This is a genomic window from Pseudomonas sp. LS1212 (assembly GCF_024741815.1).
Lineage (GTDB): Bacteria > Pseudomonadota > Gammaproteobacteria > Pseudomonadales > Pseudomonadaceae > Aquipseudomonas.
On the sequence record NZ_CP102951.1, the window covers coordinates 5,071,249 to 5,126,853 of the forward strand.

The window sequence follows — 55,605 nt, forward strand, 5'->3', positions numbered from 1 at the left end:
ATCGAGCCTTTGTGCGCGATGTATTTGGCCAGCTCCTTGGGTGCACGGATGCGGAACTGGATGGCACGGGCATTTTCATTGCGCGCAACCACTTCACCAACACCATCGACATGGCCGCTGACCAGGTGACCGCCCAGGCGAGTGGTGGGGGTCAGGGCTTTTTCCAGGTTGACCCGGCTGCCGCTCTTGAGATCGGAGAACGCCGTGCAATCGAGGGTTTCGCGGCTCACATCAGCCCAGAAGCCATCGCCCGGCAGTTCCACCGCTGTCAGGCAGACGCCATTGACCGCAATACTGTCGCCCAGCTTGACGTCGCCCAGGTCGAGTTTGCCCGTCGCTACATAAACCCGTACATCGCCGCCTTTGGGGGTCAATGAACGGATGCTGCCGATGGATTCGATAATGCCGGTAAACATGGGTCCTCCTCGAGAACAGGGCTGGCGCTGGGCGCAAGCCTGGAATTATACGCTGAGCGCTGGTGCAGGGATGGCCGTGACTTGCCAATCATCGCCAACCGCGCGCATTTCAATGATTTTCAGTGTGGGCGCTTCGCTCATCCGTGCCATCGGCCATTCGAACAAGGGCCGTGCAGTGGAACCGAGGAACTTGCCGGCGATGAACAACCGGTATTCATCGACCAGCCCCTGACGCGCGAAAGCTCCGGCCAGACGAGGGCCCGCCTCGACCAGCACTTCGTTGACGCCGCGCCCGGCCAGTTCGGCCAGCAGCTTGCGCAGATCGACCTGGCCATCGCTGCCCGGCATCGCCAGCAGTTCCAGCCCGGCCTGCTCATAGCGCTCACGCGCCTGGGCTGCGGCGCGGGTCACCACCAGCGCGGGGCCGGCCTGAAAGAACGGTGCGTCGAGCGGCGCCCGCAGTCGCCCGTCGATCAGCACCCGCAAGGGCGGCCGGGCCAGCGCCAGGGCAGCCAGTTCCGGCTCGAGCCCCAGCTCATCGGCACGCACGGTCATGCGGGCGTTGTCGGCGATAACGCTTTGGGCGCTGGTCAGGACCACGCTGGAGCGCGCCCGCAGCCGCTGTACCGCAGAGCGTGCCGCCGGGCCGGTAATCCACTGGCTTTCGCCGCTGGCCATCGCGGTACGCCCATCCAGGCTCATCGCCAGCTTGACCCGCACATACGGCAGGCCCTGCTCCATGCGCTTGATGAACCCCGGGTTCAGCGCCCGCGCTTCGTCTTCCAGCACGCCGCTGGAGACTTGAATACCAGCCTGGGCCAACCGCAACAGGCCACGACCGGCGACTTCCGGGTTGGGATCCTGCATGGCGGCCACCACGCGGGCGACGCCAGCCGTGACCAAGGCGTCGGCACAGGGCGGAGTCCGGCCATGATGGCTGCAGGGCTCAAGGGTCACATAGGCCGTCGCGCCAAGGGACTGTTCACCGGCCTGGCGCAGCGCGTTCACCTCGGCATGCGGTTCGCCGGCGCGTACGTGCCAGCCTTCGCCCACCACCTGGCCGTCGCGCACGATCACGCAGCCGACCCGCGGGTTAGGGTGGGTCGAATAGAGGCCCTTGCGCGCCAGTTCCAGGGCACGCGCCATGTAGTGGGCGTCAAGCACGCTTTGCTCTGCTGGCATAGTCACTCTTTGGCCGGCTCACGGGCCAGGCGGTCGATTTCTTCACGGAATTCGTCGAGGTCCTGGAAGCGCCGGTAAACCGAAGCGAAACGGATATAGGCGACTTCATCGAGCTTCTGCAGCTCGGCCATCACCAATTCGCCCACGACCAGGGATTTGACTTCACGCTCGCCGGTTGCGCGCAGCTTGTGCCTGATGTGCGCCAGCGCCTCTTCCAGTCGCTCGACGCTGACCGGGCGCTTCTCCAGCGCACGCTGCATACCGGCGCGCAGTTTTTCTTCGTCGAACGGCTGACGGCTGCCGTCCTGTTTGATAAGACGCGGCAATACCAACTCGGCCGTCTCAAAGGTCGTGAAACGCTCGCCGCAGGCCAGGCATTCGCGGCGGCGGCGTACTTGCTCGCCCTCGGCGACCAGTCGCGAGTCGATGACCTTGGTGTCGTTGGCACCGCAGAAGGGACAGTGCATGGTGGCAGGCAACAAAAAAAGGGAGGGCCATGGTAGCGCATCCCACTGGCAAGACAAGCCAAAGGGGTTACCATCGGCGCAGGAAAAATTCCCCCTGGGAGATATCAATGTCATTTCGAGCGCTCCTACTGCTCGGTTTCGCCAGCCTGCTCGTTGCCTGCAGCAGTAGCGCACCCAAGCCCGACACGTCAAAACCGGTGGTTCAGACAGCACCCAGGGCTACTCCCGACCAGGGGCCACTGCCGGCCCATCAGCGCGAGGTGAGCGGTTCCTTGCTGGGCGTTCCGGCCGGTGCAGAGGTCGAGCTGGCTTTGTTGGTTATTGATGAGCGCAGCCGACCACAACGCCTGCTTGCCAGCAGCAAGCTCAACGGCACCAACCAGCCGCTGCCGTTCCAGCTGCGTTTCAACCCCGAATCCTTTCCCGCCGGGGCGCGCGTCGAGTTGCGCGGCCGTGCCAGCCAGGCCGGGCAATTGATCCTGCACCTGCCTTCGCGGCGCATTACCCAGGCGACGACCCAGGCACTTGGCCCCTTGCGATTTGAAAGGGCCCCTTGATGACAGTCGCGCACCTGCAACAAGCCTTGAGCGAACTGCTCGGCGATGCGCAACTGGTGGTCAGCGAGCTGCCCGAGACGGCGCTGAAGCTGTGGCTGATCGACGCCGAAAACATGGATCGCGCCTTCACTGCCGAAGAGACCCGGCGCATTCTCCACGAACCGCCCTACTGGAGCTTTTGCTGGGCCAGCGGCCTGGCGATGGCCCGCTACCTGGCGCAACAGCCGCATTGGGTCGAGGGCAAGCGCGTGCTGGACTTCGGCGCCGGCTCCGGAGTGGCGGCGATTGCCGCGGCCAAGGCCGGTGCACTGGAGGTCGTGGCCTGCGACCTCGACCCGCTGGCGATCGACGCCTGTCGCGCGAACGCGACGCTTAACGGGGTCGAACTGCAGTACTCGCTGGACTTCTTCGAAGAGGCGGATCGCTTCGACCTGATCCTGGTCGCCGATGTGCTCTACGACCGCGCCAACCTGCCGCTGCTCGATGAGTTTCTCAGCCGTGGCCGCGAAGCGCTGGTGGCCGACTCGCGGGTGCGGGATTTTCAGCATCCGATCTATCGGCGGCTGGAGATGCTCGAGGCCTTTACCTTGCCGGATCTGGCGGAGCCGATGGAGTTTCGTAATGTGAGCCTGTATCACGCGCAGCGTGCTTGAGGGCCTCATCGCTGGCAAGCCAGCTCCTACAAGTCGGTGCAATACTTGTAGGAGCTGGCTTGCCCGCGAAGCGATCCAAAGAACAACACCCGCTTTCAGCCAACCCCACCAGCCTTTATAGTTAAACCATTCAATGCTCACCGAGATACCCCATGAGTCAGGACACGCCGTATATCTTCGACGCCAGCGCTGCCAACTTCGACCAGCTGGTGATTCAGAACTCCTTCCACAAGCCGGTACTGGTGGATTTCTGGGCCGAATGGTGCGCGCCCTGCAAGGCGCTGATGCCGCTGCTACGGCATGTTGCCGAGAGCTATCAGGGTGAACTGCTGCTGGCCAAGGTCGACTGCGAAGCCGAACAGGACATCGTCGCCCGCTTCGGCATCCGCAGCCTGCCGACCGTGGTGCTGTTCAAGGACGGCCAGCCGGTCGACGGCTTTGCCGGCGCACAACCGGAGTCGGCCATCCGCGCCATGCTCGCGCCCCATGTGCAGGCGCCGCCACCGGCAGAAGCCGACCCGCTTGAACAGGCGCAGGCACTGTTCGCCGAAGGGCAGTACGCCCAGGCCGAAGCCATCCTGCAGACCTTGCTGGCAACGGAAAACACCAATGCTGGCGCCCTGATCCTGTACGCCCGCTGCCTGGCTGAGCGTGGCGAGCTGGGTGAAGCCCAGATCGTTCTCGATGCCGTGAAAAGCGACGAGCACAAGGCCGCGCTGGCCGGCGCCAAGGCGCAACTGACCTTCCTGCGCCAGGCCGCTGACCTGCCCGACGCCGCCAGCCTGAAGTCGCGCCTGGCACAAAACCCCGCCGATGACGAAGCGACGTATCAGCTGGCAATCCAGCAATTGGCCCGCCAGCAATATGAGGCGGCACTCGATGCCCTGCTCAAACTGTTCGGGCGCAACCGCACCTACGAAGGCGGCCTGCCGCACAAGACGCTGCTGCAGGTGTTCGAGCTGCTGGGTAATGATCATCCGTTGGTTACGACTTACCGGCGCAAGCTGTTCGCCGCGCTGTATTGATCCGCACTCAATCGACCCAGTGATAAAGCGGCGCATCCGCGCCGCTTTCGACCTTCACCTGCTCACAATGACGCAGACGCACCAGCAGGCGTTTACCGGCTGCCGTGCTTCCCGTCAGCCCTTCGAGCTGTTCCAACAGCTCAGGGCCATTAATCTGCCCCGCCTTGCGCAGCAAATCCCTGGCCGTCTGCCAGAGCGCGTCATCCTGCCGGAGCGGGGCACTGCTCGCCGCCGTTGTGGCGGGCTGGGCCTGCACCTGGTTGCCGAAATGCGCCCCCAGTTGCGCCCAGTCGGCCTGATCGAGCTCAAGTGTCAGGTCAACCGGCAAGTCACCGATGGTTCCACGGATTCGCAACATCGTTCTGCTTCCTCGTATTGGCTGCCTGCATGCTCCCATGGGCCAGCCTCTTCGCCAAGCGCAGTGGCGAAGCGCGAATAAAGTTGTTATAACATTGCACTTTATTTTCAGTACCTCCCCGGAGATTTCCATGCGCCGCCTGTTGCTAATCCTGTCCCTTGCCTTGCTGCCCCTGGCCGCTGCTCACGCCCAGGAAGATCACGATCACGCGCATGATCACGAACACGGCAGCCTGGGGCCCCATGAGCACGGGGTTGCCCACCTCAATGCCGTTCTGGATGACAAGGCACTGGAACTGGAGTTGGAAAGCCCGGCAATGAACCTGGTCGGCTTCGAACATGCCGCCAGCAGCGACGGTGACAAGGCCAGGGTTGCCGCAGCCCGAGCCCACCTGGAGCAACCGCTCGACCTGTTCAATCTTCCAAAGGACGCAGGTTGCAGTGTGGCCAGACAGGAACTGGAAAGCCCACTGTTCGGCGACAAATCGGCAGCCGATGACGATCACGCCGAGCATAGCGAGATCCACGCCCACTATCGGTTCACCTGCACCGCAGCCAATAACTTGAAACACCTGGACCTTTCGCAATTGTTCAAGGCCTTCCCCGCCACCCAGAAAATTCAGGTACAACTGATCGCCCCGAGCGGTCAGCAAGGTGTTGAAGCCACACCAGGCACCGCCACCCTGAAATTCTGACCCCGGCCCCTCTTGCAGCAGATCGGCCAGGGCAACCCGGCCGCCTATTTATGAGCCAAGCACTAATCGAGTTGACTGACCTGGGCTTCTCCTGGCCGGGTCAGGCCCCGCTTCTGGATATTCCGGCCTTGCGTCTTGAACCTGGCGAAACCCTGTTCCTCAAGGGCCCCAGTGGCAGCGGCAAGACCACCCTGCTCGGCCTGCTCGGCGGCGTACAGAGGCCCGACCGCGGCAGCATCCGCCTGTTGGGCCAGGAGCTGACCGCGTTGTCCTTCGCTGCCCGCGATCGCTTCAGGGTCGACCACACCGGCTACATTTTCCAGCAGTTCAACCTGCTGCCGTTTCTTTCGGTTCGAGAAAACGTCGAGCTGCCGTGCCGCTTCTCGCGCCTGCGCGCCCGCCGCGCCGAACAGCGCCATGGCAGCATCGACCAGGCCGCTGCCAGCCTGCTCGCCCATCTGGGGCTCAAGGACCCGGCCCTGCTCGCCCGGCGGGCCGATACCCTGTCAATCGGCCAACAACAGCGGGTCGCCGCCGCACGCGCATTGATCGGCCAGCCGGAATTGGTGATCGCCGACGAGCCGACTTCCGCGCTCGATGCCGACGCCTGCGAGGTATTTATCCGCCTGCTGTTCGCCGAGTGCCGGGAAGCCGGGGCCAGCCTGCTGTTCGTCAGCCATGATCAACGCCTGGCGCCGCTGTTCGACCGCTACCTCTGCTTGTCAGAACTCAATCGAGCAGTGCTTCCTGCTTGCACAGGGGAGGTGTGATGTACCTGTTCCGACTTGCGCTGGCCAGCCTGGCCAACCGCCGCTTCACCGCCTTTCTCACCGCGTTTGCGATTGCCTTGTCGGTATGTCTGCTGCTGGCGGTTGAGCGGGTGCGCACCGAAGCCCGTGCCAGCTTCGCCAGTACCATCAGCGGCACCGACCTGATCGTCGGCGCCCGCTCCGGCTCGGTCAACCTGCTGCTGTACTCGGTCTTTCGTATCGGCAATGCCACCAACAACATCCGCTGGGACAGTTACGAGCATTACGCCAGCAACCCACAGGTCAAATGGGCTATCCCGATTTCCCTGGGCGATTCGCACCGGGGCTACCGGGTAATGGGGACCAACCAGAGCTACTTCGAACACTATCAGTACGGCCACCGGCAGAACTTGCAACTGACCCAGGGCCGGGCTTTTACCGATGATCCATTCGAAGTGGTGCTTGGCGCCGAAGTCGCCGATGCATTGCATTACAAACTGGGCGACAAACTGGTGCTGGCCCACGGCGTGGCCGCTATCAGCCTGGTCAAGCACGACGACAAGCCGTTCACCGTGGTCGGGGTTCTCAAGCGCACCGGCACGCCCGTGGACCGGACGCTGCATATCAGCCTCGGCGGCATGGAGGCGATTCACGTCGACTGGCACAACGGCGTTCCCGCCCGGGGTGCGGGCCGTATCAGCGCCAATCTGGCGCGCAACCTGGACCTCACGCCGACGGCGATCACTGCTTTCATGCTCGGCCTGAACAACAAGATTTCGACCTTTGCCCTGCAGCGCGACATCAATGAGTTTCGCGGCGAACCATTGCTGGCGATTCTGCCTGGCGTGGCCCTGCAGGAGCTCTGGAGCCTGATGGGCACCGCGGAAAAGGCACTGTTCGTGATCTCTCTGTTCGTAGTGCTGACCGGTTTGATCGGCATGCTCACGGCGATACTGACCAGCCTCAATGAGCGCCGACGGGAGATGGCCATCCTGCGCTCCGTCGGCGCCCGCCCTTGGCACATCGCCAGCCTGCTGGTGCTGGAAGCTTTCGCCCTGGCCCTGTCAGGAATCGTCGCGGGGCTCGCGCTGCTTTATCTGGCGATTGCCCTGGCGCAAGGTTACGTCCAGTCGAAATACGGGCTGTACCTGCCGCTGGCATTGCCGAGCGAGTATGAGTGGACCTTGCTGGGGATCATTCTCGGCGCCGCCCTGGTCATGGGCAGCGTACCGGCCTGGCGCGCATACCGGCAGTCACTGGCCGATGGCTTGTCCATTCATCTATGAGGAACTTGAAGATGCTACGCGCAGTGCTGGCGTTATTGCTGCTGGTTGCCCTGCCCCTCTGGGCAGCCGAGCCCCGTCCGCTGGATTGGGCAGAAATGATTCCGCCAGATGCGCCAAAAGTCGCCCCGAAAATGGCGCCTATCCATGACCTCTCGCAGCTGAGCAATGCCCTTGCCGCCGAATCGGCACCCGCCGCCCGGCAGCAATCGCCGGCCGCCCCGGTGGTCAAGGCGCTCGATGGCCAGCAGGTCAAGTTGCCCGGTTACATCGTGCCGCTGGAAGTGAGTGATGAGGGGCGCACCACCGAGTTTCTGTTGGTGCCGTACTACGGCGCCTGCATCCACGTGCCGCCGCCGCCCTCCAACCAGATCGTGCACGTCATCAGCGAGATCGGGGTGAAAATCGAAGAGCTGTATCAACCCTACTGGATCGAGGGGCCGATGCTGGTCAAGGCTTCAAGCAGCGAATTGGCCGAGGCCGGCTATCAGATGGAAGCCGAGAAAATCTACGCCTACGAGCTGCAGTAAGCACACGAATCAGGGCCTTTCGCGGTTTCATTGAGCTGGGTCAAAGCTGGCACATGGGCGCTCTTTACCATTGGACGTAATAAATTTTTAACGCCCTTTGGAGCCTTCCATGCACCAGTCCTTGCTCAGCGCCTCGCTCATCGCCCTGGCGCTCGCAGCCCCGTTCGCCCATGCCCACCAGGCCGGCGATTTCATCATGCGTGCCGGCGCGATAACGACAGCACCCAACGAAGACAGCGGTGAGCTGAAACTCGACGGCGCAAAGATTTCCGGGACCAAGGCCACCCTCGACAGCGACACCCAACTGGGCCTGACATTCGCTTACATGCTGACCGATCACCTGGGTATCGAGCTGCTGGCAGCCACCCCCTTCCAGCACACCGTCGGTGTGCGCGGCATCAGTGCCGCCACCGGCATCGCCGGCCTGGACGGCAAGCTGGCAGACATCAAACAACTGCCCCCCACCCTGTCGCTGCAATACTATCCAATGACGCCGACTTCCAGGTTCCAACCCTATGCAGGTATCGGCATCAACTACACGATGTTCTTCGATGAAGACCTCACCAGTGCCCGCAAGCAGCAAGGCTTCAGCAACCTGAAGGTGCAGGACTCGATAGGCCTGGCCGGCCAGCTTGGCCTGGACTATATGCTGACCGACAACATGCTGGTCAACGCCTCGGTCTGGTATGCCGACATCGACACCAAGGCCACCGTCGACGGGCCGACCGCACTGGGTGTAGGCCGGACCAAAGTCGACGTTGACGTCGATCCATGGGTCTACATGGTCGGTATTGGCTACAAGTTCTAAGCGATCTGTCGGGCGCGGCGAAGGCCTCGCCGCTCCCACTGTGCTTCAGCGGCCCAGCAGATGGGCCAGGCCAACCGTAATCGGCGTCGGCTCAGGGAAAGCGAAACGCTCGAGCAAGCGCTGATTGTTGGCCCGCGAGTGGCGAATGTCGCCAGAGCGCGCTGGTGCATGACTCACGGCCGGCAGACCGCCCAAAACGCTTTCCAGCGCCGCCAGCAACTGCTTCAAGGACGTTGCCTGGTTCAGCCCGACATTGACCGCCCCCTCCTCGACCTGCTGTTTTTCCAGCGCCTGCACCATCACCGCGATCAGATCACCGACGTAGACGAAGTCCCGCGTCTGCTCGCCATCGCCAAACACCGTGATCGGCAAGCCTTTCTGAGCTCGTTCACTGAAGATGCTGATGACCCCGGAATAGGGCGAGGAAGGATCCTGGCGCGGCCCGAAAATGTTGAAGAAGCGGAACACCACCGGCTCCAGGCCATGCTGGCGGCGGTAGAAGTCCAGGTACTGCTCGCTGGCCAGTTTGTCCACCGCATAGGGTGTCAGTGGCGCCTTGGGCGTGTCTTCGACGATGGACTGGCCTTCGCCATTGTTGCCATACACCGCTGCGCTTGAAGCAAACACTACGCGCTTGATTCCGGCCAGGCGCATGGCCTCGCAGACATTCAAGGTGCCGATGAAATTGCTCTGGTGGGTCCTGGCCGGATTCTCCACCGAAGCCTGTACCGACGCCACGGCCGCCAGATGCACCACGGCCCGGCAGCCTGCGGCGGCGCGAGCCACCAGCGCGGCATCGGCGACATCGCCCTCGATCAGTTCGACCTGCGGGTTATCCAGCGGCAGGTTGTTGCGCTTGCCGGTGGACAAGTCATCGAGTACCCGCACGGCGTAACCCTTTTCGAGCAGGGCATCGACCAGATGGGAGCCGATGAAGCCTGCGCCGCCGGTAATCAGAATAGGTTCATCAGCCATGACGATAGAATCTTTCCAATAGAGTCGGAAGACCCGCACGCCAGGCGCGCGGCTTGATACCAAAGGTGTGCAGAATTTTCTTGCAGGCCAGTACCGCATGCTGCGGTTCTTCCGCCGCATCCGGACGTGCCGCATGGGCCTGCGGTGTCGGCGCCTCGACCGCCAGCTTATGCCGGCTGGCCGCTTCAGTCAGGATAGCCTGCCCCAGCACTAGCGGGGTCGTCGCTTCGTTACCCGCGTAATGATAAGTACCCCAGAGCGGTGCGGCACAGTCGAGCTGCTTGAGCACCGAAATAATGACCCGGGCAGCATCATCGACCGGCGTCGGGTTGCCACGTCGATCATCAGCCATCAACAGCTCTTGAGCCTTTTCGGCCAGCGTCAGGAAGCGCCCGAGCACACCCTCGGGGCTGTCATCGAGCAGCCAGCCAAAGCGCAGCAACACATGCTGCGGACAAGTCGCCCGCACGCTTTTCTCCATCCGCCACAAGGCCTGGCCACGCAGGCCCAGGGGGATCGGCTCATCCCTTTCACTGTAGGCCGTGGCCCGGGAACCATCGAAGACCCGGTAGCTGGACGGTTGCACAAGGATGATGTTGTGGTGCTGACAGAGTTCAGCCAGGCGCTCCACCGAGCGCTCCTGTACAGCCAGGCGCGCCTCGCTGACGCTTTCGGCCTGGAACCAGTCGAAATAGTAGGCAAGGTTCACCAGCGCATCGGGGCGGGTGTCATCCAGCAGTTGGGTCAGGCTCGCAGCATTCCAGCCGGTTTCCGGCGGGCGTGGGGCGAGGAAGCCGATGTCTTCCTCGGCTCCGAGGCGAATCAGCGCTTGCCCGAGGGCATTCCCACCACCCAACAGCATCAGGCGCATTCGCATAGAGTCAGCAGGTCCGGTCAGATCTAGAAGGATGAAAACCCTTATTTTGCGGTTTCCGGCGAGTGAAGTCCAACGGCGTGCCAAGCGCCCCGCTACGACGCTTGGCAGAATTTCTTATAAAAATGTAATTGCCGAAACCCTTTCATAACAAGAAAACAAACCACAAATAAAAAGCCCGGCGCATCGAGGAGCATGGGCAGCCGTTCGCCAGAAGGGAAACTCACCTGTTCAATCCGCATCATGCACCTCCTGTTTCTTTACATTCGGTTTAGCCCACCCCCTTTGCTTGTCAAAAGCCGTTTATCTGGTTTTCCCGAGATGCTTTACACAGGCCAAAAAAAAGGCTTCTCAGTCCTTTACAAACTGAGAAGCCATTCTTCTTAAACTGGGTATAAAATCAGCGAGTTATAAAGTTATCTTTACAAAACTGACTTTTATCCGGGCTAGAACGGAATATCGTCATCAAAACTGTCGAAATCCGGTGCCGGCTGCGGCGCTGGCTGCTGCGGAGCAGCTTGACGCGACGCCTGCTGCGGGCGTGGAGCCTGTTGGCGTGGCGCCTGGCTCTGGTTGTAGTTGTTGCCACCTTGTTGTGGCTGCGAACCGTCCTGGTTCTGCGGACGACCGCCAAGCAGCTGCATGGTGCCCTGCATGTCGACAATGATTTCGGTGGTGTAACGCTTGATGCCGTCCTTTTCCCACTCGCGCGTCTGCAGTTTGCCTTCGATGTAGACCTGCGAACCCTTGCGCAGGTATTCACCGGCGATTTCGGCGACCTTGCCGAACATCGACACACGGTGCCACTCGGTGCGCTCGACCTTCTGGCCGGTCTGCTTGTCGGTCCACTGCTCGCTGGTTGCAAGGCTCAAGTTGGTCACTGCGTTACCGTTAGGCAGGTAGCGAACTTCAGGATCCTGGCCGCAAGTGCCGACCAATATGACTTTGTTAACCCCACGGGCCATAACGTTCTCCTAGGCTTCGCACGTCTGGGGCGCCGGATTGACCAGGCTTTCCAGGGACGAACGATCCAATATTTCTGTATCCAATTTGATATAGACGGCGGCTTCATCTGCCACCACCACTGCATCTGTCACACCCGGCACGGCCTTGAGGCGCTCGGTCAAGCCCGCTTCGCGTATCGCCTCGGGCGACAACGGCATACGCAGGCTCGTCACGTAGGGTGGTTCGCGCATAGTAACAGCTATGGCCAGCCATAGGGCACAGAGCCCGGCACAGCCAAGAAATACCACGCTCAATCCACCCTGCTGGAATAACCATCCACCCAGGATGCCACCCACTGCCGCCCCCAGGAACTGGCTGGTGGAATACACCCCCATGGCCGTACCCTTGCCGCCAGCCGGTGAAACCTTGCTGATCAGCGAAGGCAGCGACGCTTCCAGCAGGTTGAAGGCAGTGAAGAAGATCACCGTGCCGACCACCAGTGCCTGCAAGCTGTCGCCGAACTCCCAGAAGAATAGTTCAGCAAGCATCAAGACACAGACCGCACCCAGCAACACGCGTTTCATCTTGCGCTTCTTTTCACCATAAATGATGAAAGGAATCATCCCGAAAAAAGAAATCAGCAAGGCGGTCAGGTAGACCCACCAGTGCTCCTCTTTTGGCAATCCGGCGCGCTCGACCAGCGCCAGCGGCAAGGCGACGAAACTGGCCATCAGAATGGCGTGCAGGACGAAAATCCCGGCATCGAGCCGCAGCAGGTCGGGATGACGCAAGGTCGGCCCCAGTGCCTGGCGGGCGACGCCCGATTCACGGTGTTGCAGATGACTCGGCGCGCGCGGCACGACGAACGCCACCAGTACGATACCGACCAGCGCCAGGCCTGCAGTGGCCAGGAACAATCCGGACAAGCCGAAAGCCCGCGTCAGCAGAGGCCCGATCACCATCGCCACGGCAAAGGACAAGCCGATGGTCATGCCGATCATGGCCATGGCCTTGGTCCGGTGCTGTTCCCGGGTCAGGTCGGACAGCAAAGCCATCACGGCCGCGGAAATCGCTCCGGCACCTTGCAGGATCCGCCCGGCGATCACCCCCCAGATGGTGTCGGCATTGGCCGCAAGAAGACTGCCCAGGGCGAAGACGATCAACCCAAAATAAATCACCGGGCGCCGGCCGATGCGGTCGGAAATGACCCCGAACGGAATTTGCAGGAACGCCTGGGTCAGTCCGTAGGCGCCAATGGCAAGGCCTATCAGCGCTGGCGTGGCGCCGGCCAGGTCCATGCCATAGGTGGCCAGTACCGGCAGCACCATGAACATGCCCAGCATGCGGAACGCGAACACCATGGCCAGACCGCCTGCTGCGCGGGTCTCGCTGCCGCTCATGCGGTCGCTGTAGGGATCTTGCATGGATAAACCTCGTGTGAACCGGCGGCGATTCTACCAGCCCCATCGATTAACGGCATATACGTGACGCTTTGCCGCGTACTGGCCTGGCGCCGTATACTCACTCGTTTACGCCCGCCAAGCGAGGCCGCAGTGGACAAGATCCTGATTCGTGGGGCACGAACCCACAACCTGAAGAATATCGACCTGACCCTGCCACGGGACAAATTGATCGTGATCACCGGGCTGTCCGGTTCCGGCAAGTCCTCGCTGGCATTCGACACCTTGTATGCCGAGGGTCAACGCCGCTATGTGGAGTCGCTCTCGGCCTACGCCCGACAGTTCCTGTCAATGATGGAAAAACCCGACGTCGACACCATCGAAGGGCTGTCTCCGGCGATTTCCATCGAACAGAAATCGACCTCGCACAACCCGCGCTCGACCGTCGGCACCATCACCGAGATCTACGACTACCTGCGCCTGCTCTACGCCCGCGTAGGCACCCCGCGCTGCCCGGATCACGACATCCCGCTGGAAGCCCAGACCGTCAGCCAGATGGTCGATCTGGTATTGGCCCAGCCCGAAGGCAGCAAGCTGATGCTCCTGGCCCCGGTGATTCGCGAGCGTAAAGGCGAACATCTGGCAATCTTCGACGAGCTGCGCGCCCAGGGCTTTGTCCGCGCCCGCATCAATGGCAAGTTGTATGAGCTCGACGAACTGCCCAAGCTGGACAAACAGAAGAAGCACACCATCGAAGTGGTGGTCGATCGCTTCAAGGTTCGCGAAGACCTGCAGCAGCGCCTGGCCGAATCCTTCGAAACCGCGCTGAAGCTGGCCGACGGCATCGCCCTGGTCGGGTCCATGGATGACGAGCCCTTCGAGGAGATGATCTTTTCGGCGCGCTTCGCCTGCCCGATCTGCGGCCACGCCATCAGCGAACTCGAGCCCAAGCTGTTCTCCTTCAACAACCCGGCCGGCGCCTGCCCGACCTGCGATGGTCTGGGGGTCAAGCAGTTCTTCGACATCAAGCGGCTGGTCAACGGCGAGCTGACCCTGGCCGAAGGGGCGATTCGTGGCTGGGACCGACGCAATGTCTATTACTTCCAGATGCTCGGCTCCCTGGCGGCCCATTACGGTTTCAGCCTGGAAGTCCCGTTCAATGAACTGCCTGCCGAGCAGCAGAAGGTCATTCTCAATGGCAGCGGCAAGCAGAACGTCGATTTCCGCTACCTGAACGACCGCGGCGACATCGTCAAGCGCTCGCACCCCTTCGAAGGGATTGTGCCTAACCTGGAGCGCCGCTACCGCGAGACCGAGTCTGCCACCGTGCGCGAAGAGCTGGCCAAGTTCCTCGGCACCCAGCCTTGCCCGGACTGCCGCGGCACACGCCTGCGCCGCGAGGCGCGGCATGTGTGGGTCGGCGAGAAAACCCTGCCTGCCGTTACAGGGCTGCCTATCGGTGATGCCACCGAGTATTTTGGCGGCCTGAAACTGACCGGCCGACGCGGCGAAATTGCCGACAAGATTCTCAAGGAAATCCGCGAGCGCCTGCAGTTTCTGGTCAATGTCGGCCTGGATTACCTGACCCTCGATCGCAGCGCCGACACGCTCTCCGGTGGCGAGGCCCAGCGCATTCGCCTGGCCAGCCAGATCGGTGCGGGCCTGGTCGGGGTCATGTACATCCTCGACGAGCCATCCATCGGTCTGCACCAGCGTGACAACGACCGGCTGCTGGGCACCCTCAATCACCTGCGCGATATCGGCAACACCGTGATCGTGGTGGAGCATGACGAAGACGCCATTCGCATGGCCGACTACGTTGTCGACATCGGTCCAGGCGCCGGCGTGCATGGCGGCCATATCGTCGCAGAGGGTTCGCCGGCCGATGTCATGTCGCACCCGGACTCGCTCACCGGCAAGTACCTTTCCGGGCGCGTGAAGATCGTCGTACCGGCCGAGCGCACGCCACGCAACAAGAAGCTGTCGCTGACGCTCAAGGGTGCGCGTGGCAACAATCTGCAGAACGTCGACCTGGAAATCCCGATCGGCCTGCTGACCTGTGTGACCGGCGTCTCGGGCTCCGGCAAATCGACACTGATCAACAATACCCTGTTCCCGCTCAGCGCCACTGCGCTCAATGGCGCGACCACCCTCGAAGCCGCAGCGCACGACAGTTGTGACGGCCTGCAACACCTGGACAAAGTGGTGGATATCGATCAAAGCCCTATCGGTCGTACGCCACGCTCCAACCCGGCGACCTATACCGGCCTGTTCACTCCGATCCGCGAGCTGTTTGCCGGCGTGCCCGAGTCGCGCTCACGCGGTTATGGCCCGGGGCGGTTCTCCTTCAACGTCAAGGGCGGTCGCTGCGAGGCCTGCCAGGGCGATGGCCTGATCAAGGTCGAGATGCACTTTTTGCCGGACATCTATGTGCCCTGCGACGTGTGCAGGAGCAAGCGCTACAACCGCGAAACCCTGGAAATCAAATACAAGGGCAAGAGCATCCACGAAGTGCTGGAGATGACCATCGAAGAAGCGCGTGAGTTCTTCGACGCGGTGCCAGCCCTGGCTCGCAAGCTCCAGACGTTAATGGATGTAGGGCTTTCCTACATCAAGCTCGGCCAATCGGCTACCACGCTGTCAGGTGGCGAGGCGCAACGGGTCAAGCTGTCCCGCGAGCTGTCCAAGCGCGACACAGGCAAGACCCTGTATATCCTCGACGAGCCGACCACGGGCCTGCACTTCGCCGATATCCAGCAGTTGCTCGATGTATTGCATCGCTTGCGCGACCACGGCAATACCGTGGTGGTGATCGAGCATAATCTGGATGTGATCAAAACGGCGGATTGGCTGGTTGATCTCGGGCCTGAAGGAGGATCGAAAGGCGGTCAGATCATCGCCTGCGGTACGCCGGAAGAAGTGGCCGAGATGAAGCAGTCCTATACCGGGCACTACCTCAAGCCACTGTTGCTGCGCGACAAGGCCTGAACCCAGGACCCGCTCCTACACAGAAACGAAAAAGCCCCTGCCATTTGCGTGACAGGGGCTTTTTTACAGCCGCTTAAAGCTGCGACTGCAGATAATTCTCCAGACCGATCGACTTGATCAGCCCCTGCTGCTTTTCCAACCAGTAGGTGTGGTCTTCTTCAGTGTCTGCCAGCTGTATGCGCAGAATGTCGCGGCTGATGTAGTCCTTGTGCAACTCGCAGAGCTCGATTCCCTTGCACAGCGCAGCACGGACCTTGTACTCCAGGCGCAGGTCACTGGCGAGCATCTCGGGGACCGTGGTGCCGACATCCAGATCGTCCGGGCGCATGCGAGGCGTACCTTCGAGCATGAGAATACGGCGCATCAGGGCATCGGCGTGCTGTGCCTCTTCCTCCATCTCGTGATTGATACGCTCGTAGAGCTTGCTGAAGCCCCAGTCTTCGTACATCCGCGAGTGGATGAAATATTGGTCACGGGCTGCCAGTTCGCCGGTCAGCAACGTGTTGAGGTAATCGATTACGTCTGGGTGACCTTGCATCGCCCTACATCTCCCTGCTTGAAAGTTATAGTTTGAACCAGCTTTGCCAACAGGTCACTCAACATCACGTAGAAAATGCGAAAAAAATCGGCAAACAGAAGTGATTTGCATTGAAAAACCGCCCAAATGAGGGCGGTTCTTCTTATCATTTCGACTTAGCCGTGTTTTGCATCCAGCGCCTTCCTGATGCCTTCACCATAGGCTGGATCTGCCTTGAAGAAATGCTGCAACTGACGCTCAATGACATCCCCGGAGACGCTAACCAATGTCCCGGCAATGTTATCGATCAACAGCGCCTTCTGGTCATCACTCATCAGACGGAACAGCGCACCGGCGTGGCTGTAGTAGTCGATATCTTCACGGTGGTCGTAACGATCGGCCGTACCACTGAGAGCCAATGGAGGTTCAGCATACTGCGGCGCCTGTTTTGGAGCGTCGCTGTAGCTGTTAGGCTCATAGTTAGGTGCAGCACCGGTGCAACCCAAGGCCATGGCACCATCGCGCTGGTAGGTATTGACCGGGCTCCTCGGCGCGTTCACCGGCAGTTGCTGGTGATTGGTACCCACGCGGTAACGGTGCGCATCAGCGTAAGCGAACACACGGCCCTGGAGCATCCGGTCAGGGGAAAGCCCGACACCAGGCACCAAGTTGCTCGGCCCGAACGTAGCCTGCTCTACTTCAGCGAAATAGTTCAGCGGGTTGCGGTTCAATTCAAGCTCGCCGACCTCAATCAATGGGAACTCTTTCTGCGACCAGGTCTTGGTCACATCGAATGGGTTCTCATAATGCGCAGCCGCCTGGGCCTCGGTCATGATCTGGATGCAAACACGCCATTTCGGGAAGTCACCACGCTCAATGGCCTCGAACAAATCGCGCTGGGCGTAATCGGGATCGGTACCCGCGATACGCGCAGCGTCGGCCGGCGACAGGTTTTTGATGCCCTGCCTGGACTTGTAGTGCCATTTGACCCAGTAACGCTCGCCCTGGGCGTTGATCAGGCTGTAGGTGTGGCTACCGAAGCCGTGCATATGACGGTAGCCGTCAGGGATGCCCCGGTCGGAGAACAGGATAGTGAGCTGGTGCAGCGCCTCAGGCGAGTGTGACCAGAAGTCCCACATCATTTGCGCGCTCTTCAGATTGCTCTGGGGCAGACGCTTCTGGGTGTGGATAAAGTCCGGGAATTTCAATGGGTCGCGAATGAAGAACACCGGCGTGTTGTTACCCACGATGTCCCAGTTGCCTTCCTCGGTATAGAACTTCAAGGCAAAACCGCGTGGATCACGCTCGGTGTCAGCCGAGCCGCGCTCACCACCTACCGTGGAGAACCGCAGGAAAGTCGGAGTTTGCTTGCCAACGGACTCGAACAGCTTGGCGCAGGTGTACTGGGTGATGTCTTTGGTAACGGTGAAGGTGCCATAGGCACCCGAGCCCTTGGCATGCACCCGGCGCTCAGGAATATTCTCGCGATTGAAGTGTGCGAGTTTTTCAATGAGATGGAAATCTTCCAGCAAAAGCGGGCCGCGCGGACCAGCCGAACGAGAATTCTGGTTATCGGCCACTGGCGCGCCACTGGCGGTAGTCAGTGTTTTATTCTGGCTCATGATCTGTCTTCCTCTGTCAGACTTTTGTGCTGCCGGCTAATCGGCTGGAAAGTCAGTATTGGCTACAAATATGACATTCACAAATTAATAGACTGACTCAGATCAATAGATTTCTACTAACCATATAGAAACAAAAAACCGGGCGCCAAGGCCCGGTTTTTTGTTTCAGACTGTCGTCTTATTCAGCAGCTTCTACTACGCCACCGACAGGACGATCAACCAACTCGACGTACGCCATAGGCGCGTTGTCGCCAGCGCGGAAACCGCACTTGAGGATACGCAGGTAACCGCCCTGACGGGTGGCATAGCGCTTGCCCAGATCGTTGAACAGCTTACCAACGATGGCTTTCGAACGAGTACGGTCGAAGGCCAGGCGACGGTTAGCTACGCTGTCTTCTTTAGCCAGGGTGATCAGCGGCTCGGCAACGCGGCGCAGTTCCTTGGCTTTCGGCAGGGTAGTTTTGATCAGCTCGTGCTCGAACAGCGACACCGCCATGTTTTGGAACATGGCCTTGCGGTGCGCGCTGGTGCGGCTCAGGTGACGACCACTTTTACGATGACGCATGGTTCATTCCTTACCAAACTTACGTTCGGTGATTACGACGATCAGGCAGTCGCCTTGTCGTCCTTCTTAAGACTTGCAGGCGGCCAGTTGTCGAGGCGCATGCCGAGGGACAGACCGCGGGAGGCCAGAACGTCCTTGATTTCAGTCAAGGATTTCTTGCCCAGGTTCGGAGTCTTCAACAGTTCTACTTCGGTACGCTGAATCAGGTCGCCGATGTAGTAAATGTTTTCCGCCTTAAGGCAGTTAGCCGAACGTACAGTCAGTTCCAGATCGTCAACCGGGCGAAGCAGGATCGGATCGATCTCGTCTTCCTGCTCGACTACCACTGGCTCACTGTCACCCTTGAGGTCGACGAACGCAGCCAACTGCTGTTGCAGGATGGTTGCAGCGCGGCGGATAGCCTCTTCAGGATCCAGAGTACCGTTGGTTTCCAGATCAATAACCAGCTTGTCCAGGTTAGTACGCTGTTCGACACGGGCGTTTTCCACCACGTATGCGATACGACGTACCGGACTGAACGAAGAGTCCAGCTGCAAGCGACCAATGCTGCGGCTTTCGTCTTCATCGCTCTGACGCGAATCGGCCGGTTCATAACCACGACCACGAGCTACGGTGAGCTTCATGTTCAAGGCGCCGTTGGACGCCAGGTTAGCGATTACGTGATCGGGGTTAACGATCTCGACATCATGATCCAGCTGAATATCGGCAGCGGTAACCACCCCCGAACCCTTCTTCGACAAGGTCAGCGTAACTTCGTCACGACCGTGCAGCTTGATAGCCAGACCTTTAAGGTTCAACAGGATTTCAATGACGTCTTCCTGTACACCTTCGATTGCCGAGTACTCATGGAGTACACCGTCAATCTCGGCCTCGACTACTGCACAGCCGGGCATTGAGGACAACAGGATGCGTCGCAGCGCGTTGCCCAGGGTATGGCCGAAACCACGCTCGAGAGGCTCGAGCGTAATCTTGGCGCGGGTTGGACTGACGACCTGCACATCAATGTGGCGGGGCGTCAGGAACTCATTTACCGAAATCTGCATGGATGCACCTATTTTCTAGCCCTTACTTGGAGTAGAGCTCGACAATCAGGCTTTCGTTGATGTCGGCGGACAGGTCACTGCGAGCAGGAACGTTCTTGAAAACGCCCGACTTCTTCTCAGTGTCTACTTCCACCCACTCAACGCGGCCACGCTGGGCGCACAGTTCAAGGGCTTGAACAATGCGCAGCTGGTTCTTCGATTTCTCGCGAACCGCGACCACGTCACCCGGACGAACTTGGTAGGACGGAACGTTTACAGTCTTACCGTTGACGCTGATCGCTTTATGCGAAACCAGCTGACGGGATTCAGCGCGAGTAGCGCCGTAGCCCATACGGTAAACAACGTTGTCCAGACGGCATTCGAGCAGTTGCAGCAGGTTCTCACCAGTAGCGCCTTTCTTGCCGGCAGCTTCTTTGTAGTAACCGCTGAACTGACGCTCGAGAACGCCATAAATACGACGGACCTTCTGCTTTTCACGCAGTTGGGTGCCGTAATCGGATTGGCGACCACGACGCTGGCCGTGGATACCTGGGGCTGCTTCGATGTTGCACTTCGATTCCAGAGCGCGAACGCCGCTTTTCAGGAAAAGATCTGTGCCTTCACGACGAGACAGTTTGCATTTTGGACCAATGTAACGTGCCATTTATCTGTCTCCTGATTACACGCGACGCTTCTTCGGCGGACGGCACCCGTTGTGCGGGATTGGCGTCACGTCGGTGATGCTGGCGATCTTGTAGCCGCAGCCGTTCAGAGCACGAACAGCGGACTCACGACCTGGACCTGGACCCTTGACGTTAACGTCGAGGTTCTTCAGACCATATTCCAGCGCAGCTTGACCAGCACGCTCAGCAGCTACTTGAGCAGCGAACGGGGTGGACTTGCGAGAACCGCGGAAACCCGAACCGCCGGAGGTAGCCCAGGACAGAGCGTTACCTTGACGATCGGTGATGGTCACGATGGTGTTGTTGAAAGACGCGTGGATGTGGGCGATGCCATCAACCACTGTCTTTTTAATCTTTTTACGAGGACGAGCAGCAGGTTTTGCCATGACTAAATTCCTGTCGATTCGCTGGTGCGATTACTTGCGGATCGGCTTACGCGGACCTTTACGGGTACGCGCGTTGGTCTTGGTACGCTGACCGCGTACTGGAAGACCACGACGATGGCGAAGACCGCGGTAGCAGCCCAGGTCCATCAAGCGCTTGATTTTCATGTTGATTTCGCGACGCAGGTCACCTTCAGTGGTGAACTTCGCCACTTCGCTACGCAGCTGTTCAATCTGCTCGTCGCTCAGATCCTTGATCTTTGCGGCTGGGTTGACCCCAGTCTCTGCACAAATTTTCTGTGCAGTAGTGCGACCAACACCATAGATGTAGGTCAGCGAGATAACAGTGTGCTTGTTATCTGGAATGTTGACGCCTGCAATACGGGCCATTCAGTGGGACTCCAATTGACAGCTACCTACGCCCCGGAAGCCAAGAAATAGGGCGCGAGATAATATCGCTGTAATAACAAATAATCAACCCAGCAGCGCACTAGCTGCCGGGCTTGAAGCACAAATCACACTCAGCCTTGGCGCTGCTTGTGACGTGGTTCCGCGCTGCAAATTACTCGAACAACACCTTCGCGGCGAATAATCTTGCAGTTACGGCACAGCTTTTTCACCGATGCACGAACTTTCATCACCAACTCCTCGAACCTTAAGGGTCTCTCAGCGCAGCAAACCGCTGCCACCGTAGCCTTTCAGGTTGGCTTTCTTCATCAGGGATTCGTACTGGTGCGAAACGAGGTGCGATTGTACTTGGGACATGAAGTCCATCACAACCACTACCACAATCAGCAACGAGGTCCCGCCAAGGTAGAACGGAACGTTTGCCGCAACCACCAGGAACTGGGGCAGCAGACAGACGGCCGTCATATAAAGAGCACCGAACATGGTCAAGCGGGTCAGAACGCCATCGATATAGCGTGCCGACTGCTCACCCGGACGGATACCCGGAATAAAGGCACCGGACTTCTTCAGGTTTTCCGCTACGTCTTTCGGATTGAACATCAACGCCGTATAGAAGAAGCAGAAGAAAATAATCCCTGCACTAAACAGCAGAATATTCAACGGCTGACCAGGAGCGATCGACTGCGAGATGTCCTGCAACCAGCCCATACCTTCAGACTGACCGAACCAGGCACCCAACGAAGCCGGGAACAGCAAAATGCTGCTCGCGAAAATAGCTGGAATGACGCCAGCCATGTTCACTTTCAGCGGCAAGTGGCTCGTCTGCGCAGCGAAAACCTTGCGGCCCTGCTGACGCTTGGCGTAGTGAACAGCAATACGACGCTGGCCACGCTCGATGAACACCACAAAACCGATAATCGCTACTGCCAGCAAACCGATCGCGACCAGGGCGAAGATGTTGATATCACCCTGACGTGCAGACTCGAAAGACTGCCCGATTGCTGCCGGAAGACCGGCGACGATACCTGCGAAAATGAGCATCGAGATACCGTTGCCTACACCGCGCTCAGTAATCTGCTCACCCAGCCACATCATGAACATCGCACCCGCCACGAACGTGGTGACCGCGACGAAATGGAAGCCAAAGTCAGCAGAGAAAGCAACGCCCTGACCGGCCAGACCAATGGACATGCCAATGGCCTGGACCAACGCCAGGACGACGGTGCCGTAGCGGGTGTACTGGCTGATCTTGCGACGGCCAGCTTCACCTTCCTTCTTCAACTGCTCCAGCTGCGGGCTGACGGCGGTCATCAGCTGCATGATGATCGATGCCGAAATGTACGGCATGATCCCCAGTGCAAAGATGCTCATCCGTTCCAGCGCGCCGCCGGAAAACATGTTGAACAAGCTAAGAATGGTCCCCTCATTCTGTCGAAACAGGTCCGCCAGCCGGTCCGGGTTGATGCCTGGAACTGGAATGTGTGCGCCTATTCGGTAGACGATAATCGCCAGGAACAGAAAACGCAGACGAGCCCAGAGTTCAGACATCCCGCCCTTGCCGAGCGCAGAGAGAGCACCTTGCTTAGCCATTTATTCCTCGAACTTGCCGCCAGCTGCTTCGATAGCCGCACGCGCACCTTTGGTGGCTGCGATACCCTTGATGGTGACTGCGCGAGTAACTTCGCCGGACAGCATGATTTTCACACGCTGTACGTTTTGGTTAATCACGTTGGCATCCTTCAGGGATTGCACGGTGACAACGTCGCCTTCCACTTTGGCCAGCTCGGACAGACGCACTTCTGCGCGGTCCATGGCTTTCAGGGAAACGAAACCGAACTTCGGCAGGCGACGGTGCAGCGGCTGTTGACCGCCTTCAAAGCCTGGAGCAATGGTGCCACCGGAACGGGAGGTCTGACCTTTGTGACCACGGCCACCAGTCTTACCCAAACCGCTACCGATACCACGGCCCGGACGATGCTTTTCGCGACGGGAACCCGGCGCTGGACTCAGATCATTGAGTTTCATCGATTAACCCTCGACGCGCAGCATGTAGTAAGCCTTGTTGATCATCCCGCGATTCTCGGGAGTATCCAGGACTTCTACAGTGTGACCGATGCGACGCAGACCCAGACCCTTAACGCACAGTTTGTGGTTAGGGATGCGGCCGGTCATGCTTTTGATCAGCGTAACTTTAACGGTAGCCATGATCAGATGATCTCCTCAACGCTCTTGCCGCGCTTGGCAGCAATGGACGACGGGGATTGCATGGTTTTCAGACCCTTGAAAGTGGCGTGTACCACGTTCACTGGGTTGGTCGAACCATAGCACTTAGCCAGTACGTTCTGAACGCCAGCAACTTCCAGCACTGCGCGCATAGCGCCGCCAGCGATGATACCGGTACCTTCAGAAGCAGGCTGCATGTAAACCTTGGAAGCGCCGTGGGCGGATTTCAGGGCGTACTGCAGAGTGGTACCGTTGAGGTCCACTTGAATCATGTTGCGACGAGCAGCTTCCATTGCTTTCTGGATCGCAGCAGGCACTTCACGTGACTTGCCACGGCCGAAACCAACGCGACCCTTGCCATCACCAACCACGGTCAACGCGGTGAAAGTGAAGATACGGCCGCCTTTAACGGTTTTAGCAACGCGGTTAACTTGAACCAGCTTCTCGATGTAGCCTTCGTCGCGCTTTTGGTCGTTATTTGACATAACTTAGAACTCCAGCCCAGCTTCACGAGCAGCATCAGCCAGCGCTTTCACGCGACCGTGGTACTTGAAGCCAGAGCGGTCGAAAGCCACCTGCGAGACGCCAGCGGCTTTTGCACGCGTAGCGACCAGCTGGCCAACCTTAGTGGCCGCGTCGATGTTGCCAGTGGCGCCATCACGCAGTTCTTTGTCCAAAGTCGAGGCGCTGGCCAGGACTTTGCTGCCGTCGGCCGAAATGACCTGGGCATAAATGTGCTGCGAAGAGCGGAACACGCAGAGACGCACGACTTCGAGTTCGTGCATTTTCAGGCGTGCTTTGCGAGCGCGACGCAGTCGAGTAACTTTTTTGTCGGTCATTTGCTATGCCCTACTTCTTCTTGGCTTCTTTACGACGGACGACTTCGTCCGCGTAACGCACACCCTTACCTTTGTAAGGCTCTGGTGGACGGAAATCGCGGATTTCAGCGGCCACTTGACCCACCAGCTGCTTGTCGATGCCCTTGATCAGGATATCGGTCTGGCTAGGAGTCTCAGCGGTGATGCCTTCCGGCAGTTCGTAGTCCACTGGGTGCGAGAAGCCGAGAGCCAGGTTCAGCACTGTGCCTTTTGCTTGTGCCTTGTAACCAACACCGACCAGCTGGAGCTTGCGCTCGAAGCCTTGGCTTACGCCCTGGACCATGTTGTTTACCAACGCACGAGTGGTACCGGCCATTGCACGAGTCTGTTGATCGCCATTGCGAGCAGCGAAACGCAGCTCACCAGCTTCTTCAACGACTTCAACGGACGAGTGAACATTCAGTTCAAGAGTGCCCTTGGCACCCTTCACCGAAAGCTGTTGGCCGGCGAATTTTACTTCGACACCAGCTGGCAGCTTTACGGGGTTCTTAGCGACGCGAGACATGCTTATCCCCCCTTAGAACACTGTGCAAAGAACTTCGCCGCCGACACCGGCAGCGCGCGCAGCACGATCCGTCATCACACCTTTGTTGGTGGAGACGATAGACACGCCGAGACCGCCACGTACTTTTGGCAGTTCTTCAACGGACTTGTACTGACGCAGGCCTGGACGACTTACGCGTTTGACTTCTTCGATGACTGGACGGCCTTCGAAGTACTTCAGCTCGATGGAAAGCGACGGTTTTACTTCGCTGCTTACCTGATAACCCGCGATGTAACCTTCGTCCTTCAGAACTTTGGCCACAGCTACCTTCAACGTGGAAGATGGCATGCTTACGACGGACTTTTCAGCCATCTGGGCATTACGGATTCGAGTTAGCATGTCCGCTAACGGGTCCTGCATACTCATGGGCTAGACGCTCCTGATACACAAAAAAATGAGCCTTGCGGCTACAACGGTCGCCGAGACTACTCCGGGCAAAAACCCGGGCTCAGGCGAGCCGGTCATTCTAGACACACCCCAGAAATGAATCAAGCCCCAGAAGGGGCTTGATTCATACTCAAGGTCGCCGGCGGTCGGTTGATTGCTCCCCCGCCGCCGCGACTTGGGCTGTACAGCTTACCAGCTGGCTTTAACCAGACCCGGTACGTCGCCACGCATGGCAGCTTCACGCAGCTTGTTACGGCCCAGGCCGAACTTGCGGTAAACGCCGTGTGGACGACCGGTGATGCGGCAGCGGTTACGCATGCGCGAGGCACTTGCGTCACGTGGCTGCTTCTGCAGAGCTACGGAAGCTTCCCAACGCGCTTCTGGACTTGCGTTCAGATCAACGATGATGGCTTTCAGCTCGGCACGCTTCTTGGCGTACTTTGCAACCGTGAGCTGACGCTTCAGCTCGCGGTTTTTCATGCTCTTCTTGGCCATTTTCCTACTCCAATCAGTTGCGGAACGGGAATTTGAAAGCGCGCAGCAGAGCGCGACCTTCATCATCCGTACGAGCAGTGGTGGTCAGGGTAATGTCCAGACCGCGCAGAGCATCGATCTTGTCGTAGTCGATTTCCGGGAAAATGATCTGCTCTTTCACGCCCATGCTGTAATTGCCACGACCGTCGAAGGACTTGGCATTCAGGCCGCGGAAGTCGCGAACCCGAGGCAGGGAGATCGCCAGCAGGCGGTCCAGGAATTCATACATACGATCACGGCGCAGAGTAACTTTAACGCCGATCGGCCAGCCCTCACGGACTTTGAAGCCCGCGATGGATTTCCGAGCGAAAGTCACAACGGCTTTTTGACCGGTGATCTTCTCGAGGTCAGCAACAGCGTGCTCGATGATTTTCTTGTCACCGATTGCTTCGCCGATACCCATGTTCAGGGTGATTTTGGTAACGCGCGGAACTTCCATCACGTTCGTCAGCTTAAGTTCTTCCTTAAGCTTGGGAGCGATTTCCTTCCGGTAAATCTCTTTCAGTCGTGCCATGGTCTTCTACCTAGCAGTGTTCAAGCATCAACCGCTTTTTGGGTCGACTTGAAGACACGAATTTTCTTGCCGTCTTCTACTTTGAAACCAACGCGGTCAGCCTTGTTGGTTTCGCCGTTGAAAATGGCGACGTTGGAAGCGTGCAGTGGCGCTTCTTTCTCGACGATACCGCCTTGTACGCCCGACATCGGGTTAGGCTTGGTATGACGCTTCACCAGGTTGATACCACCAACGACCAGACGGTCGTCAGCGAGAACCTTGAGCACCTTACCGCGCTTGCCTTTGTCTTTGCCGGCGATCACGATGATCTCGTCGTCACGACGAATCTTTTGCATGTCGGATCTCCTTACAGCACTTCTGGGGCGAGCGAGACGATCTTCATGAACTTCTCGGAACGAAGCTCACGGGTCACTGGCCCAAAGATACGGGTGCCGATCGGCTCTTGCTTGTTGTTCAACAGAACAGCAGCGTTGCCATCAAAGCGGATAATGGAGCCGTCAGCGCGACGAACACCGTGGCGAGTGCGGACTACAACAGCAGTCATCACTTGGCCTTTCTTCACCTTACCGCGAGGAATTGCTTCCTTGACGGTAACTTTGATGATGTCACCGATGCCAGCGTAACGACGATGCGAGCCACCAAGCACCTTGATGCACATAACGCGACGAGCGCCGCTGTTATCAGCCACATCAAGCATGGATTGAGTCTGAATCATAAAATTTCTCCGACCCCTAGCCCTTAGACTTCCACAGCGCGTTCGAGAACTTCAACCAGCGCCCAGGACTTGGTCTTGGCCATCGGACGAGTTTCACGAATAGTGACCTTGTCGCCGATGTGGCATTGGTTGGTTTCGTCGTGCGCGTGCAGCTTAGTCGAACGCTTAACGTATTTACCGTAGATCGGGTGCTTGACGCGACGCTCGATCAGTACGGTGATGGTCTTGTCCATCTTGTCGCTGACAACACGGCCAGTCAGCGTACGGACGGTTTTTTCGGCTTCAGCCATGATTACTTACCTGCCTGCTGGTTGAGCACAGTTTTCACGCGAGCGATGTCACGCTTAACTTGCGAGAGCAGGTGAGACTGCCCCAACTGGCCAGTTGCTTTCTGCATACGCAGATTGAACTGGTCGCGCAGCAAGCCGAGCAGTTGCTCGTTCAGTTGCTGTGCTGATTTTTCACGAAGTTCATTCGCTTTCATCACATCACCGTCCGCTTAACAAAGGAGGTGGCGAGAGGCAGCTTTGCAGCTGCCAAGGCGAATGCCTCACGCGCCAGCTCTTCAGAAACACCCTCGATTTCATACAGGACTTTACCTGGCTGAATCTGGGCAACCCAGTATTCCACGGAACCCTTACCTTTACCCATCCGCACTTCGAGAGGCTTCTTGGTGACCGGCTTGTCCGGGAAAACACGGATCCAGATTTTACCGCCACGTTTTACGTGACGGGTCAGCGCACGACGCGCTGACTCGATCTGGCGGGCGGTGAGACGACCGCGTGCAACAGCTTTCAAGGCGAATTCGCCGAAGCTGACTTTGCTACCGCGCAGTGCCAGACCACGGTTGTGGCCAGTCATCTGCTTGCGGAACTTCGTACGCTTTGGTTGCAACATTTGGCGTACCCCTTACTTAGCAGCTTTTTTACGAGGCGCTGGTGCTTGTGGTTTCAGTTCTTCTTGGCGACCACCAATTACTTCGCCTTTGAAGATCCAAACCTTCACACCGATCACACCGTAAGTGGTGTGAGCTTCGTAGTTGGCATAGTCGATATCGGCACGCAGGGTGTGCAGTGGCACACGACCTTCGCGATACCATTCAGTACGTGCGATTTCAGCACCGCCGAGACGACCGCTCACTTGGATTTTGATGCCTTTGGCACCAATGCGCATGGCGTTCTGTACGGCGCGCTTCATGGCACGACGGAACATTACGCGACGCTCCAGCTGCTGAGCTACGCTCTGCGCAACCAGCATACCGTCGAGCTCCGGCTTACGGATCTCTTCGATATTGATGTGCACAGGCACACCCATTTGCTTGGTCAGGTCCTGACGCAGTTTCTCAACATCTTCACCTTTCTTCCCGATAACGATACCTGGGCGAGCGGTGTGGATGGTGATGCGTGCAGTTTGAGCCGGACGATGGATATCGATACGGCTTACGGACGCGCTTTTTAGTTTGTCTTGGAGATACTCACGCACCTTCAGATCTGCGAACAAGTAGTCCGCATAAGTCCGACCGTCTGCGTACCAGACGGAGGTGTGCTCCTTGACGATTCCCAGGCGAATGCCAATGGGATGTACTTTCTGACCCATCTGATCGACTCCGTTACTTGTCCGCAACCTTGACAGTGATATGGCAAGACCGCTTGACGATGCGATCAGCGCGGCCTTTGGCACGCGGCATGATTCGCTTCAGCGAACGCCCTTCGTTGACGAAAACGGTGGAGACCTTCAGGTCATCAACGTCTGCGCCTTCGTTATGCTCGGCGTTGGCTACGGCCGACTCCAGCACTTTCTTCATGATTTCAGCGGCTTTCTTGCTGCTGAAAGCCAACAGGTTGAGCGCTTCGCCCACCTTCTTCCCGCGAATCTGGTCGGCGACCAAGCGGGCTTTCTGGGCGGAGATTCGAGCGCCCGACAACTTAGCGGCTACTTCCATTTCCTTACCCCTTAACGCTTGGCTTTCTTGTCAGCCACGTGCCCACGATAAGTGCGGGTACCGGCAAACTCGCCCAGTTTATGGCCGACCATGTCTTCGTTCACGAGAACGGGGACGTGTTGACGACCGTTGTGTACAGCGATGGTCAGACCGACCATTTGTGGCAGGATCATCGAACGGCGCGACCAGGTCTTAACTGGTTTGCGATCGTTCTTTTCCGCCGCCACTTCGATCTTCTTCAGTAGGTGAAGATCAATAAAAGGACCTTTTTTCAGAGAACGTGGCACTGTCGTATCCCTCTATTTACTTGCGACGACGGACGATCATTTTGTCGGTACGCTTATTACCACGAGTCTTCGCGCCCTTAGTCGGGAAGCCCCATGGCGATACCGGATGACGACCACCAGAGGTACGACCTTCACCACCACCATGCGGGTGGTCAACCGGGTTCATGGCAACACCACGAACGGTTGGGCGAACGCCACGCCAGCGTTTGGCACCAGCTTTACCCAGCGAACGCAGGCTGTGCTCGGAGTTCGAGACTTCGCCCAGGGTCGCGCGGCATTCAGCCAGCACTTTACGCATCTCACCAGAACGTAGACGCAGGGTCACGTAGACACCTTCACGAGCGATCAGCTGAGCCGAAGCACCAGCGGAACGAGCGATCTGTGCGCCTTTACCTGGCTTCAATTCGATGCCGTGTACGGTGCTACCAACTGGAATGTTACGCAGTTGCAGAGCGTTGCCCGGCTTGATCGGTGCCAGAGCACCTGCGATCAGCTGGTCGCCAGCGCTCACGCCTTTAGGGGCGATGATGTAGCGACGCTCGCCATCTGCGTACAGCAGCAGAGCGATGTGAGCAGTACGGTTTGGATCGTATTCGATACGCTCGACGGTGGCAGCGATGCCATCTTTGTCGTTGCGACGGAAGTCAACCAAACGATAGTGCTGCTTATGACCACCACCCACGTGACGTGTAGTGATACGGCCATTGTTGTTACGACCACCAGACTTCGATTTTTTCTCGAGCAGCGGTGCGTGAGGAGCGCCTTTATGCAGCTCCTGGTTGACCACCTTGACCACAAAACGGCGGCCAGGGGAAGTCGGTTTGCATTTAACGATTGCCATGATGCACCCCTTCCTTACTCAGCACTGCTGCTGAAATCGAGATCTTGGCCTGGCTGAAGGGAGATAACTGCCTTCTTCCAGTCATTACGCTTGCCCAGACCGCGAGCAGTGCGCTTGCTCTTACCCAGAACATTCAGGGTAGTGACACGCTCTACTTTCACGCTGAACAGGCTTTCGACGGCCTTCTTGATTTCCAGCTTGGTTGCATCAGTAGCAACCTTGAAAACGAACTGACCTTTTTTGTCTGCCAGAACCGTAGCCTTCTCGGAAACGTGCGGGCCAAGCAGAACTTTAAATACGCGTTCCTGGTTCATCCCAGCAGCTCCTCGAATTTCTTCACGGCCGACACAGTGATCAACACTTTGTCGTATGCGATCAGACTAACTGGATCGGAACCTTGCACGTCACGCACGTCGACGTGAGGCAGGTTGCGAGCAGCCAGGTACAGATTCTGATCAACAGCTTCGGACACGATCAGAACGTCGGTCAGACCCATGCCATTCAGCTTGTTCAGCAGATCTTTGGTTTTCGGCGCTTCAACAGCGAAGTCCTGAACCACGACCAGACGGTCGGTGCGTACCAGCTCAGCGAGGATGGAGCGCAGTGCTGCGCGATACATCTTCTTGTTGAGCTTCTGCGAGTGGTCCTGAGGACGAGCTGCGAAGGTGGTGCCGCCGCCGCGCCAGATTGGGCTACGGATGGTACCGGCACGAGCACGACCAGTACCCTTCTGACGCCATGGGCGCTTACCGCCACCGGATACGTCGGAACGGGTCTTTTGTGCCTTGCTGCCCTGACGGCCGCCGGCCATGTAGGCCACGACTGCTTGGTGCACCAGCGTCTCGTTGAACTCACCACCGAAGGTCAGTTCGGAAACTTCGATCGCTTGAGCGTCATTTACATTTAATTGCATGTCAGCTTCCCCTTAACCGCGAGCCTTGGCTGCTGGACGTACAACCAGGTTGCCGCCAGTAGCGCCAGGAACAGCACCCTTGACCAACAACAGATTGCGTTCAGCGTCCACGCGCACTACTTCCAGGGACTGCACGGTCACGCGCTCAGCGCCCATATGACCGGACATTTTCTTGCCCTTGAATACACGACCAGGAGTCTGGCACTGGCCGATAGAGCCTGGGACGCGGTGGGATACGGAGTTACCGTGGGTGTTATCTTGCCCGCGGAAATTCCAGCGCTTGATCGTACCCTGGAAGCCTTTACCCTTGGACTGACCGGTTACATCAACCAGTTGACCAGCAGCGAAGATTTCAGCGTTGATCAGATCGCCGGCCTGGTACTCGCCTTCTTCAAGGCGGAATTCCATTACGGTACGACCAGCGGCAACATTCGCTTTAGCGAAGTGGCCAGCTTGAGCAGCTGTTACACGGGAAGCACGACGCTCGCCGACAGTGACTTGCACTGCACGATAGCCATCGGTCTCTTCAGTTTTGAACTGGGTGACGCGATTCGGCTCGATCTCAATGACCGTGACCGGAATGGAGACACCTTCTTCGGTGAAAATACGGGTCATACCGCATTTACGACCGACTACACCAATAGTCATGTTGTAAACCTCATGAGTGTACGGGGCTTTCACCCGCTATGGCCGCCCATTTCAGAGCGTTACACGACTAAGACCCAAGTCTTAGCCGAGGCTGATCTGCACTTCCACACCTGCCGCAAGATCAAGCTTCATCAGCGCATCAACGGTTTTATCCGTTGGCTGGACGATGTCCAGAACACGCTTATGAGTACGGATCTCGTACTGGTCACGCGCGTCTTTGTTGACGTGCGGGGAGACCAGAACGGTGAACCGCTCTTTACGGGTAGGGAGTGGAATAGGACCACGCACCTGAGCACCAGTACGTTTCGCGGTTTCCACGATTTCCTGGGTGGATTGGTCGATCAGACGATGGTCGAAAGCCTTCAACCTGATACGGATTTGCTGATTTTGCATTGGATTTCAGACTCCGGCTGCTATTCCCACCGAGCGCAATACGCCCGTTTAAAGGAGGCGTGATTCTATAGACGCCCCCACTGGGTGTCAACCCAATAAAAAAGCCCCCGCTAAGCGGGGGCCCTTTTAAACGATCAACGATTACTCGATGATTTTTGCTACGACGCCAGCACCAACGGTACGGCCGCCTTCACGGATTGCGAAACGCAGGCCGTCTTCCATTGCGATGGTCTTGATCAGAGTAACAACCATTTGAATGTTGTCACCCGGCATTACCATCTCAACGCCTTCTGGCAGCTCGCAGTTACCAGTCACGTCAGTAGTACGGAAGTAGAACTGTGGACGGTAGCCTTTGAAGAACGGAGTGTGACGACCGCCTTCTTCTTTGCTCAGAACATAAACTTCTGCGGTGAACTTGGTGTGCGGCTTGACCGAACCTGGCTTGACCAGAACCTGGCCACGCTCAACGTCGTCACGCTTGGTACCACGCAGCAGAACGCCGCAGTTCTCGCCAGCACGACCTTCGTCGAGCAGTTTGCGGAACATTTCAACACCGGTGCAGGTGGTGGTGGTGGTGTCACGCAGACCAACGATTTCCAGTGGATCTTGAACACGGACGATGCCGCGCTCGATACGGCCAGTCACAACAGTACCGCGACCCGAGATCGAGAATACGTCTTCGATTGGCATCAGGAACGGCTTATCGGTCAGACGAACTGGTTCTGGGATGTAGCTGTCCAGAGTTTCAACCAGCTTCTTGACAGCAGTGGTACCCATCTCGTTGTCATCTTTGCCTTCCAGCGCCATACGCGCGGAACCAATGATGATTGGAGTGTCGTCGCCCGGGAAGTCGTAAGTGGTCAGCAGATCGCGCACTTCCATCTCAACCAGTTCCAGCAGCTCAGCGTCGTCTACCAGGTCAGCCTTGTTCAGGAAGACCACGATGTACGGAACGCCCACCTGACGGGACAGCAGGATGTGCTCACGGGTTTGTGGCATCGGACCATCAGCGGCCGAGCAAACCAGGATCGCGCCGTCCATCTGCGCAGCACCGGTGATCATGTTCTTCACATAGTCCGCGTGACCTGGGCAGTCAACGTGAGCGTAGTGACGGATCGCAGAGTTGTACTCAACGTGCGCGGTGTTGATGGTGATACCGCGAGCTTTTTCTTCTGGGGCGCTGTCGATCTTGTCGAAGTCAACACGAGCCGAACCGAAAACTTCGGAGCAGACGCGAGTCAGAGCAGCGGTCAGAGTGGTTTTACCGTGGTCAACGTGACCGATGGTGCCAACGTTTACGTGCGGTAGGGAACGATCAAATTTTTCTTTAGCCACGACAGTGAACTCCTAGCTTAAAGGGGCTGAATCAGCCTTGTTTTTTTACGATAGCTTCGACGATATTCGACGGAGCTTCGGAGTATTTGGAGAATTCCATGGAGTAGCTCGCGCGACCCTGAGACATGGAACGAACGTCGGTCGCATAACCGAACATTTCACCCAACGGAACTTCGGCGCGAATCACCTTGCCGGAAACCGTATCTTCCATACCCTGGATCAGACCACGACGACGGTTCAGGTCACCCATCACGTCACCCATGTAGTCCTCAGGTGTTACGACTTCAACCTTCATGATCGGCTCAAGCACCACACCGCCACCTTTGGTAGCCAGCTGCTTGGTCGCCATGGAGGCAGCCACCTTGAACGCCATCTCATTGGAGTCGACGTCGTGGTAGGAACCATCGAACACGGTAGCCTTCAGGCCGATCAGCGGATAGCCGGCAACAACGCCGTTCTTCATCTGCTCTTCGATGCCCTTCTGGATTGCCGGGATGTATTCCTTCGGAACTACACCACCAACAACTTCGTTGACGAATACCAGACCTTCCTGACCTTCGTCAGCCGGAGCAAAGCGGATCCAGCAGTGACCGAACTGACCACGACCACCGGACTGACGAACGAACTTACCTTCGATTTCGCAGTTCTTGGTGATCTTCTCGCGGTACGAAACCTGCGGCTTGCCGATGTTCGCCTCGACATTGAACTCGCGACGCATACGGTCGACGAGGATGTCCAGGTGCAGCTCACCCATACCGGAGATGATGGTCTGGCCAGTCTCTTCGTCGGTCTTGACGCGGAAAGACGGGTCTTCCTGAGCGAGCTTGCCCAGAGCGATACCCATTTTTTCCTGGTCGTCCTTGGTCTTGGGCTCTACCGCAACCGAAATTACCGGCTCCGGGAAGTCCATGCGAACCAGGATGATTGGCTTGTCAGCGGAGCAGAGGGTGTCACCAGTGGTAACGTCCTTCATGCCGATCAGGGCCGCGATGTCGCCAGCGCGAACTTCCTTGATCTCTTCACGGGTGTTTGCGTGCATTTGCACCATACGACCCACGCGCTCTTTCTTGCCCTTGACCGAGTTGATTACGCCGTCGCCGGAGTTCAACACACCCGAGTAAACGCGGGCAAAAGTCAGGGTACCCACGAATGGGTCGGTAGCGATCTTGAACGCCAGAGCCGAGAACGGCTCGTTGTCGTCTGCATGACGCTCCATTTCAACAGTCTCGTCATCCGGATCGGAACCCTTGATGGAAGGAATGTCGACTGGCGCAGGCAGGAAGTCGATAACGGCGTCGAGAACCAGGGGAACACCCTTGTTCTTGAAGGAAGAACCGCAAACAGCCAGAACGATCTCACCAGCGATAGTACGCTGACGCAGAGCGGCCTTGATTTCCTCGATGGAGAGCTCTTCGCCTTCGAGGTACTTGTTCATCAGTTCTTCGTTGGCTTCGGCCGCAGCCTCCACCATGTTGCCGCGCCATTCTTCAGCCAGCTCCTGCAGTTCAGCAGGGACAGCTTCGCGACGAGCAGTCATGCCCTTGTCAGCGTCGTCCCAGTAAACCGCTTCCATGGTCATCAGATCGATCTGACCCTGGAAGTTGTCTTCGGAACCGATAGCCAACTGGATAGGCACTGGAGTGTGACCCAGACGCTGCTTGATCTGACCGACTACGCGCAGGAAGTTTGCGCCAGCACGGTCCATCTTGTTCACGTAAACGAGACGTGGAACACCGTATTTGTTGGCTTGACGCCATACGGTTTCAGACTGAGGCTCAACACCGGAAGTACCGCAGAACACAACGACAGCACCGTCGAGTACGCGCAGCGAACGCTCTACTTCAATGGTGAAGTCAACGTGGCCGGGGGTATCGATGATGTTGAAGCGGTGCTTAGGGAACTGCTTGGCAGAACCTTCCCAGAAAGCGGTAGTAGCAGCGGAGGTAATGGTAATACCCCGCTCCTGCTCCTGCACCATCCAGTCCATGGTCGCGGCGCCATCATGCACCTCGCCCATTTTGTGGTTTACGCCAGTGTAAAAAAGGACGCGCTCGGTGGTGGTGGTTTTACCAGCATCCACGTGAGCAACGATACCGATGTTACGGTAGCGATTAATCGGAGTAGTACGAGCCATAAAGCCCTCGCAAAATTAGTGACGCTGGATTTAGAAGCGGTAGTGCGAGAATGCTTTGTTGGCTTCAGCCATACGGTGCACGTCTTCACGCTTCTTAACTGCAGCACCTTTGCCTTCAGCAGCGTCCAACAGCTCGCCGGCCAAACGCAGAGCCATAGACTTCTCGCCGCGCTTGCGGGCGTAGTCTACCAACCAGCGCATTGCCAGGGCGTTACGACGGGACGGACGAACTTCGACCGGAACCTGGTAAGTAGCACCGCCTACACGGCGCGACTTCACTTCGACCAGCGGAGCGATGGCGTCGAGAGCTTTCTCGAAGATTTCCAGTGGGTCGCTGTTCTTGCGTTCTTTAACCTTGTCCAGCGCGCCATAAACGATACGCTCGGCAACGGCTTTCTTGCCGCTTTCCATCACGTGGTTCATGAACTTGGCCAGGATTTGGCTTCCGTATTTTGGATCGTCAAGCACTTCGCGCTTGGCTGCTACGCGTCTTCTTGGCATGGATAAGCCCTCAAACGGTCTTCAGGTTAGCTCGGGACATGCCACCTTCGGTGATCGCCCGACCTTACTCTTATCGACTCAGAAAAATAGAAATCTGCAATTTGCTGCAAGCGACCATTACTTCGGACGCTTGGTACCGTACTTCGAACGACCCTGGTTACGACCTTTAACGCCGGAAGTATCCAAAGAACCGCGAACGGTGTGGTAACGAACACCTGGCAAGTCTTTTACACGACCGCCGCGGATCAGCACCACGCTGTGTTCTTGCAGGTTGTGGCCTTCACCGCCGATGTACGAGGAAACCTCGAAACCGTTGGTCAGACGCACACGGCATACTTTACGCAGTGCCGAGTTAGGTTTTTTCGGCGTGGTGGTGTACACACGGGTGCACACGCCACGACGTTGCGGGCAGTTCTGCAGCGCAGGCACGTCGGACTTCTCGACGATACGCTTACGCGGCTGACGTACCAGCTGGTTGATAGTTGCCATCTACTAGCTCCACTGTTGTCTTGCGACGCTATTGTCTTGCAAGAAAAGCAAAATGGCAGGAACGAATTCCCGCCAAATTTAGGGGTACAAGAGTCTAAAGAGGATCTTGTCCCCAGTCAAGGCAAGGCCCCGCCCTCCCCGCTCAGCTGCTCTCGACAAAACATGTCGATCTTGGCTGAACGAGGACGCCAGGGCCCGGCTCTTAGTTACCGCTGGAGTTCAGCGCTTCAGCCAGTGCAGCTTCCACTTCACTGGCGCTAACACGCAGCGGCTTGTCTGCTTCACGGCGACGCTTGCGCTCGCTGTGGTAAGCCAGACCGGTACCGGCCGGGATCAAACGACCCACGACCACGTTTTCTTTCAGGCCGCGCAGGTAATCGCGCTTGCCGGTTACGGCCGCCTCGGTCAGTACGCGGGTAGTTTCCTGGAAGGAAGCTGCGGAAATGAACGATTCGGTCGACAACGACGCCTTGGTGATACCCAACAGAACGCGAGTGTACTTGGAGATGAATTTCTCCTCGGCCACCAGACGCTCGTTTTCGACCAATACATGCGTCAACTCCATCTGGTCGCCCTTGATGAAGCTGGAGTCGCCAGACTCGGAGATCTCGACTTTACGCAACATCTGACGAAGGATCGTCTCGATGTGCTTATCGTTGATCTTCACGCCTTGCAGACGGTAAACGTCCTGAATCTCGTTGACGATGTACTTGGCCAGCGCGCTCACACCCAGCAGACGCAGGATGTCGTGCGGATCGCTTGGACCGTCGGAGATAACTTCGCCGCGGTTCACTTGTTCGCCTTCGAAGACGTTCAGGTGACGCCACTTCGGAATCAGCTCCTCGTACGGATCGCTACCGTCGTTCGGAGTGATGACCAGACGGCGCTTGCCCTTGGTCTCTTTACCGAACGCGATGGTGCCGCTGACTTCAGCCAGAATCGAGGCTTCTTTCGGACGACGCGCTTCGAACAGGTCGGCAACGCGTGGCAGACCACCGGTGATGTCGCGAGTCTTCGAGGTTTCCTGCGGGATACGGGCGATAACATCACCCACACCCACCTGCACACCGTCAGCCACACCGACAAGGGCGTTGGCCGGCAGGAAGTACTGAGCCGGTACGTCGGTACCTGGCAGCAGCAGATCCTTGCCATCGGCGCCGACCATCTTGACCGCCGGGCGAATTTCCTTGCCTGCAGCAGGACGGTCTTTGGCGTCGAGTACTTCGATGTTGGTCAGGCCGGTCAGTTCGTCTGTTTGACGCTTGATCGTGATGCCTTCTTCCATGCCCACGTAGGTCACGGTACCTTTCATCTCGGTGACGATCGGGTGAGTGTGCGGATCCCACTTGGCCACGATTGCGCCAGCTTCGACCTTGTCACCTTCCTTCACCGAAATCACGGCACCGTATGGCAGCTTGTAACGCTCACGCTCACGACCGAAGTCATCAGCGATGGCCAGCTCACCGGAACGCGACACAGCAACCAGGTTGCCGTCCAGACGCTCTACGTGTTTCAGGTTGTGCAGACGAACGGTACCGCCATTTTTCACCTGAACGCTGTCGGCAGCCGAGGTCCGGCTCGCCGCACCACCGATGTGGAACGTACGCATGGTCAGCTGTGTACCCGGCTCACCGATCGACTGAGCAGCGATTACGCCGACAGCTTCACCGATGTTCACCTGGTGACCGCGAGCCAGGTCGCGACCGTAGCACTTGGCGCAGATGCCGTAGCGGGTTTCGCAGCTGATTGGCGAGCGCACGATCACTTCGTCGATGCTGTTCAGCTCGATGAATTCGACCCACTTCTCGTCTACCAGCGTGCCAGCAGGAACGATGACGTCATCGGTACCCGGCTTGAACACGTCGCGAGCGATCACACGACCCAATACGCGCTCACCCAGCGGCTCTACAACGTCGCCGCCTTCGATGTGCGGAGTCATCAGCAGACCGTGTTCGGTGCCGCAGTCGACTTCTGTCACAACCAGATCTTGTGCAACGTCTACCAGACGACGAGTCAGGTAACCGGAGTTAGCGGTTTTCAACGCGGTATCCGCAAGACCCTTACGAGCACCGTGAGTCGAGATGAAGTACTGGAGTACGCTCAGGCCTTCACGGAAGTTCGCGGTGATCGGCGTCTCGATGATCGAGCCGTCCGGCTTGGCCATCAGACCACGCATACCGGCCAACTGACGAATCTGAGCTGCCGAACCCCGGGCACCGGAGTCAGCCATCATGTACATGGAGTTGAAGGACTCCTGATCGACTTCGTTACCGTGGCGGTCGATAACCTTCTCTTTCGAGAGGTTGGACATCATCGCCTTGGAAACTTCGTCGTTCGCCTTGGACCAGAGGTCGATTACCTTGTTGTACTTCTCGCCCTGGGTTACCAGGCCGGACGCGTACTGGCTTTCGATCTCTTTAACTTCGTCGGTCGCGGTGCCGATGATGCGAGCTTTCTCATCCGGGATAACGAAGTCGTTAACGCCGATGGAAACACCCGAAATCGTCGAGTAGGCAAAACCGGTGTACATCAACTGGTCGGCGAAGATAACGGTCTCTTTCAGACCAACCACGCGGTAGCACTGGTTGATCAGCTTGGAGATCGCCTTTTTCTTCATCGGCTGGTTGACCACGTCGTACGACAGGCCTGGCGGAACAACCTGGAACAGCAGCGCACGGCCGACGGTGGTGTCGACGATACGGGTGTTCTTGACGCTGCCACCATCACGATCGTTGACGGTTTCGTTGATACGAACCTTGATCTTGGCGTGCAGCGCGGCTTCGCCGGCGCGGAATACGCGGTCGACTTCCTGCAGGTCAGCGAACACACGACCTTCGCCCTTGGCGTTGATCGCTTCACGGGTCATGTAGTACAGACCCAATACAACGTCCTGCGACGGAACGATGATTGGCTCACCGTTGGCTGGCGACAGAATGTTGTTGGTCGACATCATCAACGCACGCGCTTCGAGCTGGGCTTCCAGCGTCAGCGGTACGTGCACGGCCATTTGGTCGCCGTCGAAGTCGGCGTTGTACGCAGCACAGACCAGAGGGTGCAGCTGGATAGCCTTACCTTCGATCAGTACCGGTTCAAACGCCTGGATACCCAGACGGTGAAGGGTCGGTGCACGGTTGAGCAGTACGGGGTGTTCGCGAATCACTTCGGCGAGAACGTCCCAGACCTCTGGCAGTTCGCGCTCGACCATTTTCTTGGCGGCTTTGATGGTGGTGGCCAGGCCACGCATTTCCAACTTGCCGAAAATGAACGGCTTGAACAGCTCGAGAGCCATTTTCTTCGGCAGACCGCACTGGTGCAGACGCAGGGTCGGACCTACGGTAATTACCGAACGACCCGAGTAGTCAACGCGCTTACCGAGCAAGTTCTGACGGAAACGACCTTGCTTACCCTTGATCATGTCGGCCAGGGATTTCAGAGGACGCTTGTTCGAACCGGTAATGGCGCGACCGCGACGACCGTTGTCGAGCAGTGCATCGACCGCTTCCTGCAGCATGCGCTTTTCGTTGCGCACGATGATGTCAGGCGCGGACAGATCCAGCAGACGCTTCAGACGATTGTTACGGTTGATCACTCGACGATACAGATCGTTGAGGTCGGACGTCGCGAAACGGCCACCATCGAGCGGAACCAGTGGACGCAGGTCTGGCGGCAGAACCGGCAGAACGGTCAACACCATCCACTCAGGCAGGTTGCCGGAGCCCTGGAAGGCCTCCATCAGCTTCAGACGCTTGGACAGCTTCTTGATCTTGGTTTCGGAGTTGGTTTGCGGAATTTCTTCGCGCAGACGGCCAATCTCGTGTTCCAGGTCAATGGCGTGCAGCAGTTCACGGACAGCCTCGGCACCCATGCGGGCGTCGAAGTCGTCACCGAATTCTTCGAGTGCTTCGAAGTACTGCTCGTCGTTCAGCAGCTGGCCTTTTTCCAGGGTGGTCATGCCCGGGTCGATAACGACATAGCTCTCGAAGTAGAGAACGCGTTCGATATCACGCAGGGTCATGTCCATCAGCAAGCCGATACGCGACGGCAGGGACTTCAGGAACCAGATGTGAGCGACTGGCGATGCCAGTTCAATGTGAGCCATGCGCTCACGGCGGACCTTGGCCAGTGCAACTTCAACGCCGCACTTCTCACAGATCACGCCACGGTGCTTCAGGCGCTTGTACTTGCCGCACAGGCACTCGTAGTCCTTGACTGGGCCAAAGATCTTGGCGCAGAACAGGCCGTCGCGCTCTGGCTTGAACGTACGGTAGTTGATGGTTTCCGGCTTTTTAACTTCACCGAACGACCACGAACGGATCATCTCAGGCGAGGCCAATCCGATACGGATGGCGTCGAACTCTTCGACTTGACCCTGGTTTTTCAGCAAATTCAGTAGGTCTTTCAAGGCCTTTCCTCCTGGCGGAGCAGGGAGCGGGCTTTTCAGCCACGCTCCCGATTCGCGTCACGTGTTATTCGGTTTCCAGATCGATATCGATACCGAGCGAACGAATCTCTTTGATCAACACGTTGAAGGACTCGGGCATGCCCGGCTCCATACGGTGATCGCCGTCCACGATGTTTTTGTACATCTTGGTCCGACCGTTCACATCGTCCGACTTCACTGTGAGCATTTCTTGCAGGGTGTAAGCCGCGCCGTATGCTTCCAGCGCCCAAACTTCCATCTCCCCGAAACGCTGACCACCGAACTGCGCCTTACCACCCAGCGGCTGCTGGGTAACCAGGCTGTAAGAACCAGTGGAACGCGCGTGCATCTTGTCGTCCACCAAGTGGTTCAGCTTGAGCATGTACATGTAGCCAACGGTAACCGGACGCTCGAACTTGTTGCCGGTACGACCGTCGAACAGCTGCATCTGACCGCTTTCCGGCATGTCTGCCAGCTTCAGCATGGCCTTGATTTCGTGCTCCTTGGCACCGTCGAAGACCGGGGTCGCCATTGGCACGCCGCCCTTGAGGTTTTTCGCCAGGTCCAGAATTTCCTGGTCGGAGAAATCTTCCAGGTTTTCCTGACGACCACCGATCTCGTTGTAGATCTCGGTGAGGAACTTGCGCAATTCAGCAGCCTTGCGCTGTTCTTCCAGCATGCGGTTGATCTTCTCGCCCAAGCCCTTGGCCGCGAGGCCCAGGTGGGTTTCGAGGATCTGACCGACGTTCATACGCGAAGGTACGCCCAACGGGTTGAGGACGACGTCTACCGGCGTGCCATTGGCATCGTGCGGCATGTCTTCAACCGGCATGATCACGGAGACCACACCCTTGTTACCGTGACGACCGGCCATCTTGTCGCCCGGCTGGATGCGACGACGGATTGCCAGGTAAACCTTGACGATCTTCAGCACGCCCGGCGCCAGGTCATCGCCCTGTTGCAGCTTGCGCTTCTTGTCTTCGAACTTGTCGTCCAGCAGTCGGCGACGATCAACGATGTAGGCCTGAGCCTTCTCGAGTTGTTCGTTCAGCGCGTCTTCGGCCATGCGCAGTTTGAACCACTGGCCGTGCTCGAGGCCGTCAAGGACTTCGTCGGTGATCTCGGTGCCTTTCTTCAGGCCTGCACCACCTTCGACAATCTGACCAACCAGAGCCGAACGCAGACGTTCGAAGGTTGCGCCTTCAACGATGCGGAACTCTTCGTTGAGGTCCTTGCGGATCTCGTCCAGCTGGCTCTTCTCGATCGACAGTGCACGAGCATCACGCTCGACGCCGTCGCGGGTGAAGACCTGTACGTCGATGACAGTACCTTTGGTACCGGTTGGTACGCGCAGGGAGGTGTCTTTAACGTCGCTGGCTTTCTCACCGAAGATTGCACGCAGCAGTTTTTCTTCTGGTGTCAGCTGGGTCTCGCCTTTCGGAGTGACCTTACCGACCAGAATGTCGCCTGCGCCTACTTCAGCACCTACGTAAACGATACCGGCTTCGTCCAGTTTGTTCAGTGCGGCTTCACCCACGTTCGGGATGTCCGCAGTGATTTCCTCTGGGCCAAGCTTGGTGTCACGGGCCACACAGGTCAGTTCCTGGATGTGGATCGTGGTAAAGCGATCTTCCTGAACAACACGCTCGGACAGGCAGATGGAGTCTTCGAAGTTGAAACCGTTCCAGGCCATGAACGCGATGCGCATGTTCTGGCCCAGTGCCAGCTCACCCATATCGGTGGACGGACCGTCTGCCATGATGTCGCTGCGCTGAACGCGATCACCCTTGCTCACCAGCGGACGCTGGTTGATGCAGGTGTTCTGGTTCGAGCGGGTGTACTTGGTCAGGTTGTAGATGTCGACACCGGCTTCGCCTGGCTCGACTTCATCATCGGCAACACGGACCACGATACGACTGGCGTCAACCGAGTCGATCACACCGCCACGACGGGCCACGACGCAAACGCCGGAGTCACGCGCAACGTTGCGTTCCATGCCGGTACCTACCAGCGGCTTGTCAGCACGCAGGGTCGGTACAGCTTGACGCTGCATGTTCGAACCCATCAACGCACGGTTGGCGTCGTCGTGCTCGAGGAACGGGATCAGCGAGGCTGCAACCGAGACTACCTGCTTGGGCGAAACGTCCATCAGGGTGACGTCTTCAGGCGCCTTGACGGTGAATTCGTTGAGGTGACGTACGGCTACCAGCTCGTCGATCAGCACCTTCTGGTCGTTCATCGCAGCCGAAGCCTGGGCGATCACGTGATCGGCCTCTTCGATTGCCGACAGGAAGACGATCTCGTCGGTCACCAGTGCGTCTTTAACCACGCGGTACGGGCTCTCGAGGAAGCCGTACTGGTTGGTACGCGCATAGGCGGCCAGGGAGTTGATCAGACCGATGTTCGGACCTTCCGGCGTCTCGATCGGGCAAACACGACCGTAGTGAGTCGGGTGTACGTCACGGACTTCGAAGCCTGCGCGCTCACGGGTCAGACCACCTGGGCCGAGTGCAGAGACACGACGCTTGTGGGTGATCTCGGACAGCGGGTTGTTCTGGTCCATGAACTGGGACAGCTGGCTGGAACCGAAGAACTCTTTCACCGCCGCAGCCACAGGCTTGGCGTTGATCAGGTCTTGCGGCATCAGGCCTTCGCTTTCCGCCATCGACAGACGCTCTTTGACCGCACGCTCAACACGCACCAGGCCAACGCGGAACTGGTTCTCGGCCATCTCGCCTACGCAGCGAACACGACGGTTACCCAGGTGGTCGATGTCATCGACGATGCCTTTGCCGTTACGGATGTCGACCAGGGTCTTCAGAACCGCAACGATGTCTTCCTTGCTCAGCACGCCCGAACCTTCGATCTCGGTACGACCGATACGACGGTTGAACTTCATCCGGCCGACCGCGGACAGGTCGTAACGCTCAGGGCTGAAGAACAGGTTGTTGAACAGGGTTTCTGCGGCATCCTTGGTTGGCGGCTCGCCAGGACGCATCATGCGATAGATCTCGACCAGCGCTTCGAGTTGATTGCTGGTGGAGTCGATTTTCAGCGTGTCGGAAATGAACGGACCGCAATCGATATCGTTGGTGTACAGGGTTTCGATGCGAACGACCTGAGCCTTGGCGATTTTCACCAGGATCTCGGTGCTCAGCTCGGTGTTGCACTCAGCCAGGATTTCACCGGTGGCCGGGTGAACGATAGCCTTGGCGGTGGTACGACCCAGCACGTAGTCCAGAGGAACTTCCAGCTGCTTGATGCCGGCCTTTTCCAACTGGTTGATGTGACGTGCGGTAATACGACGACCTTGCTCGACGATGACCTTGCCGTTGTTGTCGAGGATGTCCAGGACAGCAATTTCACCACGCAGGCGCTGAGGCACCAGCTCCAGGCTGAGCTGTTCGCCCTGCACGTGGAATACGTTGGTGGTGTAGAAGGCATCGAGCACTTCTTCGGTGCTGTAGCCCAGCGCGCGCAGCAGTACCGACGCAGGCAGCTTGCGACGACGGTCGATCCGGACGAATACGCAGTCTTTCGGATCGAACTCGAAGTCCAGCCACGAGCCACGGTAAGGAATGATACGAGCCGAGTACAGCAGCTTGCCGGAGCTGTGCGTCTTGCCACGGTCGTGGTCGAAGAACACACCAGGCGAACGGTGCAACTGGGAAACGATCACACGCTCGGTACCGTTGATAACGAAGGTACCGTTTTCAGTCATCAGGGGGATTTCACCCATGTAGACTTCTTGCTCTTTGATGTCCTTGATCGCTTTGTTCGACGATTCTTTGTCGAAAATGATCAGACGGACTTTTACCCGCAAAGGTACGGCGTACGTGACACCGCGCAACACGCATTCTTTAACGTCAAACGCCGGTTCGCCCAGACGATAGCCAACGTACTCCAGGGCAGCATTGCCGGAGTAGCTGATGATCGGGAAAACCGATTTGAAGGCCGCATGCAGGCCCACGTCGCGGAACTGATCCTTGGTCGCTCCCGCCTGCAAGAATTCACGATACGAATCCAGCTGGATGGCCAGGAGGTACGGCACATCCATGACGTCCGGCAACTTGCTAAAGTCCTTGCGGATACGTTTTTTCTCAGTGTATGAGTAAGCCATCAGCGTTCCCCAGCTTGGTCACCTGCTTGTTTGGCCCCTCCCGACGGGAGCAGCCAGAAAATCGTGCAAACCCCATGGTTTGCGCCACCGCATCGGGTGGTTACAGCACGTTAGAGGCACCGACCTGGTCGGCTGCCAATAACGGAAAAAGGCCGGTGGCAAGAGCCACCAGCCATCAGCCGTCCGCTTAACGCTTGGGCTGGAGACGCAAAGTCGATGCTTACTTCAGCTCGACTTTAGCGCCTGCTTCTTCCAGAGCTGCTTTGGCTTTGTCAGCTGCGTCTTTGGCAACAGCTTCCAGAACCATGGCAGGAGCGCCGTCAACTACAGCCTTGGCTTCTTTCAGGCCCAGACCGGTCAGTTCACGTACAGCCTTGATCACGTTAACTTTCTTCTCGCCAGCTTCGGTCAGCATGACGTTGAATTCAGTTTGTTCTTCAACAACGGCAGCAGCAACAGCTGGGCCAGCGGAAGCAGCAGCAGCGGTAACGCCGAACTTCTCTTCCATTGCCTTGATCAGCTCAACGATTTCCATAACGGATTTTTCGCCGATTGCTTCGATGATTTGCTCGTTAGTCAGAGACATGACTATAAATTCCTGTATTGGGGTGACAGCCTACGCGGCCATCGAAATAAACAATAAACGCAAAAGAGGTTGCTCAGCCTTAGGCTGCGGCAGCTTCTTTCTGGTCGCGAAGGGCCGCCAGAGTACGAGCCAATTTGCTGGTTGCGCCTTGAATCACGCTCATCAGCTGAGAAATTGCTTCGTCACGGGTCGGCAGGCTTGCCAGTACGTCGATCTGATTAGCTGCGAGGTACTTGCCCTCGAACGCAGCTGCCTTGATCTCGAACTTGTCCTGACCCTTGGCAAACTCTTTGAAAATACGGGCAGCAGCGCCCGGATGTTCCTTGGAGAATGCAATCAGGGTCGGGCCGGTGAACACGTCGTTGAGAACACTGTATTCAGTGTCAGCAACAGCGCGCTTGAGCAGGGTGTTACGTACAACGCGTACATAAACGCCAGCTTCACGAGCCTCTTTACGGAGTCCGGTCATTGCGCCTACAGTCACACCACGGGCATCAGCCACGACAGCGGACAGAGCGCCTTTGGCAGCCTCGTTGACTTCAGCGACGATGGCCTTCTTGTCTTCGAGTTTAATTGCCACGGGTTTAACTCCTGCTTGTTACCGTTTCATCCAGCCGAAGCCGGATGTCGTTTTGGTGTCTGATTCGGTAAGGAACCGGGAGCACCATCTGCGTAGGCTTTAGGTTTAAGACTTGCGTCGCCTACGGTCTTGGACAGCCCCCGCCAGGCAGGGACCCCAATCTTTCAATTGACGCAATCACTTGCGTCAACTCATGTCTTATACGTCCAGCGAACCTTGGTCGATGACCAGACCTGGGCCCATAGTGGTGCTCAGGGTAACGCGCTTGACGTAGATACCTTTCGAGGAAGCTGGCTTGATACGCTTCAGATCAGCGATCAGGGCTTCAACGTTTTCCTTCAGCTTGACGGCATCGAAGCCGACCTTGCCAACGGAGGTGTGGATGATGCCGTTTTTGTCGGTGCGATAACGAACCTGACCAGCCTTGGCGTTTTTAACCGCGGTAGCTACGTCTGGCGTTACGGTGCCGACTTTCGGGTTAGGCATCAGACCACGTGGACCGAGGATCTGACCCAACTGACCTACAACGCGCATTGCATCCGGGGATGCAATAACGACGTCATAGTTCAGGTCGCCGCCTTTCATTTCGGCAGCCAGGTCGTCCATGCCAACGCGATCGGCGCCTGCGGCCAGAGCAGCTTCAGCTGCCGGGCCTTGGGTGAAGACAGCAACACGTACAGTCTTGCCCGTGCCGTGTGGCAGCACAGTAGCGCTACGAACGACCTGGTCGGATTTACGTGGGTCAACGCCCAGGTTTACAGCAACGTCAACAGACTCGCTGAACTTGACAGTCGACAGCTCGGTCAGCAGAGCAGCAGCGTCTACAAAGCTGTAGGACTTGCCCGCTTCGATTTTGCTGGCGATAGCCTTTTGGCGCTTGGTCAGCTTAGCCATTACACACCCTCCACGTTGAGGCCCATGGAGCGAGCAGAACCGGCGATGGTACGCACGGCTGCTTCCATGTCCGCGGCAGTCAGGTCCGCGTTTTTGGCTTTAGCGATATCTTCCAGCTGAGCACGAGTCACGGTACCGACTTTAACGGTGTTCGGACGTGCGGAACCGCTGGTCAGGCCAGCAGCTTTTTTCAGCAGAACCGAAGCTGGGGTGCTTTTGGTTTCGAAGGTGAAGCTACGGTCACTGTAAACAGTGATGATAACTGGAGTCGGCAAGCCGGCTTCTTGACCCTGAGTACGGGCGTTGAAGGCCTTGCAGAATTCCATGATGTTCACACCATGTTGACCCAGAGCCGGGCCAACGGGCGGGCTTGGGTTGGCCTGGCCGGCCTTTACTTGCAGCTTGATGTAAGCCGTGATTTTCTTAGCCATGAGCTACTCCAATATCGGGTACGAACGCCAAAAGAGGCTCCCCGGTTGCTTGCGTTTTATCCCAGAGACGACAAAACCCCGCAGCTTACGCCTGCGGGGCATGGGATCTGTCTTCAGCTAGACCTTCTCGACCTGGCTGAACTCGAGCTCTACCGGAGTAGAGCGTCCGAAAATAAGCACGGCCACTTGGATCCGACTCTTTTCGTAGTTGACTTCTTCGACAGTGCCGTTGAAATCCGCGAACGGACCATCGGTCACGCGCACAACCTCGCCCGGCTCGAACAGAGTCTTCGGTTTTGGCTTGTCACTGCCATCAGCGACGCGACGCAGGATAGCTTCAGCTTCCTTGTCGGTAATTGGTGCTGGCTTGTCGGCGGTCCCGCCGATGAAACCCATCACCCGAGGCGTGTCCTTGACCAAGTGCCAAGTACCCTCGCTCATATCCATCTGGACCAGCACATAGCCAGGGAAGAATTTACGTTCGCTTTTGCGCTTCTGGCCATTACGCATCTCTACCACTTCTTCGGTAGGGACCAGAATTTCGCCAAAACCGTCTTCCATGCCAGCCAGCTTTACACGCTCGATCAAAGAGCGCATAACATGCTTCTCGTAACCCGAGTAAGCATGCACAACGTACCAACGCTTAGCCACGGGACACCCTTAGCCAACAATCAAGGAAACAAGCCAGCCGAGCAGGGAGTCGAGACCCCACAACAGCAACGCCATGACCAGCACGACAGCCACTACGATAAGCGTGGTCTGAGTGGTCTCTTGGCGAGTCGGCCAAACGACTTTACGGATTTCGGTACGAGCTTCCTTAGCCAGGGCGAAGAACGACTTGCCTTTGGCAGTCTGCAGACCAACGAAGGCAGCGACAGCAGCAATGGCGAGCAGAGCAAGCACCCGGTACAGGAGAGGCGACGCGGAGTAGTACTGATTTCCGACAACGCCTACGACTACCAAAGCGACAACAACCAGCCACTTGAGCAGATCAAAACGAGAGTCTTGGGCTTCAGCCTTGGGAGTCATCTAGGAGGATCCTGTGAAAAGAAAGCCAGACACACCGTGTGAATCTGGCAGGTCAGGAGGGAATCGAACCCCCAACCTACGGTTTTGGAGACCGTCGCTCTGCCAATTGAGCTACTGACCTAAAAACATAATCAGGCCGACCATTATGCCGGTCCGAATAAGCGATTTCAACCACTTATAAAACAAAGGCAGATATTTTCATATCTGCCTGAGTAATGGAGCTCTTGAGCGGATTTGAACCGCTGACCTCACCCTTACCAAGGGTGTGCTCTACCAACTGAGCTACAAGAGCGTAACACTGCGCAACAACTGCAAACTTGGAGCGGGTAGCGGGAATCGAACCCGCATCATCAGCTTGGAAGGCTGAGGTTCTACCACTAAACTATACCCGCGGAGCCTGCAGCTCTCGCTAAATTGGTGGAGGGGGAAGGATTCGAACCTTCGAAGTCGTAGACGTCAGATTTACAGTCTGATCCCTTTGGCCGCTCGGGAACCCCTCCTGAACGTGGCGGCATTATCAACTCTTGCCACCCCTCTGTCAACCTTTTTCTCAATAAAATCTTGAGGTTAGCTACGTTGACAGGCGCCTCACAAGTTTTCGTACTAGACGTTATCCCTGTGGAGCGGGCGCCATTCTATGCAAACTATTCGACAGATGCAATGCCTTCGCACTGCATTATTTTATGTTTTAAGTCTTTGAATTCACGGGAAAGTGTTCCCATAGCCGTTTCCCCCAGCAAACCGCGGCTTTCGGGCGCGATTCTCAACCAAAAGCCAGATGAATCCGCCGGCTTTGCGCCCTGCAAGCGCACCGAGACGTTCATCGCAACCAGGCGCTGGGAGAGTGCCCCGAGCTGCTCCGCGCCAGGGACCCCCAGATACAGGCATTCCCGGGCATCCTGACCCGCAGCCCTGCTTCGCTCCTTGCGCTGCGGGTCACGACCGGACTCGCTGAGCAAATGGATGTCTTGCTGGGTCCCTTTGTAAAGCGAGAGCGACGCCACTTCCTTGGCCTTCAATGGCGCTTCCTGTTGGTGCCATACGTAATAGACGGCGTTGAGCACCAACAACAATAGAAACAACCAACGCATAGATACCTCAGGTCAGGGGGCAGGCCATGGCCAGACCAACAAAAACCAGATCCGGGACAACCCGAGCTTGCGGCGCCACTTCCCGCACCAGGTCCGCATCGCCGCCCGTAAGGAAAACGCTAAAGCCTTCACCCCACAACGACCCTGCATGCTCGAGCTGCGTCTGCACGAAACCGCGAAGCATCAGCGTACAACCACGCTCTACCGCCTCGACGGTAGAGCGACCCGGCTCAAGCGTTGCCATTGCCCGCTCAGCCGAAGCATCGTCATAACGAATCCGCCGGGTATGGGTACGCAGCTGGTTACGCATCAGCGGCATGCCAGGGCAAATAAAGCCCCCCAGATGTTCGCCATCAGGCGCCACAAAGTCGGAAGTGACTGCAGTCCCGAAGTCGATGACAACACACGCACCCGCCGCCAGGTGATAGCCACCCAGCAATGCAAGCCATCGATCCAGCCCCAGACGCTCGTACTCCTCATAACCGTTGCGAACGCCGGCAAACTCCTTGGCAGGCTTGGCAATGGCTACCGCAAGCGAGTAATCAGCGACCAGGAGGTCGGTCAGTCGCGCAGTTTCTTCTTCAGTCCGCACACTCACCAGACGGCAATGCGTGAGCTTCAAGCCGGAAATTTGCTGCAGTTCGCGCAGCAGTGCCTGATCGGAATCAGTGACCCCACCGGCGACCACAGCACAGGTGTCGCGCCGAATGACGCGCCATTTGATAAAGCTGTTCCCACAGTCGAGCTCAAGAATCATCGCGCAACCTCAAGCTGAGCTCTCCACCACTGAAGTGTTTTTCAACTTCACCCACTTTCAATCGCAAGGCACCTTGCTGATCAATCCCCAAAACAATGCCATCGACCTGGCTTGCACCGGCGATTAGCGATACCGCGCGCCCTTGCCAGAGATGGTTTTGCTCCCACTCCGGCTGAATGGCTTCGAATCCGGACTCTCGATGCCGCGCCAGATAGTACTGCAGCGTCGAATTCAACCGCGCAACCAAATGATTGCGATCCACCGCCTTGCCGGTCACCAGCCGAACCGACGTCCAGTCCTGATCCACCTCGGTGGTGGCCTGCATGTTCACATTGATGCCGACACCCAGCACGACGTGGCAGACGTCTGCCGGATCCCCCACCAACTCCAGGAGGATCCCGGCAATCTTGCGGGTGCCTACCAGGACGTCATTCGGCCACTTCAAGCCCGCTTCAGCTACACCCTGCTCTCGCAGCGCCTGCATGACCGCCAGCCCGACAACCAGACTCAAGCCTTCCAGCTGCCGCATGCCACCGTCAATCCGCAGCACCAGGCTGTAATAGAGGTTCTCCGCAAAAGGGCTGACCCATTTGCGTCCGCGACGCCCTCTGCCCGCCGACTGCCGCTCGGCCAGCACCAGGAAAGGCGCTGCGTGACCGCGCTCGATGGCGCGCAAAGCCTCGGCATTGGTAGAGTCGATAGAGTCAAATATCAGGGGCGGCCAGCATTCGCCACTGGACGCCTGTGCAATCGCTTCTTGATCGAGCAACGATAAAGGCGCAGCCAATTGATAACCACGGCCGCGCACTTTGTGTATCGGCAGGTTCAGCTCGGCTTCCAGCTGTTGCAGCTGCTTCCATACGGCACTGCGACTCACACCCAAGGCCGCGCCCAGCGCTTGCCCTGAGTGGAACCGACCATCCTTCAGCAGTTTTAACAACATCAACATGCCAATCTCGCCTTTCAATGAGGCACGCATGATAGCTATGCAGCGAGCGGTTGCATAGAAAGCTTGGGGGACTGTATGCAGAGCCTGGCGCTCCGGCGTCGCTTTGCTGCGCGTCAGGAGAGGCGCTCCCACGCGGGAGCATGGGAACGAGGGGGTGGCGGTGGAGGCCGGGAGTTTTTTCGGCGCAAAAACAAAACCCCATCTGCTTGCGCAGATGGGGTTTCGGAATTTGATCTTGACGATGACCTACTCTCACATGGGGAAACCCCACACTACCATCGGCGATGCATCGTTTCACTACTGAGTTCGGGATGGGATCAGGTGGTTCCAATGCTCTATGGTCGTCAAGAAATTCTGGTGCCAAGCCGTCTTGCGACGTCTTGGCGAATCGGGTATGTGATGATTTGTGCGTCGCAAACTTTCGGTTCGTTTCGTCTTCACTACCGCAATTTGGCCCTGCTCTTTACAGGAGCAGCAAATTGCTTGGGTGTTATATGGTCAAGCCTCACGGGCAATTAGTATTGGTTAGCTCAACGCCTCACAGCGCTTACACACCCAACCTATCAACGTCGTAGTCTTCGACGGCCCTTCAGGGAGCTCAAGGCTCCAGTGAGATCTCATCTTGAGGCTAGTTTCCCGCTTAGATGCTTTCAGCGGTTATCTATTCCGAACATAGCTACCCGGCAATGCCACTGGCGTGACAACCGGAACACCAGAGGTTCGTCCACTCCGGTCCTCTCGTACTAGGAGCAGCCCCTCTCAAATCTCAAACGTCCACGGCAGATAGGGACCGAACTGTCTCACGACGTTCTAAACCCAGCTCGCGTACCACTTTAAATGGCGAACAGCCATACCCTTGGGACCGGCTTCAGCCCCAGGATGTGATGAGCCGACATCGAGGTGCCAAACACCGCCGTCGATATGAACTCTTGGGCGGTATCAGCCTGTTATCCCCGGAGTACCTTTTATCCGTTGAGCGATGGCCCTTCCATACAGAACCACCGGATCACTAAGACCTACTTTCGTACCTGCTCGACGTGTCTGTCTCGCAGTCAAGCGCGCTTTTGCCTTTATACTCTACGACCGATTTCCGACCGGTCTGAGCGCACCTTCGTACTCCTCCGTTACTCTTTAGGAGGAGACCGCCCCAGTCAAACTACCCACCATACACTGTCCTCGATCCGGATAACGGACCTGAGTTAGAACCTCAAAGTTGCCAGGGTGGTATTTCAAGGATGGCTCCACGCGAACTGGCGTCCACGCTTCAAAGCCTCCCACCTATCCTACACAAGCAAATTCAAAGTCCAGTGCAAAGCTATAGTAAAGGTTCACGGGGTCTTTCCGTCTAGCCGCGGATACACTGCATCTTCACAGCGATTTCAATTTCACTGAGTCTCGGGTGGAGACAGCGCCGCCATCGTTACGCCATTCGTGCAGGTCGGAACTTACCCGACAAGGAATTTCGCTACCTTAGGACCGTTATAGTTACGGCCGCCGTTTACCGGGGCTTCGATCAAGAGCTTCGCGTTAGCTAACCCCATCAATTAACCTTCCGGCACCGGGCAGGCGTCACACCCTATACGTCCACTTTCGTGTTTGCAGAGTGCTGTGTTTTTAATAAACAGTCGCAGCGGCCTGGTATCTTCGACCGGCATGAGCTTACGCAGTAAATGCTTCACCCTCACCGGCGCACCTTCTCCCGAAGTTACGGTGCCATTTTGCCTAGTTCCTTCACCCGAGTTCTCTCAAGCGCCTTGGTATTCTCTACCCAACCACCTGTGTCGGTTTGGGGTACGGTTCCTGGTTACCTGAAGCTTAGAAGCTTTTCTTGGAAGCATGGCATCAACCACTTCGCGCTCTAATGAGCACTCGTCATCAGCTCTCGGCCTTGAACTCCCGGATTTACCTAAGAGTCCAGCCTACCACCTTAAACTTGGACAACCAACGCCAAGCTGGCCTAGCCTTCTCCGTCCCTCCATCGCAATAACCAGAAGTACAGGAATATTAACCTGTTTTCCATCGACTACGCTTTTCAGCCTCGCCTTAGGGACCGACTAACCCTGCGTCGATTAACGTTGCGCAGGAAACCTTGGTCTTTCGGCGTGGGTGTTTTTCACACCCATTGTCGTTACTCATGTCAGCATTCGCACTTCTGATACCTCCAGCCAGCTTCTCAACTGACCTTCACAGGCTTACAGAACGCTCCTCTACCGCATCACCCTAAGGTGATACCCGTAGCTTCGGTGTATGGTTTGAGCCCCGTTACATCTTCCGCGCAGGCCGACTCGACTAGTGAGCTATTACGCTTTCTTTAAAGGGTGGCTGCTTCTAAGCCAACCTCCTAGCTGTCTAAGCCTTCCCACATCGTTTCCCACTTAACCATAACTTTGGGACCTTAGCTGACGGTCTGGGTTGTTTCCCTTTTCACGACGGACGTTAGCACCCGCCGTGTGTCTCCCATGCTCGGCACTTGTAGGTATTCGGAGTTTGCATCGGTTTGGTAAGTCGGGATGACCCCCTAGCCGAAACAGTGCTCTACCCCCTACAGTGATACATGAGGCGCTACCTAAATAGCTTTCGAGGAGAACCAGCTATCTCCGAGCTTGATTAGCCTTTCACTCCGATCCACAGGTCATCCGCTAACTTTTCAACGGTAGTCGGTTCGGTCCTCCAGTCAGTGTTACCTAACCTTCAACCTGCCCATGGATAGATCGCCCGGTTTCGGGTCTATACCCAGCGACTAAACGCCCTATTAAGACTCGCTTTCGCTACGCCTCCCCTATTCGGTTAAGCTCGCCACTGAATATAAGTCGCTGACCCATTATACAAAAGGTACGCAGTCACAGAACAAGTCTGCTCCCACTGCTTGTACGCATACGGTTTCAGGATCTATTTCACTCCCCTCTCCGGGGTTCTTTTCGCCTTTCCCTCACGGTACTAGTTCACTATCGGTCAGTCAGTAGTATTTAGCCTTGGAGGATGGTCCCCCCATATTCAGACAAAGTTTCTCGTGCTCCGTCCTACTCGATTTCATTGACAAGAGATTTTCGCGTACAGGGCTATCACCCACTATGGCCGCACTTTCCAGAGCGTTCCGCTAATCTCAAATCAACTTAAGGGCTAGTCCCCGTTCGCTCGCCACTACTAAGGGAATCTCGGTTGATTTCTTTTCCTCAGGGTACTTAGATGTTTCAGTTCCCCTGGTTCGCCTCTTGCACCTATGTATTCAGTACAAGATAACCATCTTGTGATGGCTGGGTTCCCCCATTCAGACATCTCCGGATCACAGTCTGTTTGCCGACTCCCCGAAGCTTTTCGCAGGCTACCACGTCTTTCATCGCCTCTGACTGCCAAGGCATCCACCGTATGCGCTTCTTCACTTGACCATATAACCCCAAGCAATCTGGTTATACTGTGAAGACGACATTCGCCGAAAATTCGCGATTAAACTCACAAATTTTACCTTAGCCTGAATAAACACCAGTGAAAGTGCTATCCAGTCTATCTTTCTATCACATACCCAAATTTTTAAAGAACGATTCTGAAAAAGTTCAGAAATCAATATTCGATGCGAATATTCATTTCTAAGCTTTGACACGGTAACAAGGGGTGGTGGAGCCAAGCGGGATCGAACCGCTGACCTCCTGCGTGCAAGGCAGGCGCTCTCCCAGCTGAGCTATGGCCCCAACAAGAAACTGGTGGGTCTGGGCAGATTCGAACTGCCGACCTCACCCTTATCAGGGGTGCGCTCTAACCAACTGAGCTACAGACCCAGTTAAGAGCTGTTACCGATATCGTCTTCTTCAATGAATCAAGCAATTCGTGTGGGAGCTTATAAGACAGCTGATGTCTTCGATTAAGGAGGTGATCCAGCCGCAGGTTCCCCTACGGCTACCTTGTTACGACTTCACCCCAGTCATGAATCACACCGTGGTAACCGTCCTCCCGAAGGTTAGACTAGCTACTTCTGGTGCAACCCACTCCCATGGTGTGACGGGCGGTGTGTACAAGGCCCGGGAACGTATTCACCGCGACATTCTGATTCGCGATTACTAGCGATTCCGACTTCACGCAGTCGAGTTGCAGACTGCGATCCGGACTACGATCGGTTTTGTGAGATTAGCTCCACCTCGCGGCTTGGCGACCCTCTGTACCGACCATTGTAGCACGTGTGTAGCCCAGGCCGTAAGGGCCATGATGACTTGACGTCATCCCCACCTTCCTCCGGTTTGTCACCGGCAGTCTCCTTAGAGTGCCCACCATAACGTGCTGGTAACTAAGGACAAGGGTTGCGCTCGTTACGGGACTTAACCCAACATCTCACGACACGAGCTGACGACAGCCATGCAGCACCTGTCTCAATGCT

General features: G+C 57.4%; 62 protein-coding genes, 6 tRNA genes and 3 rRNA genes (2 of these 71 cut by a window edge). 9 read left to right on the forward strand and 62 right to left on the reverse strand.

Annotated elements, in window-relative coordinates; genetic code table 11:
* The 3 genes in view from NVV94_RS23670 to nrdR are tightly spaced (at most 45 nt apart) and all read right to left on the reverse strand, a layout consistent with a single transcriptional unit that may run on beyond the window.
* Positions 1–416 carry the 5' portion of a riboflavin synthase gene (locus NVV94_RS23670; protein WP_258444749.1) on the reverse strand. The gene continues 247 nt to the left of window position 1, outside the view, so the window shows 416 of its 663 coding nt (coding positions 1–416); its start codon is at positions 414–416; its stop codon lies off the left edge, out of view.
* A gap of 45 nt (positions 417–461) precedes the next feature.
* The gene (ribD, locus tag NVV94_RS23675) at positions 462–1,598 is read right to left on the reverse strand and encodes a bifunctional diaminohydroxyphosphoribosylaminopyrimidine deaminase/5-amino-6-(5-phosphoribosylamino)uracil reductase RibD (RefSeq protein WP_258444750.1); all 1,137 of its coding nucleotides are present in this window, start codon (positions 1,596–1,598) and stop codon (positions 462–464) included.
* A gap of 2 nt (positions 1,599–1,600) precedes the next feature.
* Positions 1,601–2,065, reverse strand: coding sequence for a transcriptional regulator NrdR (gene nrdR / locus NVV94_RS23680; protein ID WP_258444751.1), 465 nt, complete (start codon positions 2,063–2,065; stop codon positions 1,601–1,603).
* Positions 2,066–2,172: 107 nt separating this feature from the next.
* Here nrdR and NVV94_RS23685 point away from each other — a divergent pair, with 107 nt between their 5' ends.
* The 3 genes from NVV94_RS23685 to trxA all read left to right on the forward strand — a co-directional run bounded on the left by NVV94_RS23685 (position 2,173) and on the right by trxA (position 4,300).
* Positions 2,173–2,622, forward strand: a complete 450-nt coding sequence (locus NVV94_RS23685) for a YbaY family lipoprotein (RefSeq protein ID WP_258444752.1) — start codon at positions 2,173–2,175, stop codon at positions 2,620–2,622.
* Positions 2,622–3,275, forward strand: a complete 654-nt coding sequence (locus tag NVV94_RS23690; protein WP_258444753.1) for a methyltransferase — start codon at positions 2,622–2,624, stop codon at positions 3,273–3,275. Before NVV94_RS23685 ends, NVV94_RS23690 begins: the two co-directional genes overlap by 1 nt.
* A gap of 152 nt (positions 3,276–3,427) precedes the next feature.
* Positions 3,428–4,300, forward strand: coding sequence for a thioredoxin (gene trxA, locus NVV94_RS23695; RefSeq protein WP_258444754.1), 873 nt, complete (start codon positions 3,428–3,430; stop codon positions 4,298–4,300).
* A gap of 7 nt (positions 4,301–4,307) precedes the next feature.
* Here trxA and NVV94_RS23700 read toward each other — a convergent pair whose 3' ends face one another.
* Positions 4,308–4,658 carry a hypothetical protein gene (locus NVV94_RS23700; protein WP_258444755.1) on the reverse strand — a complete coding sequence of 117 codons (351 nt, stop codon included), beginning with the start codon at positions 4,656–4,658 and terminating at the stop codon, positions 4,308–4,310.
* Positions 4,659–4,788: 130 nt separating this feature from the next.
* Between NVV94_RS23700 and NVV94_RS23705 the strand changes: the two genes are divergently transcribed.
* The 5 genes from NVV94_RS23705 (at position 4,789) to NVV94_RS23725 (ending at position 8,722) form a co-directional block, all read left to right on the forward strand.
* Positions 4,789–5,352: a DUF2796 domain-containing protein gene (locus tag NVV94_RS23705; RefSeq protein ID WP_258444756.1), complete on the forward strand. Its 564-nt coding sequence runs from the start codon at positions 4,789–4,791 to the stop codon at positions 5,350–5,352.
* A 50-nt stretch (positions 5,353–5,402) separates the two neighbouring features.
* The gene (locus NVV94_RS23710; protein ID WP_258444757.1) at positions 5,403–6,122 is read left to right on the forward strand and encodes an ABC transporter ATP-binding protein; all 720 of its coding nucleotides are present in this window, start codon (positions 5,403–5,405) and stop codon (positions 6,120–6,122) included.
* The gene (locus NVV94_RS23715) at positions 6,122–7,387 is read left to right on the forward strand and encodes an ABC transporter permease (protein ID WP_258444759.1); all 1,266 of its coding nucleotides are present in this window, start codon (positions 6,122–6,124) and stop codon (positions 7,385–7,387) included. Before NVV94_RS23710 ends, NVV94_RS23715 begins: the two co-directional genes overlap by 1 nt.
* Complete coding sequence (locus NVV94_RS23720; RefSeq protein WP_258444760.1) at positions 7,384–7,914, forward strand: DUF3299 domain-containing protein; 531 nt, start codon at positions 7,384–7,386, stop codon at positions 7,912–7,914. The genes NVV94_RS23715 and NVV94_RS23720 overlap by 4 nt, the downstream gene beginning before the upstream one ends.
* Before the next feature lie 109 nt (positions 7,915–8,023).
* Entirely contained in the window at positions 8,024–8,722 is a 699-nt protein-coding gene (locus NVV94_RS23725) for an OmpW family protein (RefSeq protein ID WP_258444761.1), read from the forward strand.
* 45 nt (positions 8,723–8,767) lie between these two features.
* On the opposite strand, the gene NVV94_RS23730 is transcribed toward NVV94_RS23725, so the two are convergent.
* The 4 genes from NVV94_RS23730 to NVV94_RS23745 form a co-directional block, all read right to left on the reverse strand.
* Positions 8,768–9,697 carry an NAD-dependent epimerase/dehydratase family protein gene (locus NVV94_RS23730; RefSeq protein WP_258444762.1) on the reverse strand — a complete coding sequence of 310 codons (930 nt, stop codon included), beginning with the start codon at positions 9,695–9,697 and terminating at the stop codon, positions 8,768–8,770.
* Positions 9,690–10,574, reverse strand: a complete 885-nt coding sequence (locus NVV94_RS23735; RefSeq protein ID WP_258444763.1) for an NAD(P)-dependent oxidoreductase — start codon at positions 10,572–10,574, stop codon at positions 9,690–9,692. Before NVV94_RS23735 ends, NVV94_RS23730 begins: the two co-directional genes overlap by 8 nt.
* A 443-nt stretch (positions 10,575–11,017) precedes the next feature.
* The gene (locus NVV94_RS23740) at positions 11,018–11,536 is read right to left on the reverse strand and encodes a single-stranded DNA-binding protein (RefSeq protein ID WP_258444764.1); all 519 of its coding nucleotides are present in this window, start codon (positions 11,534–11,536) and stop codon (positions 11,018–11,020) included.
* A gap of 9 nt (positions 11,537–11,545) precedes the next feature.
* Positions 11,546–12,940, reverse strand: coding sequence for an MFS transporter (locus tag NVV94_RS23745; RefSeq protein WP_258444765.1), 1,395 nt, complete (start codon positions 12,938–12,940; stop codon positions 11,546–11,548).
* A 129-nt stretch (positions 12,941–13,069) separates the two neighbouring features.
* Between NVV94_RS23745 and uvrA the strand changes: the two genes are divergently transcribed.
* On the forward strand, positions 13,070–15,904 hold the full coding sequence (gene uvrA, locus NVV94_RS23750; RefSeq protein ID WP_258444766.1) for an excinuclease ABC subunit UvrA: 2,835 nt from the start codon (positions 13,070–13,072) through the stop codon (positions 15,902–15,904).
* A gap of 73 nt (positions 15,905–15,977) precedes the next feature.
* On the opposite strand, the gene bfr is transcribed toward uvrA, so the two are convergent.
* The 54 genes from bfr to NVV94_RS24020 all read right to left on the reverse strand — a co-directional run.
* On the reverse strand, positions 15,978–16,442 hold the full coding sequence (bfr, locus tag NVV94_RS23755; protein WP_258444767.1) for a bacterioferritin: 465 nt from the start codon (positions 16,440–16,442) through the stop codon (positions 15,978–15,980).
* A gap of 155 nt (positions 16,443–16,597) precedes the next feature.
* Entirely contained in the window at positions 16,598–18,043 is a 1,446-nt protein-coding gene (locus tag NVV94_RS23760; protein WP_258444768.1) for a catalase, read from the reverse strand.
* A gap of 178 nt (positions 18,044–18,221) precedes the next feature.
* Entirely contained in the window at positions 18,222–18,608 is a 387-nt protein-coding gene (gene rplQ, locus NVV94_RS23765; RefSeq protein WP_065759195.1) for a 50S ribosomal protein L17, read from the reverse strand.
* Between the two features lie 41 nt (positions 18,609–18,649).
* Positions 18,650–19,651, reverse strand: coding sequence for a DNA-directed RNA polymerase subunit alpha (locus NVV94_RS23770; RefSeq protein ID WP_003186012.1), 1,002 nt, complete (start codon positions 19,649–19,651; stop codon positions 18,650–18,652).
* A 22-nt stretch (positions 19,652–19,673) separates the two neighbouring features.
* Positions 19,674–20,294, reverse strand: a complete 621-nt coding sequence (rpsD, locus tag NVV94_RS23775) for a 30S ribosomal protein S4 (RefSeq protein WP_258444769.1) — start codon at positions 20,292–20,294, stop codon at positions 19,674–19,676.
* Between the two features lie 15 nt (positions 20,295–20,309).
* The gene (gene rpsK / locus NVV94_RS23780; RefSeq protein ID WP_007924177.1) at positions 20,310–20,699 is read right to left on the reverse strand and encodes a 30S ribosomal protein S11; all 390 of its coding nucleotides are present in this window, start codon (positions 20,697–20,699) and stop codon (positions 20,310–20,312) included.
* A gap of 30 nt (positions 20,700–20,729) precedes the next feature.
* Entirely contained in the window at positions 20,730–21,086 is a 357-nt protein-coding gene (gene rpsM / locus NVV94_RS23785) for a 30S ribosomal protein S13 (RefSeq protein ID WP_258444770.1), read from the reverse strand.
* Between the two features lie 131 nt (positions 21,087–21,217).
* The gene (gene rpmJ / locus NVV94_RS23790; protein ID WP_002555468.1) at positions 21,218–21,334 is read right to left on the reverse strand and encodes a 50S ribosomal protein L36; all 117 of its coding nucleotides are present in this window, start codon (positions 21,332–21,334) and stop codon (positions 21,218–21,220) included.
* Between the two features lie 28 nt (positions 21,335–21,362).
* Complete coding sequence (secY, locus tag NVV94_RS23795) at positions 21,363–22,694, reverse strand: preprotein translocase subunit SecY (protein ID WP_258444771.1); 1,332 nt, start codon at positions 22,692–22,694, stop codon at positions 21,363–21,365.
* A complete protein-coding gene (gene rplO / locus NVV94_RS23800) occupies positions 22,695–23,129 on the reverse strand; it encodes a 50S ribosomal protein L15 (protein WP_010220318.1) in 435 nt (144 codons plus the stop codon). It abuts the gene before it with no gap.
* A 3-nt stretch (positions 23,130–23,132) separates the two neighbouring features.
* A complete protein-coding gene (gene rpmD, locus NVV94_RS23805) occupies positions 23,133–23,309 on the reverse strand; it encodes a 50S ribosomal protein L30 (protein ID WP_003186033.1) in 177 nt (58 codons plus the stop codon).
* A 2-nt stretch (positions 23,310–23,311) separates the two neighbouring features.
* The gene (gene rpsE / locus NVV94_RS23810; protein WP_166363235.1) at positions 23,312–23,812 is read right to left on the reverse strand and encodes a 30S ribosomal protein S5; all 501 of its coding nucleotides are present in this window, start codon (positions 23,810–23,812) and stop codon (positions 23,312–23,314) included.
* Between the two features lie 3 nt (positions 23,813–23,815).
* Positions 23,816–24,166, reverse strand: coding sequence for a 50S ribosomal protein L18 (rplR, locus tag NVV94_RS23815; protein WP_053162831.1), 351 nt, complete (start codon positions 24,164–24,166; stop codon positions 23,816–23,818).
* 10 nt (positions 24,167–24,176) lie between these two features.
* On the reverse strand, positions 24,177–24,710 hold the full coding sequence (gene rplF / locus NVV94_RS23820; protein WP_166363237.1) for a 50S ribosomal protein L6: 534 nt from the start codon (positions 24,708–24,710) through the stop codon (positions 24,177–24,179).
* Positions 24,711–24,722: 12 nt separating this feature from the next.
* The gene (gene rpsH / locus NVV94_RS23825; protein WP_010220313.1) at positions 24,723–25,115 is read right to left on the reverse strand and encodes a 30S ribosomal protein S8; all 393 of its coding nucleotides are present in this window, start codon (positions 25,113–25,115) and stop codon (positions 24,723–24,725) included.
* Positions 25,116–25,325: 210 nt separating this feature from the next.
* Positions 25,326–25,631 (reverse strand): 30S ribosomal protein S14, encoded by a 306-nt coding sequence (gene rpsN / locus NVV94_RS23830; protein ID WP_166363239.1) that lies wholly within the window; start codon positions 25,629–25,631, stop codon positions 25,326–25,328.
* Positions 25,632–25,644: 13 nt separating this feature from the next.
* Positions 25,645–26,184, reverse strand: coding sequence for a 50S ribosomal protein L5 (rplE, locus tag NVV94_RS23835; RefSeq protein WP_258444772.1), 540 nt, complete (start codon positions 26,182–26,184; stop codon positions 25,645–25,647).
* Between the two features lie 20 nt (positions 26,185–26,204).
* Positions 26,205–26,519 carry a 50S ribosomal protein L24 gene (gene rplX / locus NVV94_RS23840; RefSeq protein WP_009397501.1) on the reverse strand — a complete coding sequence of 105 codons (315 nt, stop codon included), beginning with the start codon at positions 26,517–26,519 and terminating at the stop codon, positions 26,205–26,207.
* 11 nt (positions 26,520–26,530) lie between these two features.
* On the reverse strand, positions 26,531–26,899 hold the full coding sequence (rplN, locus tag NVV94_RS23845; RefSeq protein ID WP_003243907.1) for a 50S ribosomal protein L14: 369 nt from the start codon (positions 26,897–26,899) through the stop codon (positions 26,531–26,533).
* Positions 26,900–26,922: 23 nt separating this feature from the next.
* Entirely contained in the window at positions 26,923–27,189 is a 267-nt protein-coding gene (gene rpsQ / locus NVV94_RS23850) for a 30S ribosomal protein S17 (RefSeq protein WP_065259509.1), read from the reverse strand.
* Positions 27,190–27,191: 2 nt separating this feature from the next.
* A complete protein-coding gene (rpmC, locus tag NVV94_RS23855; RefSeq protein ID WP_002555481.1) occupies positions 27,192–27,383 on the reverse strand; it encodes a 50S ribosomal protein L29 in 192 nt (63 codons plus the stop codon).
* Positions 27,383–27,796 (reverse strand): 50S ribosomal protein L16, encoded by a 414-nt coding sequence (gene rplP / locus NVV94_RS23860; protein ID WP_009397508.1) that lies wholly within the window; start codon positions 27,794–27,796, stop codon positions 27,383–27,385. The genes rpmC and rplP overlap by 1 nt, the downstream gene beginning before the upstream one ends.
* 12 nt (positions 27,797–27,808) lie before the next feature.
* Positions 27,809–28,495, reverse strand: coding sequence for a 30S ribosomal protein S3 (rpsC, locus tag NVV94_RS23865; RefSeq protein WP_003176422.1), 687 nt, complete (start codon positions 28,493–28,495; stop codon positions 27,809–27,811).
* 13 nt (positions 28,496–28,508) lie between these two features.
* Positions 28,509–28,841: a 50S ribosomal protein L22 gene (gene rplV, locus NVV94_RS23870; protein ID WP_003103908.1), complete on the reverse strand. Its 333-nt coding sequence runs from the start codon at positions 28,839–28,841 to the stop codon at positions 28,509–28,511.
* An 11-nt stretch (positions 28,842–28,852) separates the two neighbouring features.
* Complete coding sequence (gene rpsS / locus NVV94_RS23875; protein WP_002555486.1) at positions 28,853–29,128, reverse strand: 30S ribosomal protein S19; 276 nt, start codon at positions 29,126–29,128, stop codon at positions 28,853–28,855.
* Between the two features lie 16 nt (positions 29,129–29,144).
* Positions 29,145–29,969 carry a 50S ribosomal protein L2 gene (rplB, locus tag NVV94_RS23880; RefSeq protein ID WP_007924198.1) on the reverse strand — a complete coding sequence of 275 codons (825 nt, stop codon included), beginning with the start codon at positions 29,967–29,969 and terminating at the stop codon, positions 29,145–29,147.
* A 14-nt stretch (positions 29,970–29,983) separates the two neighbouring features.
* Positions 29,984–30,283, reverse strand: a complete 300-nt coding sequence (gene rplW / locus NVV94_RS23885; protein ID WP_002555488.1) for a 50S ribosomal protein L23 — start codon at positions 30,281–30,283, stop codon at positions 29,984–29,986.
* Complete coding sequence (rplD, locus tag NVV94_RS23890) at positions 30,280–30,882, reverse strand: 50S ribosomal protein L4 (protein ID WP_166363243.1); 603 nt, start codon at positions 30,880–30,882, stop codon at positions 30,280–30,282. Before rplD ends, rplW begins: the two co-directional genes overlap by 4 nt.
* 12 nt (positions 30,883–30,894) lie before the next feature.
* Positions 30,895–31,530 carry a 50S ribosomal protein L3 gene (rplC, locus tag NVV94_RS23895; RefSeq protein ID WP_003186059.1) on the reverse strand — a complete coding sequence of 212 codons (636 nt, stop codon included), beginning with the start codon at positions 31,528–31,530 and terminating at the stop codon, positions 30,895–30,897.
* Positions 31,531–31,611: 81 nt separating this feature from the next.
* On the reverse strand, positions 31,612–31,923 hold the full coding sequence (rpsJ, locus tag NVV94_RS23900; RefSeq protein ID WP_003186070.1) for a 30S ribosomal protein S10: 312 nt from the start codon (positions 31,921–31,923) through the stop codon (positions 31,612–31,614).
* Between the two features lie 141 nt (positions 31,924–32,064).
* Positions 32,065–33,258, reverse strand: coding sequence for an elongation factor Tu (gene tuf / locus NVV94_RS23905; RefSeq protein WP_258444773.1), 1,194 nt, complete (start codon positions 33,256–33,258; stop codon positions 32,065–32,067).
* A 31-nt stretch (positions 33,259–33,289) separates the two neighbouring features.
* Entirely contained in the window at positions 33,290–35,392 is a 2,103-nt protein-coding gene (gene fusA / locus NVV94_RS23910; protein ID WP_258444774.1) for an elongation factor G, read from the reverse strand.
* 30 nt (positions 35,393–35,422) lie between these two features.
* Complete coding sequence (gene rpsG, locus NVV94_RS23915; protein WP_073269011.1) at positions 35,423–35,893, reverse strand: 30S ribosomal protein S7; 471 nt, start codon at positions 35,891–35,893, stop codon at positions 35,423–35,425.
* 117 nt (positions 35,894–36,010) lie between these two features.
* Positions 36,011–36,382: a 30S ribosomal protein S12 gene (rpsL, locus tag NVV94_RS23920; protein ID WP_003186084.1), complete on the reverse strand. Its 372-nt coding sequence runs from the start codon at positions 36,380–36,382 to the stop codon at positions 36,011–36,013.
* Positions 36,383–36,584: 202 nt separating this feature from the next.
* Complete coding sequence (gene rpoC / locus NVV94_RS23925; protein ID WP_258444775.1) at positions 36,585–40,784, reverse strand: DNA-directed RNA polymerase subunit beta'; 4,200 nt, start codon at positions 40,782–40,784, stop codon at positions 36,585–36,587.
* Positions 40,785–40,848: 64 nt separating this feature from the next.
* On the reverse strand, positions 40,849–44,922 hold the full coding sequence (gene rpoB, locus NVV94_RS23930; protein ID WP_258444776.1) for a DNA-directed RNA polymerase subunit beta: 4,074 nt from the start codon (positions 44,920–44,922) through the stop codon (positions 40,849–40,851).
* 220 nt (positions 44,923–45,142) lie between these two features.
* Positions 45,143–45,508 carry a 50S ribosomal protein L7/L12 gene (rplL, locus tag NVV94_RS23935; RefSeq protein ID WP_258444777.1) on the reverse strand — a complete coding sequence of 122 codons (366 nt, stop codon included), beginning with the start codon at positions 45,506–45,508 and terminating at the stop codon, positions 45,143–45,145.
* Positions 45,509–45,587: 79 nt separating this feature from the next.
* The gene (rplJ, locus tag NVV94_RS23940) at positions 45,588–46,088 is read right to left on the reverse strand and encodes a 50S ribosomal protein L10 (protein WP_258444778.1); all 501 of its coding nucleotides are present in this window, start codon (positions 46,086–46,088) and stop codon (positions 45,588–45,590) included.
* 198 nt (positions 46,089–46,286) lie between these two features.
* On the reverse strand, positions 46,287–46,982 hold the full coding sequence (gene rplA / locus NVV94_RS23945; RefSeq protein ID WP_258444779.1) for a 50S ribosomal protein L1: 696 nt from the start codon (positions 46,980–46,982) through the stop codon (positions 46,287–46,289).
* Entirely contained in the window at positions 46,982–47,413 is a 432-nt protein-coding gene (gene rplK / locus NVV94_RS23950; RefSeq protein WP_043192510.1) for a 50S ribosomal protein L11, read from the reverse strand. The genes rplA and rplK overlap by 1 nt, the downstream gene beginning before the upstream one ends.
* A 117-nt stretch (positions 47,414–47,530) precedes the next feature.
* A complete protein-coding gene (gene nusG / locus NVV94_RS23955; protein ID WP_258444780.1) occupies positions 47,531–48,064 on the reverse strand; it encodes a transcription termination/antitermination protein NusG in 534 nt (177 codons plus the stop codon).
* Between the two features lie 9 nt (positions 48,065–48,073).
* Positions 48,074–48,442, reverse strand: a complete 369-nt coding sequence (gene secE / locus NVV94_RS23960; protein ID WP_258444781.1) for a preprotein translocase subunit SecE — start codon at positions 48,440–48,442, stop codon at positions 48,074–48,076.
* 45 nt (positions 48,443–48,487) lie between these two features.
* Positions 48,488–48,563 (reverse strand) — tRNA-Trp (locus NVV94_RS23965).
* Positions 48,564–48,658: 95 nt separating this feature from the next.
* Positions 48,659–48,734: transfer RNA gene (locus tag NVV94_RS23970), tRNA-Thr, on the reverse strand.
* Positions 48,735–48,760: 26 nt separating this feature from the next.
* Positions 48,761–48,834: transfer RNA gene (locus NVV94_RS23975), tRNA-Gly, on the reverse strand.
* A gap of 23 nt (positions 48,835–48,857) precedes the next feature.
* Positions 48,858–48,942: transfer RNA gene (locus tag NVV94_RS23980), tRNA-Tyr, on the reverse strand.
* 144 nt (positions 48,943–49,086) lie between these two features.
* Positions 49,087–49,533, reverse strand: coding sequence for a hypothetical protein (locus tag NVV94_RS23985; protein ID WP_258444782.1), 447 nt, complete (start codon positions 49,531–49,533; stop codon positions 49,087–49,089).
* A gap of 7 nt (positions 49,534–49,540) precedes the next feature.
* Complete coding sequence (locus NVV94_RS23990) at positions 49,541–50,290, reverse strand: pantothenate kinase (protein WP_258444783.1); 750 nt, start codon at positions 50,288–50,290, stop codon at positions 49,541–49,543.
* Positions 50,280–51,239, reverse strand: coding sequence for a bifunctional biotin--[acetyl-CoA-carboxylase] ligase/biotin operon repressor BirA (gene birA / locus NVV94_RS23995; RefSeq protein ID WP_258447805.1), 960 nt, complete (start codon positions 51,237–51,239; stop codon positions 50,280–50,282). Before birA ends, NVV94_RS23990 begins: the two co-directional genes overlap by 11 nt.
* A gap of 233 nt (positions 51,240–51,472) precedes the next feature.
* Positions 51,473–51,588, reverse strand: a 5S ribosomal RNA gene (gene rrf, locus NVV94_RS24000).
* Positions 51,589–51,733: 145 nt separating this feature from the next.
* A 23S ribosomal RNA gene (locus NVV94_RS24005) occupies positions 51,734–54,625 on the reverse strand.
* Positions 54,626–54,849: 224 nt separating this feature from the next.
* Positions 54,850–54,925 (reverse strand) — tRNA-Ala (locus NVV94_RS24010).
* A 10-nt stretch (positions 54,926–54,935) separates the two neighbouring features.
* Positions 54,936–55,012 (reverse strand) — tRNA-Ile (locus NVV94_RS24015).
* 84 nt (positions 55,013–55,096) lie between these two features.
* Positions 55,097–55,605 (reverse strand): 16S ribosomal RNA (locus tag NVV94_RS24020); it runs 1,030 nt beyond the window's last position.
* The 16S, 23S and 5S rRNA genes sit together here with 2 tRNA genes alongside, the layout of an rRNA operon.

Coding starts and splice junctions, on each gene's coding strand:
- ribD (WP_258444750.1), bottom strand. CDS start 1,598: ATGCCAGCAGAGCAAAGCGTGCTTGACGCCCACTACATGGCGCGTGCC.
- nrdR (WP_258444751.1), bottom strand. CDS start 2,065: ATGCACTGTCCCTTCTGCGGTGCCAACGACACCAAGGTCATCGACTCG.
- NVV94_RS23685 (WP_258444752.1), top strand. CDS start 2,173: ATGTCATTTCGAGCGCTCCTACTGCTCGGTTTCGCCAGCCTGCTCGTT.
- NVV94_RS23690 (WP_258444753.1), top strand. CDS start 2,622: ATGACAGTCGCGCACCTGCAACAAGCCTTGAGCGAACTGCTCGGCGAT.
- trxA (WP_258444754.1), top strand. CDS start 3,428: ATGAGTCAGGACACGCCGTATATCTTCGACGCCAGCGCTGCCAACTTC.
- NVV94_RS23700 (WP_258444755.1), bottom strand. CDS start 4,658: ATGTTGCGAATCCGTGGAACCATCGGTGACTTGCCGGTTGACCTGACA.
- NVV94_RS23705 (WP_258444756.1), top strand. CDS start 4,789: ATGCGCCGCCTGTTGCTAATCCTGTCCCTTGCCTTGCTGCCCCTGGCC.
- NVV94_RS23710 (WP_258444757.1), top strand. CDS start 5,403: ATGAGCCAAGCACTAATCGAGTTGACTGACCTGGGCTTCTCCTGGCCG.
- NVV94_RS23715 (WP_258444759.1), top strand. CDS start 6,122: ATGTACCTGTTCCGACTTGCGCTGGCCAGCCTGGCCAACCGCCGCTTC.
- NVV94_RS23720 (WP_258444760.1), top strand. CDS start 7,384: ATGAGGAACTTGAAGATGCTACGCGCAGTGCTGGCGTTATTGCTGCTG.
- NVV94_RS23725 (WP_258444761.1), top strand. CDS start 8,024: ATGCACCAGTCCTTGCTCAGCGCCTCGCTCATCGCCCTGGCGCTCGCA.
- NVV94_RS23730 (WP_258444762.1), bottom strand. CDS start 9,697: ATGGCTGATGAACCTATTCTGATTACCGGCGGCGCAGGCTTCATCGGC.
- NVV94_RS23735 (WP_258444763.1), bottom strand. CDS start 10,574: ATGCGAATGCGCCTGATGCTGTTGGGTGGTGGGAATGCCCTCGGGCAA.
- NVV94_RS23740 (WP_258444764.1), bottom strand. CDS start 11,536: ATGGCCCGTGGGGTTAACAAAGTCATATTGGTCGGCACTTGCGGCCAG.
- NVV94_RS23745 (WP_258444765.1), bottom strand. CDS start 12,940: ATGCAAGATCCCTACAGCGACCGCATGAGCGGCAGCGAGACCCGCGCA.
- bfr (WP_258444767.1), bottom strand. CDS start 16,442: ATGCAAGGTCACCCAGACGTAATCGATTACCTCAACACGTTGCTGACC.
- NVV94_RS23760 (WP_258444768.1), bottom strand. CDS start 18,043: ATGAGCCAGAATAAAACACTGACTACCGCCAGTGGCGCGCCAGTGGCC.
- rplQ (WP_065759195.1), bottom strand. CDS start 18,608: ATGCGTCATCGTAAAAGTGGTCGTCACCTGAGCCGCACCAGCGCGCAC.
- NVV94_RS23770 (WP_003186012.1), bottom strand. CDS start 19,651: ATGCAGATTTCGGTAAATGAGTTCCTGACGCCCCGCCACATTGATGTG.
- rpsD (WP_258444769.1), bottom strand. CDS start 20,294: ATGGCACGTTACATTGGTCCAAAATGCAAACTGTCTCGTCGTGAAGGC.
- rpsK (WP_007924177.1), bottom strand. CDS start 20,699: ATGGCAAAACCTGCTGCTCGTCCTCGTAAAAAGATTAAAAAGACAGTG.
- rpsM (WP_258444770.1), bottom strand. CDS start 21,086: ATGGCCCGTATTGCAGGCGTCAACATTCCAGATAACAAGCACACTGTT.
- rpmJ (WP_002555468.1), bottom strand. CDS start 21,334: ATGAAAGTTCGTGCATCGGTGAAAAAGCTGTGCCGTAACTGCAAGATT.
- secY (WP_258444771.1), bottom strand. CDS start 22,694: ATGGCTAAGCAAGGTGCTCTCTCTGCGCTCGGCAAGGGCGGGATGTCT.
- rplO (WP_010220318.1), bottom strand. CDS start 23,129: ATGAAACTCAATGATCTGAGTCCAGCGCCGGGTTCCCGTCGCGAAAAG.
- rpmD (WP_003186033.1), bottom strand. CDS start 23,309: ATGGCTACCGTTAAAGTTACGCTGATCAAAAGCATGACCGGCCGCATC.
- rpsE (WP_166363235.1), bottom strand. CDS start 23,812: ATGTCAAATAACGACCAAAAGCGCGACGAAGGCTACATCGAGAAGCTG.
- rplR (WP_053162831.1), bottom strand. CDS start 24,166: ATGACCGACAAAAAAGTTACTCGACTGCGTCGCGCTCGCAAAGCACGC.
- rplF (WP_166363237.1), bottom strand. CDS start 24,710: ATGTCTCGCGTCGCTAAGAACCCCGTAAAGCTGCCAGCTGGTGTCGAA.
- rpsH (WP_010220313.1), bottom strand. CDS start 25,115: ATGAGTATGCAGGACCCGTTAGCGGACATGCTAACTCGAATCCGTAAT.
- rpsN (WP_166363239.1), bottom strand. CDS start 25,631: ATGGCCAAGAAGAGCATGAAAAACCGCGAGCTGAAGCGTCAGCTCACG.
- rplE (WP_258444772.1), bottom strand. CDS start 26,184: ATGGCACGACTGAAAGAGATTTACCGGAAGGAAATCGCTCCCAAGCTT.
- rplX (WP_009397501.1), bottom strand. CDS start 26,519: ATGCAAAAGATTCGTCGTGACGACGAGATCATCGTGATCGCCGGCAAA.
- rplN (WP_003243907.1), bottom strand. CDS start 26,899: ATGATTCAGACTCAATCCATGCTTGATGTGGCTGATAACAGCGGCGCT.
- rpsQ (WP_065259509.1), bottom strand. CDS start 27,189: ATGGCTGAAGCCGAAAAAACCGTCCGTACGCTGACTGGCCGTGTTGTC.
- rpmC (WP_002555481.1), bottom strand. CDS start 27,383: ATGAAAGCGAATGAACTTCGTGAAAAATCAGCACAGCAACTGAACGAG.
- rplP (WP_009397508.1), bottom strand. CDS start 27,796: ATGTTGCAACCAAAGCGTACGAAGTTCCGCAAGCAGATGACTGGCCAC.
- rpsC (WP_003176422.1), bottom strand. CDS start 28,495: ATGGGTCAGAAAGTACATCCCATTGGCATTCGCCTGGGAATCGTCAAG.
- rplV (WP_003103908.1), bottom strand. CDS start 28,841: ATGGAAGTAGCCGCTAAGTTGTCGGGCGCTCGAATCTCCGCCCAGAAA.
- rplB (WP_007924198.1), bottom strand. CDS start 29,969: ATGGCAATCGTTAAATGCAAACCGACTTCCCCTGGCCGCCGTTTTGTG.
- rplW (WP_002555488.1), bottom strand. CDS start 30,283: ATGAACCAGGAACGCGTATTTAAAGTTCTGCTTGGCCCGCACGTTTCC.
- rplD (WP_166363243.1), bottom strand. CDS start 30,882: ATGCAATTAAATGTAAATGACGCTCAAGCGATCGAAGTTTCCGAACTG.
- rplC (WP_003186059.1), bottom strand. CDS start 31,530: ATGACTATTGGTGTAGTCGGTCGTAAATGCGGTATGACCCGTATTTTC.
- rpsJ (WP_003186070.1), bottom strand. CDS start 31,923: ATGCAAAATCAGCAAATCCGTATCAGGTTGAAGGCTTTCGACCATCGT.
- fusA (WP_258444774.1), bottom strand. CDS start 35,392: ATGGCTCGTACTACTCCGATTAATCGCTACCGTAACATCGGTATCGTT.
- rpsG (WP_073269011.1), bottom strand. CDS start 35,893: ATGCCAAGAAGACGCGTAGCAGCCAAGCGCGAAGTGCTTGACGATCCA.
- rpsL (WP_003186084.1), bottom strand. CDS start 36,382: ATGGCAACTATCAACCAGCTGGTACGTCAGCCGCGTAAGCGTATCGTC.
- rpoB (WP_258444776.1), bottom strand. CDS start 44,922: ATGGCTTACTCATACACTGAGAAAAAACGTATCCGCAAGGACTTTAGC.
- rplL (WP_258444777.1), bottom strand. CDS start 45,508: ATGTCTCTGACTAACGAGCAAATCATCGAAGCAATCGGCGAAAAATCC.
- rplA (WP_258444779.1), bottom strand. CDS start 46,982: ATGGCTAAGCTGACCAAGCGCCAAAAGGCTATCGCCAGCAAAATCGAA.
- rplK (WP_043192510.1), bottom strand. CDS start 47,413: ATGGCTAAGAAAATCACGGCTTACATCAAGCTGCAAGTAAAGGCCGGC.
- secE (WP_258444781.1), bottom strand. CDS start 48,442: ATGACTCCCAAGGCTGAAGCCCAAGACTCTCGTTTTGATCTGCTCAAG.
- NVV94_RS23985 (WP_258444782.1), bottom strand. CDS start 49,533: ATGCGTTGGTTGTTTCTATTGTTGTTGGTGCTCAACGCCGTCTATTAC.
- NVV94_RS23990 (WP_258444783.1), bottom strand. CDS start 50,290: ATGATTCTTGAGCTCGACTGTGGGAACAGCTTTATCAAATGGCGCGTC.
- birA (WP_258447805.1), bottom strand. CDS start 51,239: ATGTTGATGTTGTTAAAACTGCTGAAGGATGGTCGGTTCCACTCAGGG.